The organism is Kitasatospora sp. NPDC001119 (assembly GCF_053598475.1).
The window spans coordinates 1-56,668 of the sequence record NZ_JBSFKI010000001.1 but is presented as its reverse complement, the minus strand read 5'-3'; the positions used below and the strand labels follow the sequence as shown (position 1 = coordinate 56,668).

Sequence of the window (56,668 nt, the reverse complement as noted above, 5' to 3'; positions counted from 1 at the left end):
GAAGGCCGCCCAGACGGCGAACCCCGCCGTGGCCAGCGCGAACAACGGGGTGAAGGTGAGCGAGAGCAGGTAGCGGAGCTTGAGGTCGCTGCGGGCGGTGGCCGGCTCGGTGCCGCTGCGCCACCGGCGCGGGGTGGTGGTGCGCATGCCGTTCACCTCCGGACCGCGTGGGTCGGGCTACGATTCCAGCGTACGTCCGAGGAGGCGAGCCGGGGGAGGCGCGATGTCGGGTTCGGACGCGGTGGGGGCGGAGTCCGGTGCGGCGGGTTCGGGTTCGGGTTCGGGCTCCGGTTCGGGGGCGGCGGGCCAGGACGGCGAGGGGTACGCGGGGCTGCGGGTCGAGCGGGCCCGGGAGTTGGCCCGGCGGCACGGCTGGGCGTCGGTCCGGGTGCTGGAGCCGGGGGACCTGATGACCATGGAGTACCGGCAGGGGCGGCTCAACCTCGCGGTGCGCAACGGTGTGGTCGAGCGCAGTTGGGAGGGGTAGGACCGCGGTGACCCGTCGGCTCTGGTTCGGGCGGGCCCGGGTTCAGCAGAGCAGGTGCCGGCGGCCGAAGCGCCGGTGGAGCCGCTGTTCGGCGGCGGCGACCAGGGGTTCCAGCAGCGGCAGCGAGAGCAGGACGAGCAGTCCGGCGGCCCAGCCGGCCAGGACGTCGGTGACCCAGTGGGTGCCCAGGTAGACCGTGGTCAGACCGATCGAGCAGGCGGTGGCGGCGGCGATCACCGCGCCGGTCCGCCGCCAGCGGACGGCGAGGTAGGCGAGCACGCCCCAGGTGACCACCGCGTTGGCGGTGTGGCCGGAGGGGAAGATGGTGCCGCCGGAGAAGAGCTCGGGCGAGCCGACGTACTGGGCGTAGTGCGGGCCGAGCCGGCCGGTGACGATCTTGACCGCGCCGACGGTGACGTTGAGCAACAACAGCGCGATGCCCATGACCAGCAGCGGGCGCAGTCGGCCGAGGCGGTGGGCCCGCCAGCCGAGCCAGACGAAGGCGGCGATCGCCGACGGCCCGCGCTGCCCGGCGACCACCCAGGTGTCGAGCAGCGGCTCCAGCCGGGGCCACCGCTCGTAGGGGCGCAGCAGCCGGACCGACCAGTCGAGGTCGACCAGCGCGGTGTTGAGCAGGACACCGGCCAGCACCAGCAGGTAGCCGGCCAGGGTGACGGCGAGGAGGGCGGCCTGCCGTCGGCTCATCGGCGGCCAGCCGGGCTCGCCGGGGTCGGGGCCGAGCGGGGCGAGGTGGCGCGCGGGGGCGGTGGGACGGTCCAGGCGGCCGGTCTCGGCGGTGCGGCGCTCCGGTCCCTGGCGCGGAAGGGGAACGGGGGTACTTCTGGATTGCACGGGGTGACCTTACCCATCCGGACAGGGCTATTCCGGTGGTAATTGTCATTTTCCCGGGAAATCGACAATTGGGCCGACCAGGGGTGGTCCGAGGGGTGATTTCCGCTATTTCAGGATCGAAAGCCAGTGTGGTCGTCGAATGGTTCTGCAAAAGCCCCGGTAAAGCAAACGGAGTGGGAGGCCGGTGCGCCCGGCTTCCCACTCCGTGGTAACCCTGTGTAGGTTCCGTGCTCAGTCGAGGGGGCCGCCCGCGACGTAGATCACCTGGCCGGAGACGAAGCCGGCGCCCTCGCTCGCGAGGAACGCGATGGTGTGGGCGACGTCCTCGGGCTGACCGACCCGCTGGACCGGGATCTGAGAGGCTGCGGCCCGCTTGAAGTCTTCGAAGTCCATGCCGACCCGGGCCGCGGTGGCTGCTGTCATGTCCGTGGCGATGAAGCCCGGGGCGACCGCGTTGGCCGTGATGCCGAACTTGCCCAGCTCGATGGCCAAAGTCTTGGTGAAGCCCTGGAGACCGGCCTTGGCGGCCGAGTAGTTGGCCTGGCCGCGGTTGCCCTGGGCCGAGGACGAGGACAGGTTGACGATGCGGCCGAAACCGGCGTCGACCATGTGCTTCTGCACCGCGCGGGTCATCAGGAAGGCGCCGCGGAGGTGAACGTTGATGACCGTGTCCCAGTCGGACTCGGACATCTTGAAGAGCAGGTTGTCGCGGAGCACACCCGCGTTGTTCACCAGGACGACGGGGGCGCCGAGCTCGGCGGCCACCCGGTCGACGGCGGCCTGGACCTGCTCGGCGTCCGAGACGTCGGCGCCGACGGCGAGCGCCCTGCCGCCGGCGGCGGTGATCCGGTCGACGGTCTCCTTGCCGGCCGCTTCGTCCAGGTCCAGGACGGCGACCGCGTAGCCGTCGGCGGCCAGTCGGACGGCGGTGGCGGCGCCCAGGCCGCGGGCGGCGCCGGTCACGACGGCGACCCGGGGGGCGGTGCTCTGCTCGGTCATGCTCGCTCTCGTCTCTCTCGGGAGTGCCTCCCGGGGAGAGCCCCCGGAGAGGGTGGCCACACCCTACCGGCGGGTAGGGGGAGCGGCCAGGGTGGAGAGACGCAGGTGACGGTGGGTAAGGACCGACCGGTCGGCTTTCTGCTGAGAACGGGTTACTGCAAGCTGTTCGCAGCGAGTAAATATGCCAATGTTGCCGAACCTGCGTCTACTATCCGCCCCTGCCTGCCAGCAAGGGCCCGCCGTTTGTATAGTGTCCGCCAGCAGCCACCGGCTGCACGGCTGGAGCGCCCTCCCTCATAGCTGGACGCCCACTCGCCGTTACTGCCCCACCCGGGTGTCCCACACACACCGGGTGTGACATCGGGACGGATACATGGTGCTGGGGGAGATCCCGACAACCCGCGTGTCTACGCGACTGCAGCAGTCGCCAGGACACCTGATTCGCGTGGCACAGCAGGTCCACACCCGCTTGTGGTCCGAACACGTCGGAGCCGATCTCACGGCTCCGCAGTTCGCCGTGCTGCTGGTCCTGGCCCTGGAACCGGGTGCGGACCAGCGGACGGTCGGCGAGCGGGCCTCGCTCGACAAGGCCACGATGGCCGAGATGGTCGCGCGGCTGGTCCGTCGTGGCCTGGTGCTGCGCAGGCGCGACCCGGCCGACGGCCGGCGCAAGCTGCTGGCCCTCTCGCAGGGCGGCGCCCAGGCGGTGCGCGAGGCCACCGGTGGTGTGGTCCGCGTTCAGCGCGTCCTGTTCGAACCGCTCACGGCGGAGGAACAGGTCGAGATCGTCCGGGTGATGGCCAAGATAGCCAGGCTGGAGCCCGCGGCGGTCGCCGTCATCACCGACGCGCGGCCGATACTGGACGCCCAGCGGGCGATCGGCTACCTGATCAGGGTGAGCCAGCAGGTGCACACCAAGCTCTGGTCGGAGCACGTGGGCGCCGAGCTGACGGCTCCGCAGTACGCGGTGCTGGACGCGTTGGAGCTGGAACCGGGCGCCGACCAGCGCACGGTCGGCGAGCTGGCCTCGCTGGACAAGGCCACGATGGCCGAGATGGTCAGCCGGCTGGTGCGCCGCGGTCTGGTGCAGCGTCGGCGCGACCCCTCGGACGGACGGCGCAACCTGCTCTCGCTCTCACCGGCGGGACAGGACCTGCTGCACCGCTCGGCCGCTGGGGTGGCCGAGGTCCAGCGGCTGCTGCTGGCACCGCTGGAGGAGGGTGAGCACGAGGCCGCGCTCGCGCTCATCGCCAAGGCGGGCAGGCTGTAGGTCAAAAGTTCGCCACCGTAGCCAAAACGATTCGCCAAAACGCTGAGGGTCCATGGCGATGGGCTTTGGCGCATCGGGGCACACCGAAGGCCGCCCGCTCCTGTAGAGGTGCGGGCGGTCTTCGTGCGACCGGTGGTCAGCCGGTCGGGTGCTCAGACGGTTCGGGGGCCCGGAGGCCGGGACCCCGGGCGCGTCAGTTCCAGTCGAACTCCTGCGGGTCCGGGCCGATCCGCTTGCCGGTGGCCACGGCGGCGATCGCCGCGAGGTCCTCGGCGTCCAGCTCGAAGCCGGCGACGTCCAGGTTCTCCCGGATCCGGGACGGGGTGACCGACTTCGGGATGGCGATCACACCGCTCTGGAGGTGCCAGCGCAGCACCACCTGGGCGACCGTGCGGCCGTGCTTCTCGGCGATCTTCACCAGTGCGGGCTCGGCGAGCAGCTCCTTGCCCTGGCCCAGCGGGCTCCACGCCTCGGTGGCGATGCCGTGCTCGGCGTGGAACGCGCGCAGCTCCGTCTGCGGGAAGTACGGGTGCAGCTCGACCTGGTTCAGAGCCGGGGCGACGGAGGCCTCGTCCAGCAGGCGGGTCAGCTGCTCGGTGCCGAAGTTGGAGACGCCGATCGACTTGACCTTGCCGTCCGCCTTCAGCTGCTCGAAGGCCTTCCAGATGTTCAGGTAGCTGTCGCCGTGCATCGGGCGCGGCCAGTGGATCAGGTACAGGTCGAGCTGGTCGAGGCCGAGCTTGGCCAGCGAGGCGTCGAACTCGCGCAGCACCGCGTCGCGGCCCTGCTCGCCGGACCAGTCGCGGGTGCCCGAGTTCCACAGCTTGGTGGTGACGTAGAGGTCCTCGCGGGCCACGCCGCCCGCCAGCGCCTCGGTGATCGCCGCGCCGGTGCCGGCCTCGTTCTCGTAGATGGCCGCGGTGTCGATGGAGCGGTAGCCCGCCTCGATCGCGGCGCGGACGGCGGGGGTGGCCTCGGCGTCCGGGACCTGCCACACGCCGAAGCCGAGCTGCGGGATCTGCGCGCCGTCGTTGAGGGTGACGGTGGGGATGCTGCTCACGGGAAGAGGTGCCCTCCTGATTGTCCTGCTGTTCCAGTGGGGGCAACTGGTGTCCCGGTGTGATTGTTCCCGCCGAACGGGCGAATCTTGGGTGAAGCTTTGCGGGGGTTTGGCCTGGGCGGCGGCCGGCCGGTGACGGGGCGGAACCGCCCTGGTGGGGGACGTGCGGGGGGCTCGCGGGAAGCCTGCCGGGAACCCGCGGGGGCGCACAGGGGGAGTGCGGGCCCGGCGCGTGGCGGGCGGGGCGTGGCGCGCGCGGTCGGCGGAGGAAAAACCTGTTGCGCGGATCACATCGAGGTTGGCAGGCTCGCGGCCATGACCTCCTGACTTCCGGGCCCTTCGTGCCCATTCCATGTCCGTCCGGTGTCCGCTCCGGACGCAGCGTCGATGTCGCGCCGGGCGCCGTGCCGCAGCGCCGCGCATCCTCCGCCCGCCGGCCCGGGCCGCCTGCCGTTCGGCCGCCGTGCGCACGGTGCTGAGGCGTTCCGTGCGCCCTGGTCCCCCTGCTTCCCGGCCCCTTGCTTCCTGGCTCCCCCGCACCCCTGTGCGCCCGTGCCCCGCACCCGCGCACCGCTCGTATCGGAGTGTCATGCTGCTCACCCCCCTGCCGTTGGCCGATCCCGGCCGTCCCGACCTCTCCTCACCCCTGGCCTTCCTGCGCTGGCTGCAGCGCAGCCAGCGGCGCGGGCAGCTGCTCGCCACCCTCTGGGCGCTGATCGAGATGGGGGGCCAGGCCGCCCTGCCGATACCGCTCGGGCTCGGCGTGCAGGCCGCCGTGGACGGCGACGCCGGCGGGATCTGGCGGGCCGCCGGGCTCCTGCTGCTGCTGGGCGCGGGCGCTTCGGTCGGCACCGTGCTGTTGCACCGCCAGGCGGTCTGGAACTGGATCCACGCGGCCACCCACGTACGGCAGTTGGTGGCCCGGCAGGCCTCGCACCTCGGGGCCGGGCTGTCCCGCCGGATCGCCACCGGCGAGGTCGTCGCGGTCGGCAGCGGGGACGTCGAGCGGATCGGCTGGTACGTCGAGCTGGTCGCCCGGGTCCGGTCCGCGGTGATCGTCTGGCTGGCCGTCAGCGTGGTGGTCCTGACGGTCGATCCGGTGCTCGGGGCCGGGGTGCTGCTCGGCGTCCCGGTGCTGGCGGCCTCCGTCTGGCCGCTGATCGGGCCGTTCGAGCGGCGCTACGAGCAGCAGCGCGCCCTCGGCGGCAAGGCCACCGAGCTGGCGGCCGACACCGTCGCGGGGCTGCGGGTGCTGCGCGGCATCGGCGGCGAGGAGCTGTTCCTGGAGCGGTACCGGGCCGCGTCCCAGAAGGTCCGGGCGGCGGCCGTCCGGTCGTCCCGGATCTGGTCGCTGATGCAGGCCCAACAGGTGCTGCTGCCCGGCCTGTTCGTGGTCGGCGTCACCTGGTACGGCGCCCGGCTGGTGGCCTCCGGCGAGCTCGCCGTCGGCACCCTGATCGCGGTGTACGGCGCGACGGCCTTCCTGGCCGCTCCGCTGCGCATCCTCGGTGAGGCGGCGCACGCCTGGAGCGTGGCCCGGGTCTCCGCCGGCAGGGCCGTCCGGGTGCTCTCGCTGGACCGGACCACCGGTACGGCCGAGGCCGCGCTGGCCAGGCCGGACAAGGCCGACCTGCACGACCCGGCGAGCGGGCTGACGGCGCGGGCCGGCGAGCTGACCGCGGTGGTCTGCGGGGACCCGGACTACGCCGGGGCGCTGGCCGAGCGGCTCGGCGGCCACGTCCCGTTGGCCGAGGGCGAACGGGCACAGGCCTCGGCGCGGCTCGGCGGCACGGAGCTGGACGCGGTGCCGTTGGCCGAGGCCAGGGCGGCGGTGCTGGTCCACGACAAGGAGCCGGTGCTGCTCTCCGGCACGCTGGCCGAGCTGTTCGACATCCCGTCCTCGGGGCGGGTCCCGGCGGCCGAGGCCCTCGCGGCGGCCCGGTCCGACGACGTGCTGGAGGCCCTGGTGGAGGGCTCGCCGGAGTGCGGGGGAGACCCGATGCGCGCCCGGATCACCGAGCGCGGACGCTCGCTCTCCGGCGGGCAGCGCCAGCGGCTCGCGCTGGCCCGCGCCCTGCTGGCGGACCCTCCGGTGCTGGTGCTGGACGAGCCCACCAGCGCGGTGGACGCGCACACCGAGTCGCGGATCGCCTCCGGGCTGCGGGACACCCGAGCCGGCCGCACCACCGTGGTGTTCGCGACCAGCCCGCTGCTGCTCGACCAGGCGGACCGGGTGGTGCTGCTGCAGGAGGGCCGGGTCGTCGCGGCCGGGCGGCACCGTGAGCTGATGCGGACCGAGCCGGCCTACCGGGCCGTGGTCACCCGCGACGAGGAAGCGGCCCGCCCGGTGGGTGGGGCCGTATGAGGACCATCGTCAACTTCCCTGCCACGCACGCGAGGAGTACGTCATGAAGCCCCCCGTCCAGGAGGAGCAGGGGCCGGCCACCACCCTGCCGGTCGGCTCCCCGGCCGCTGTGCGCGGGTACCTGCTGCTGCTCGCGCGGCGGCACCGCCGCGGGTTCTCCGCGGTGGTGACACTGCACTCGACGGCCACGCTGGCCGGGCTGGTCGGGCCCTGGGTGCTCGGCCGCCTGGTCGAGTCGCTGGCCACCGGGACGGCCGGGTCCACCATCACGGTGGCGGTCGCCTGGTACCTGCTGGCCCTGGTGGCGCAGGCGGCGTTCACCGGCTGGTCGCGGATGCGCGGCGCGGTGCTCGGCGAGAAGGTGCTGGCCGACCTGCGCGAGGACTTCCTGGTCCGCTCGGTGGCCCTGCCGACCGGGGTGCTGGAGCGGGCCGGCACCGGGGACCTGGTCTCCCGGGGCACCACCGACATCGACCGGCTGGACAAGTCGGTGCGCGAGGCGGTGCCCGAACTCGCCGTCGCCGTGGTGTCGTTGCTCCTGGTGCTCGGTGCGCTGCTGGTCACCTCGCCGCTGCTCGCACTGACCTCGCTGGTCGGCCTGCCGCTGCTGCTGGTCAGCTCCCGCTGGTACTTCCGGCGCGCGCCGCAGTCCTACCGCAGCGAGTCGGCCGGGTACGCGGCGGTGAGCAACGTGCTGGCCGAGACGGTCGACGCCGGGCGGACGGTCGAGGCCCTGCGGCTGGGCGACCAAAGGGTCCGGCTGACCGACCGCAAGCTGCGCGAGTGGCTGGCCTGGGAGCGGTACACCCTGTGGCTGCGCTCGGTCTGGTTCCCGACCATCGACGCGGTCTACACCTCGGCGGTGCTCGCCACCCTGGTGCTCGGCGGGCTGTTCACCCTCCGGGGCTGGATCACCGTGGGCCAGTTGACCACCGGCGTGCTCTACGCGCAGATGCTGACCGGCCCGGTGGACCTGATCCTGCGCTGGTACGACGAGCTCCAGATCGGCCAGGCCTCGCTGGCCCGGCTGGTCGGCGTGCGCGAGGTGCCGGAGCACGAGGGGGACGAGTCCGCCCGGCCGGACGGCCGTCGGGTCGAGGCGAAGGACGTCCGGTTCGGCTACCGGGAGGGCGCCGACGTCCTGCACGGCATCAGCCTGGACGTCGCCCCGGGCAGCCGGGTCGCGCTGGTCGGGCCGTCGGGCGCGGGCAAGTCCACGCTCGGCCGGCTGCTGGCGGGGATCTACGCCCCCGGCCGCGGCAGCGTGACCCTCGGCGGTGCGGCGCTGGCGCGGATGCCGGCCGAGCGGGTGCGCGCGCAGGTCGCCCTGGTGAACCAGGAGCACCACGTCTTCGTCGGCACCCTGCGGGACAACCTGCGGCTGGCCGCGCCCGACGCGGACGACACCGAGCTGCGGGCCGCGCTGGACGCGGTGGAGGCCGGGGCCTGGGTGGACGCCCTGTCGGAGGGCCTGGACACCGAGGTCGGCTCCGGCGGCACCTCGCTGACCCCGCCGCAGGCCCAGCAGCTGGCGCTGGCCCGGCTGGTGCTGGCCGATCCGCACACCCTGGTGCTGGACGAGGCCACCTCCCTGCTGGACCCGCGGGCCGCCCGGCACCTGGAGCGCTCGCTCTCCAGGGTGCTGGAGGGCCGGACGGTCATCGCCATCGCCCACCGGCTGCATACCGCGCACGACGCGGACGTGATCGCGGTGGTCGAGGGCGGGCGGATCAGCGAGTACGGCAGCCACCCGGACCTGGTCGCGGCGGGCGGTCCGTACGCGGCGCTCTGGCGCTCCTGGCGGGACGAGCGGTAGCGCGACGGCCCGGGGCGGGACGAGCGGGGAACGGGCCGTCCCGCCAGGAGGGGGCTTCAAACCCGTACGGGGCCGGATTGCCCCGTACGGGTTACTCCCTGGCCCGGAGGGGCGCGTAACCGGGCAAATCGGCCGCCCGGCCCGCAGACTGCTCCGGTGACCAAGATTTCAGACGGCTCGTCCCGCTCCCCGCGCGGTGAGATCGGCGGGATTCCCACGCGCTACATCGGGATCGGCGCCATCGTCGTCCTCGCCGTGTGGTTCCTGTTCGCCAACCTCGACAAGGTCAAGATCCAGTTCTGGGTCTTCACCGTCACCGCGCCGCTCTGGATCGCGCTGCTGGCCACGCTGATCGCGGGCGTCGCGCTGGGCTGGCTGCTGAAGGGACGGCGCAGCAGGTGACCACAGCCCCCGGGCCGGCCCCGGCCGGCGCATCGGCCTTCACCCCGCTGATCGAGATGCGCGGGGTCAACAAGCACTTCGGGGACCTGCACGTGCTGCAGGACATCGAGCTGACGGTGGGACGCGGCGAGGTCGTCGTCGTCATCGGCCCGTCCGGCTCCGGCAAGTCCACCCTCTGCCGGGCCATCAACCGGCTGGAGCCGATCGAGAACGGCACCATCCTGATCGACGGCCAGCCGCTGCCCGAGGAGGGCAAGGGGCTGGCCAGGCTGCGCGCCGAGGTCGGCATGGTGTTCCAGTCCTTCAACCTGTTCGCGCACAAGACCGTGCTGCAGAACGTCTCGCTCGCGCAGATCAAGGTCCGCGGCCGACCCAGGGCGGAGGCGGACGACAAGTCCCGCGCGCTGCTGGAGCGGGTGGGCCTCGCCGATCAGGCGGCCAAGTACCCGGCGCAGCTCTCCGGCGGGCAGCAGCAGCGGGTCGCGATCGCCCGCGCGTTGGCGATGGACCCCAAGGCGCTGCTGTTCGACGAGCCCACCTCGGCGCTCGACCCCGAGATGATCAACGAGGTGCTGGACGTCATGCGCCAGCTCGCGAGCGAGGGCATGACGATGATCGTGGTCACCCACGAGATGGGCTTCGCCCGGGCCTCCGCGAACCGGGTGGTGTTCATGGCCGACGGCCGGATCGTCGAGGACCGCGCCCCGGAGGACTTCTTCAGCGCTCCTGAGAGCGATCGTGCCCGGGACTTCCTGTCCAAGATCCTGAAGCACTGAGGCGGCGCCGTGAACCGTGAGACGACGCCGGCGGCGAGGCCCGCGGGAAGATCTGTGGGAAGGCCCGTGGCGCGGGCGGGGCGGCGCGTGCTCGCCGCCGCCCTGCTGTTCACCGCGCTGGTGGCGGGCTGCGGCAAGCCCGGCACCCCGCCGCCCAAGGGCCCGCAGCCCAGCGCCCTGCCCAGCTACCAGGTGCAGGACGCCTCCGCGATCACCGGCTCGCCGACCCTGGACGCCGCCCGCGGCCGGGGCCACCTGGTGGTCGGCGCCAAGGAGGACCAGCCGTACCTGGGCCAGAAGAACCCGGCCACCGGCGTGTACTCCGGCTTCGACATCGAGATCGCCAAGATGGTCGGCGCCTCGTTGGGCTTCCCGCCGGACCGGATCCAGTTCAAGACGATCGCCTCGGCCAACCGCGAGACCGCCCTGCAGAACGGCCAGGTGGACTACTACGTCGGCACCTACACCATCAACGACAACCGGAAGAAGCTGGTCGGCTTCGCCGGCCCGTACTTCATCGCCGGGCAGTCGCTGCTGGTGCGCAAGAACAACACCACCATCCACGGCCCGCAGGACCTGGACGGCAAGAAGGTCTGCTCGGCGGCCGGCTCGACGCCGTACCAGCGCATCCAGTCGCAGTACCCGAAGGCCAAGCTGATCGGCTACGACACCTACTCGGCCTGCGTGGACAACCTGATCACCAACCAGGTCGACGCGGTGACCACGGACAACGCGATCCTGCTCGGCTACGCGGCCAAGGTGCCGGACGAGCTCAAGGTGGTCGGCCCGCTGTTCTCGACCGAGCCGTACGGCATCGGGGTGCCGAAGAACGACACCGTGCTGCGCGGCGCGATCAACGACGCTCTGGAGCACCACATGCAGAACGGCGACTGGAGGAGGGCGTTCGAGGCGACCCTCGGCCTCTCCGGGGAGCCGGCGCCGAACCCGCCGCAGATCGACCGGTACTGAGAGGGCCGCGCCGTGAAAACGCTGACCGACAACTGGTCGACCTACTGGGACGGGTTCCTCGGCACGCTCTCGCTGTTCGCGGTGAGCGCCGTGCTGTCGCTGGTGCTGGGCGTGCTGATCGCGGGCTTCCGGGTCTCGCCGGTGAAACCGCTGCGGGTGTTCGGGACGCTGTGGGTGACGGTGCTGCGCAACACGCCGCTGACCCTGCTGTTCTTCATCGTGGTGCTGGGCCTGCCCCGGTTCGACATCACCCTGCCCTTCTACACCTTCGCGGTGCTCGCGCTGGGCTGCTACACCTCGGCCTTCGTCTGCGAGTCGATGCGGTCGGGCATCAACACGGTGCCGACCGGGCAGGGCGAGGCGGCCCGTAGCCTCGGCATGAACTTCGGGCAGACGATGAGCCTGGTGGTGCTGCCGCAGGCGTACCGCTCGGTGGTGGCGCCGCTCGGCAGTGTGATGATCGCGCTGGCGAAGAACACGGCGATCGCCGGCTCGTTCAGCGTCACCGAGCTGCTGGGCACCTACCGGACCATCAACGAGCTGGGCTACAGCATCATCTGGACCTTCGTCTGGATCGCCGTCGGCTACCTGATCATCACCCTGGCCATCAGCGCCGTCTTCAACCTGCTGGAACGACGAGTGGCGGTGTCCCGATGACGGTCGAATCCTCGGCGCTGTACGACATCCCCGGCCCGAAGGCGCTCTCCCGGCACCGGCTGTACGGCGGGATCGCGCTGCTGCTGATCGCGGCGCTGATCGGCTGGGTGGTCTACATGCTCTTCCACACCCACCAGTTCACGTACGCCAAGTGGCAGCCCTTCGAGTACCGGGGCGTGCAGGAGCTGCTGCTGCGCGGGCTCGGCAACACCTTGCAGGCCTTCGGCTGGACGGTGCTGTTCGCGCTGCCGTTCGGCGCGCTGTTCGCGGCCGGGCGGCTCTCCGACCACCGGGTGGTGCGCTGGCTCGCCACGCTGGTGGTGGAGTTCTTCCGGGCCATGCCGGTGCTGGTGATGATCTTCTTCGTCTTCGTCGCGCTCAAGGTACAGCCGCTCTGGGCGCTGGTGGCCGGGCTGGTGCTCTACAACGGCTCGGTGCTGGCCGAGGTGTTCCGGGCCGGCGTGCTCGCGGTGCCCAAGGGGCAGCGGGAGGCGGCGTTCGCGCTGGGGATGCGCAAGACCCAGGTGATGACGTACGTCCTGGTGCCGCAGGCCAACCGGGCGATGCTGCCGGCCATCATCAGTCAGCTGGTGGTCGCGCTCAAGGACACCTCGCTGGGCTTCCTGATCACCTTCGAGGAGTTCCTGCACGCGGGCAAGCTGATCGCCACCAACCTGGACTACGACCTGCCGTTCATCCCGGTGGTGATGGTGATCGCGCCGATCTACATCGGCATGTGTCTGCTGCTCTCCTGGCTCGCCCGCTTCGTGGAGCGGCGCAGCCGGCGCAGTCCGAGCGCGCGGGGCGGGGCACCGGTGGCCAAGGCCGGGGTGCCGGTGGGGCTGCCTCCGTCGGCGCAGTTGTGAGGTCGGCGCGGTGGTGAGGTCGGTGCAGCTGTGAGAAGGCCGGTTCGGGGCTGAACCATAGGTACGGGTGGGGTTGGGGTCGGTACCTCCAAATTCCTCTTATGATTCTCGGGCGCCCGGGCGCGGCCCGTGGACGACCGGAGCGCGGCCGGAACGGGGCTGCCGACGGTGGACGAGAGGGCGGGAGGGACCATGGAGCCGGTGTTCGATTCGCGGCACATCAGGACGTTCCACGAGGTCGTCCGGGCCGGCTCCTACTCGGCCGCCGCCCGCGAACTGGGCTACACCCAGCCCGCCATCACCCAGCAGATGAAGGCGCTCGAACGCACCGTCGGCGTCCCGCTCTTCACCCGGGCCGGGCGCGGACTGCGGCTCACCGAGGCCGGCGAGGCGCTCTCCCGGCACGCCGAGCTGATCCTCGGCAGCATGTCCGCCGCCCAGCAGCAGCTCGCCGCGCTGGCCCGGCTGCGCGCCGGTCGGGTGCGGGTCTGCGCCTTCCCCAGCGCCAACGCCACCCTGATACCCCAGGCGATGGCCCGGCTGCTGGCCGAGCACCCCGGTGTGCGGGTCGAGCTGCTGGAGGCCGAGCCGCCGGACTCCGTCCAGCGGCTGCTGCGCGGGGAGTGCGACATCGCGCTGGCGTTCCGGTACCCCGGCGCGGCCGCCGAGGTGCCGGAGGGCGTGGACGAGATCCCGCTGATGGAGGACCTGCTCACGGTGCTGCTGCCGGTCGGGCACCCGCTCGGCCGCCGGCACGCCGTACGGCTGGCCGACCTCGGCGGCGAACGCTGGATCGCCGGCTGTCCGCGCTGCCGGGCCAACCTGCTGCACGTCTGTGCGGAGGAGGGCTTCGCGCCGGACATCGTCTTCTCCACCGACGACAACCTCGCGGTGCAGTCGCTCGTCGCCGCCGGGGTCGGGATCGCGCTGATGCCGGCGCTGGTGCTCTCCTTCATGTGCCACCGCAAGGTCACCGGACGGGCCGTCGAGCCGCACCTGCGGCGGCAGGTGAGCGCGTACGTGCTGCGCGAGCACCGGCGGATCCCGGCCACCGGGCTGGTGCTGGACCACCTGCGGCAGGCGGCGGCGAGTCGGGTCGGGTGCTGACCCGTCGGCGGGCCACATGACCGACGAGCAAGGACTACCACCCGCGACCTATAAGCGTTGATGGGGAGATTGCTTACAAACCCTCCTTGGACGTGATGGGTCCATAGGTTCGAACCTGCTGGGATGACACCCTCAGCCACGGTCGGCAGCGACCGGCTCACCGAGCGGATGACCGCGCTGATCAGTGAGATCCGCGCCGTCGTGGACCGCGGGCTCCCGCCGGAGCTCACCGCCTACCTGGTCGGCGAGCGCCTCGCCCCGCACCTGCACGCCGACCCGGACGGGCCCGACGCGCTGCTCACCCCCGCCCAGCGCGAGGGCGACCCGCAGCGCTACCGCCAGCACGTCCTGCACGCCGAGGGGGACGGCAGCTTCTCCGTCGTCGCCCTGGTCTGGCTGCCCGGGCAGCAGACCCCGATCCACGACCACGTCTCCTGGTGCGTGGCCGGCGTCCACCAGGGCCAGGAGAGCGAGACCCGCTACCGGCTGGTCTCCGACGGCCCCACCTCCCGGCTGGTCGAGACCGAGCACGTGGCCGGCCCGGCCGGCACCGTGGCCGCCTTCGCCCCGCCCGGCGACATCCACCTGGTGCGCAACTCCTGTAGCAGCACGGCGATCTCCATCCACGTCTACGGCGCGGACGTCTCGCGGCTCGGCACCAGCATCCGGCGGGTCTACCGGCTGCCCGCCGACCGGCAGCAGTGAGGGCGGCGTGGCACTGACCCTCAGGCACCGCACCGCCGGCACCCGCTCGCTGCCCCCGATGCGCGGGGACGCCCCCGGGCTGCTGCTCGCGGCCCTCGGAGTGGCCGCCGCGCTGGGCATCCACGCGCTGGTGCCGGCCGTGCCCGAACTCACCGCCGCCGTCCTGCTCGGCATGCTGGTGGCCCACCTGCCCGGGCTGCGCCCGGTGGTCCGCGGGATCGCCCGGCCGGGGCTGTCCACGGCCGGGAAGCGGCTGATGCGGCTCGGGATCGTCCTGCTCGGGCTCAAGCTCAGCCTGGACGACGTGCTCGGCCTCGGCTGGGCCACCGTCGCCATGGTGCTCGCGGTGGTCGCGGCCACCTTCGCGGGCACGCTCTGGCTGGGCCGGCGGCTCGGCCTGCCCGGGGACCAGCCGCTGCTGGTCGCCACCGGGTACTCGATCTGCGGGGCCTCGGCGATCGGCGCGGTCAGCCAGGCGGCGGGCAGCGAGGAGGAGGACGTCGCGGCCTCGGTGGCGCTGGTGACCCTCTGCGGGACGCTGGCGATCGCCGTGCTGCCGCTGCTCCAGCACCCGCTCGGGCTCGGCGAGCTGGAGTTCGGGCGCTGGGTCGGGGCGAGCGTGCACGACGTCGGGCAGGTGGTCGCCACCGCGCAGACCGGCGGGGCCGGGGCGCTGCGGGAGGCGGTGCTGGTCAAGCTGATGCGTGTGGTGCTGCTGGCGCCGCTGGTCGCGGGGGTGGCCGTGGCGGTGCGGCGGAACCTGCGGGCGGCGCGGGTGGCGGCCTTGGCGGAGGTTCCGGTCGGGGCGCCGGTGGGCGCTCCGGTGGGGGCCTCAGCGGCGGGCGGGGCGGGTGAGGAGGGCGCGGCGGGCGCGGCGGGCGCAGTGTCGGGCGATAAGTCGAGCGCGAAGCCGGCTGAGAAGTCGGTGAAGACCGGCAGCCGTCCGCCGATCGTGCCGCTGTTCGTGGCCGGGTTCCTCGCGATGATCGTCCTGCGGACCACCGGGGTGCTGCCCGAGCGGGCGCTCGACCTGGCCGCGGACGCCCAGGGGCTGCTGCTGGCCGCCGCGCTGTTCGGCCTGGGCAGTGCGGTGCACCTGCCGACCATGGCCCGCACCGGCGGGCGGATCGCCCTGCTCGGACTCGGGTCCTGGGTGGTCGTCGCGGGCGTCTCCTACGTGGGGGTGCTGGTCACGACCTGACGGACCCGGGTGCGGACTCGGCTATTGTCGGGCAGGTGCCCGCCCCGTCCGTACGGGGGCGGCACCGCAGCCGAGTTCGCCCGAGTCCACCAAGGGGGACGGATGACCACCGCACTGCCCGAACGCGACGGCCACGAGGCCGTCGTCACCCTCGACCGGCGGGAGGGCCCGTACGGCGAGGTGGTGCTCCGGCAACGCGGTCGGGACTTCGAGATCATCGCCAACGGCTGCTTCCTGATGGACACCGCCGACGGGCGTTCGGAGCGGCTGCTGATCCAGGCGGCGCTGGACGAGCTGGACCGCACGGGCGGCCCGGTCGAGCGGCCGTCGGTGCTGATCGGGGGCCTCGGGGTCGGCTTCTCGCTGGCGTACGCGGCGGCCGAGCCGCGCTGGGGGCGGATCGCCATCGTCGAGCGGGAGACCGCGATCATCGACTGGCACCGGACCGGCCCGCTCGGCGCCTTCTCCGACGGTGCGCTGGAGGACGCGCGGGTCGAGGTGCTCCACACCGACCTGCTGGAGTACCTCGCGGCGGCGGACGGCGAGCGCTACGACGCGCTGTGCCTGGACATCGACAACGGGCCGGACTGGACCGTCACCGAGTCCAACGACGGGCTGTACGGCGCGGACGGGCTCGCGGTGCTGTGGCACCGGCTGCGGACGGGCGGGGTGCTGGCGGTGTGGAGCGCGCAGCCTTCGCCGGCCTTCGAGGAGGCGCTGCGGGCGGTGGGGTTCTCGGACGTGGTGACGCACGAGATCCCGGTCGCCAGGGGGGTGCCGGACGTGGTGCACCTGGCCCGGCGGGCGGGCTGAGGGCGCGCCGAGGGCCGGCTGAGGGCGGACGCGGATCGGGCCGGGTGCGGCCGGATCTCGGGTGAACCCGGCTGTGGCGGCCGGTGGTTGGCGCTTGGTGCGTCAACTGCTGTCGGCGCCACGGCTGTTGAACGGCAGGTTGATGGTGGGATCGGGTGGCTGAGAGCGGGAGTCCCTCGGAGCGGATCGCGGCCGAGCTCCGACGTCGCATCGCGGCAGGGGAGTTGGCGCCGGGGGCGCGGGTGCCGTCGACCCGGCGGATCACCCAGGAGTGGGGCGTCGCGATGGCCACGGCGACCAAGGTGCTGAACCGCCTCCGGGAGGAAGGGCTCGTACGGGCCGTTCCCGGGGTGGGCACGGTGGTGGCCGGGAAGGCGGCTCCGGAGGAGGTCCGGGCCCGGGAGCCGCGGCGGGAACCGGCGCGGGAAGCGCGGCCGGTGGCGGAGCCGACCGCGGAGCCGACCGCGGAGCTGACCGCGGCGCCGGCCGCGGCGCGGCGGGTGAGAGCGGGCGGCGAGGGCGAGCTCACCCGGGAGCGGATCGTCGCGACGGCCGTCCGGGTGGCCGACGAGGAGGGGCTGGCGGCGCTGTCGATGCGCCGGGTCGCGACCGATCTGGGCGTCGCGACGATGTCGCTCTACCGTCATGTGCCCGGCAAGGACGAGCTGTTGCGGCTCATGACGGACGTGGCGTTCGGGGAACAGCCGCTGCCCGAGCCGCCGGCGGAGGACTGGCGGGAGGGGCTGGAGACGGTCGCCCGGCTGCAGTGGCGGATCTACCGGCGGCACCCGTGGCTGGCCTCCACGATGTCCTTCACCCGGCCCGTGCTGGCGCCGGACGCCGCAGTGCACACCGAGCGGTCGATGGCCGCCCTGGCGGGGCGGGGTCTGAGCGGCGAGGAGATGGCCCAGGCGGCCGTCGCCCTGGCGGCGTTCGTGTGCGGGCTGGCCGTCCACTTCGAGCGGGAGGCGCAGGCCGAGCAGGACAGCGGGCTGTCCGCGGAGGAGTGGATGGACCGGGTGGAGGGTGAGGAGCACGCCCGGCTGATGGCGGATCCGGAGCGGTTCCCGATGTTCGACGCGATGAACCGGGGGCCGGAGATCGACCTGGGCCTGGAGGCGCTGTTCGAGTTCGGGATGGCGCGGATGCTGGACGGGGTCGGTCTGATGATCGAGCGGCGGGGGCAGGGGGCGGCGAACAGCTGACAGATGACAGGTAACAGATTTCAGATTTCGTTCGCTGAAATCTGTCAGCTGTTATCTGTCGGTTGTTACCTGTCAGCCGTCAGCTGTCCGTTGACGGCCGTCACCTGTTCGCGGTGACGGCGCGCAGCGGCTTCCCCCGCCTCCGGCTCAGCCGAACGGGCGGTTCTGCGGCTCGGCGTCTGCCTCCTCCGCCGGCTCCGGTTCGGGAGCCGACAGGTCCGGGAGGCCCCCGATGGCGAAGGGGTTGAAGTCCGGCGGCGGGACCATCACCGGCGTGCCCTTGCCCGGAGCCGGCTCCTCCGCGTCCCCGCCCTGCCCCGAACCCCGCTCCGCCGCCGCCGCCGCGGCGGCCGGTGCCTGGGCCGGGATGACGGGCGGGGTCGAAGGCGGCGGCGGGACGGCCGGGCCCTGGGAGGGGAGAGTCGTGCCGAACGGGTCGGCCTTCTGCTCGGCCGCGACCGTGGTGCCGAACGGATCGGCGACCGGAGCCGCCCCGGCGGGCCGGGTGGCGGGCGCGTCGCTCGATACGTCCGGGATGCCCCCCATGGCGAAGGGGTTGAAGTCCGGCGGCGGGACCATCACCGGGGTGCCCTTCGGTCCGCCCTCGGCGTCCGGTGCCGCCTGGTCCCCACCGGCGGCGGGGACCTCCGGGGTCTCCGCGACCGGCGCGAAGGGGTTGAAGTCCGCGGGAGGCACCCGCACCGGTGTGCCGCGCAGGTGCACCGGCCTCTCCTCCGGCGCCTCCGCCGGGGCCTCCTCGACGGCGGCAGCAAGCGACGGGGTCGGGGCGGGAGCGGGCGCCGGGGTCGGAACACTGCTCACCGCGGCGGCCGGGACGGCGGCCGCGGCGCCGGGGACCGGTACGCCGTCCCAGCCGAACTGGATGCTCTTCAGCAGCTCCGCGAACGCCTCCGTGTACAGCTCCCAGTCCTCCGGCCGTGCCGTGGACAGCTGGGCGCACAGCACCGTCCCGCCGTCCGGCAGCGGCACGAAGGCCTGGACGGCCGAGGTGACCACCCAGCGCCGCTGTCCGTCGGCGGCCAGCGGTCCGGGTACCGGGACGGTCCGGCCCTCGACCAGGACGGCGGCCGGTCCGGCCGGCAGCAGCACGGTCCACACCTCGGCGTGCCGCCGGACGGTGGCCAGCTCGGTGGCGAGCGCGGTGATCGGCAGCGGGTGCCGGGCGAGCGAGACGACCAGGGCGGCGTCCGAGGCGCGGTCGTCCAGCTCCAGGGCGCAGACGCCGGCGTACACGACGCCCGCGTCGCGGATCAGGTCGGCCAGGGTGGCGGAGATCACCGCGAAGTCGCGCCGCGGCTCCGGACCGGTGGCGCTGAACAGCTCCTCGGCGACCTCGGCCAGGTGCCGGGCCAGCTCATCGGCGGCCGCCACGGTGGCCGGGGCGCTCCCACCGCTCGCGCTCCCACCGCTCGCGCTCCCACCGCTCGCGCTCCCACCGCTCGCGCTCCCACCGCTCGCGCTCCCACCGCTCGCGCTCCCACCGCTCGCGCTCCCACCGCTCGCACTGCCACCGCTCGCGCTGCCGCCGGTCCGGTCCGCGCCGTCGGGCAGCGGGGGCACCGTACGGGCGGAGACGCCGGGCGGGCCGCCCGGGGAGGTCAGCGAGTGGAAGCCGGGCGGTACGACCAGCCGGACCTCGGCGCCCGCGCCGGTGGGCAGTTCGACCGGCTGGCGGGTCTGCTGCCCGGCCGCCAGCGCGGCCAGCGCGGGGGCGAACGGCGGACGCAGCTTGGCGTCGGCGAACTCGCCGGTGACCGGGAGCTGGAACAGCGCGGCCGAGGTGGTGCCCCGGTCGGCGATGGCACCGCGCACCGCGCCGCCGCCGTACCGGGCCTGGAGCGCGGTGACCACCCGGTCGGTGAGCCGCGCGCCGGTGCCCGGCCGTCCGGTGCCCGCGGTGGTCACCGTGCCGAGCCGGTCGAGGGCGGTGTGCACCGGGCCGTTGGGGGCCAGCGGCAGGGCGAACAGCGCCTCGGCGGCGGGGTGTTCGGCCGTCCGCAGGGCGCTCAGCGAGGCCGCGGGGTGGCGCGAGGTGTGTTGGTCGAAGAGGGCGTCGGTGAGGGTGCCGAGGGTCGCGCAGACCTGCTCCGCTGCCGCGAAGGGATTGGCCTCCACGCTGAACTGGACGTCCTGGGTCACCTGGTGAGCCCCCCGCTCTGCTCCGTCTGCTGTCGGTGGTTCGGGTGGGACCGGCCCCGGCGCGGCGGCGCGCCGTCAGATCCCTGCTCATTCCTATCAGAGCCCACTGTCCTGACCGAACCGCAGGATCACCCGATGATCACTTGGACGGTCGGCGCGCGGTGACGAGTCCGGCGCCGACCCCGGCTACCGCTCCGCCGGGCACGGTTACCGCTCCGCCGACCGCGCGGGTCACTCGGCGGCGGCCCCGGTGGCCTGCGCGGACCCGTCGTCGGGGGTGCCGGCCGCGAGCGCGGTGACCGCTTCGACGATCCCCGGCACGGCGAACAGCCCCGCGAGGTCCCGCACCAGGCGCCCGGTCGGGCCGTCGGGGCGCTCGTCGGCGAAGAAGGAGGCCAGTTCGGCGGCGAGGGCCGGCTCGCGGGCGGCGGTGAGGGTGAGCGCCGCGACGAACTCCTGCACCAGGTGCAGCTGGAGCTCCGCCAGCGGCACCGAGCGCTCGGACAGCCACTCCAGCGAGGTGATCTCGGCGTTGGCGATCCAGGCCCGGACGGTCAGCCGCAGCCCGACGCTCGGCGCGGGGATCGCCAGGTGGGCCAGGATCTGCTCCTGCGCCGCCCGGCGCACGTCGTCGATCACCGCCGAGGTGCCCGCGCTGGCCGCCACCGAGCCGCCGCGCAGCAGGGCGGCGAAGCCCGGCCCGTGGCTCTGCACGAAGTCCAGGTAGCGGCCCATCACCCGGTGCAGCCGCTCCGACAGCGGCCCCTCCATGGGCTCCTCGAACCGCGCCGACAGCTCCTGCCCGGCCCGCCGCAGCGACTCCTCGTACAGCGCCTGCTTGCCGGGGAAGTAGTGGTAGACCAGCGGCCGGGAGGCGCCCGCGGCGGCGGCGATGTCGTCGATCGACACCTCTTCCGGTGGCCGGCGGCTGAACAGCTCCAGCGCCACGGCGATCAGCTGCTCCCGCCGCTCGTCCACGCTCAGCCGCCGACGCGGCCGCCCGCCCGCCGCCCCGGCGGATGCGGAGGTCCGTGCTGCGTGGTCGGCCGTCGGAGACGGCGTACGGGAGGCCATGCGCGCCACCCTAGTTCGTCGCGGGCCCTCCGGTGGAGCCTGGGGCGCGCCGCCCGTCGGCCCGCACGCCGTCTCCGAAGCCCGCACGCCGCCCCGCACCGCGGACCCTCAGCCCCGAGGCCTCGGCGGCGCTAGGCGGACCGGAGCTCCAGGTAGCGGCGGTAGGCCTCCAGGCCGTCGGGGACGAAGGTGTCGCGGGTGAGGCGGTCGGCGAGTTCGGCGGGGGTGAGCCAGGCGTGCCAGGCGACCTCGGACTCCTGGGGGGAGACCGGGCCGTCCCACTCCGCCTCGTACATGTCGCACCACCAGGAGAGCCGGTCCTGTTCGAAGAGGAACTTGAACAGGGGCCGCGGGGTGACGCCGTGGACGCCGAGTTCCTCCTCGGCCTCGCGGACGGCGGCCTCGGCGTAGGTCTCGCCGGAGCCGACCACGCCGCCGACGAACATGTCGTACGCGCCGGGGGCGAACAGCTTGGTGTCGGTGCGGCGGTGGACGAAGATCCGTCCGGCCGGGTCGCGGACCAGGATGAAGACGCAGCGGTGGGTGAGCCCGCGCCGGTACACCTCGCCGCGCAGGGCGGTCCCGATCACGCGGTCGTGCTCGTCGACGATGTCCAGCAGTTCTTCGGCAGGGTTGGTCATGGGGGACAGGTTAGGGTTTCTGGGCTCGGTTCGAACGAATTCGATCGAAGAAGGATCGAAGGAGATCGAAAGCGAGCGCACATGGCATGAGAAGCAGCGGAACTGGTCGAGGACGGCACGCGGTGGTGGAGATCTGGGGCGAGACGGCCGAGGGGTTCGAGCCCGTACGGGAGGCCTTCACACGGAACTTCGCCGACTACGGCGAGCTCGGCGCGGCCTTCGCGCTGTACGTGCGCGGCCGCAAGGTGGTCGACCTGTGGGGCGGCGACGCCCGGCCGGAGGTCGGCGGCCGGCCGGCGCCCGCGGTGCCGTGGACGGCGGACACCGCCCAGGTGCTGCGCTCGGTCACCAAGGGCCTCACCGCGACCGCCGCGCTGCTGCTGGTCGAGCGCGGCCTGCTCGACCTGGACGCCCCGGCGGCCTCGTACTGGCCGGAGTTCGCGGCGGCCGGCAAGGGCCGCGTCCCGGTGCGCCAGCTGCTCTCGCACCAGGCCGGGGTGCCCGCGCTGGACGTGCCGCTGCGGCTGGAGGACGTGCTCACCTGGGAGCGCGCGGCCGCCGCCGTCGCCGCGCAGGAGCCCGCCTGGGAACCCGGCACCGCGCACGGCTACCACCCGTACACCTTCGGCTGGCTGGTCGGCGAGGTGGTGCGCCGGGTGAGCGGCCGGACCATAGGCCAGTACTTCGCCGAGGAGGTCGCCCGGCCGCTCGGGCTGGACCTGTGGATCGGACTGCCGGCCGGCGCCGCGCCCCGGGTCGGCAAGCTGGTCGACCTGCCGGCCCCGGAGGCGGCGCGGACCGGTCCGAGCGGGCTGCGGCTGCGGCCCAAGCAGTCCGTCCGGGACGCCTACCAGGACCCGGCCTCGCTGACCGCCCGCTCCTTCGCCTCGGTGCGCCCCGGCGTGGACCTCAACGACCCGGCGGTGCAGGCCGCCGAGATCCCCGGGGCCGGCGGCATCGGCACCGCCCGGTCGCTGGCCCGGTTCTACGCGGCGCTGATCGGCACGGCCGACCGTGCGGACGGCTCCGGCGCGCTGCTGCCGCCGCTGCTCGGCCCCGAGGTGCTGGCACGCGCGGTCGGGCCGGCGGTGAGCGGGCCGGACCGGGTGCTGATCGTCAACTCCACCTTCGGCCTGGGCTTCTGGCGGCACGGTCCGACCGCGCCGATGGCCTCCCCGGCGAGCTTCGGCCACCCGGGCCGGGGCGGCTCGCTCGGCTTCGCCGACCCCGACCTGGGGCTGGGCTTCGGCTACGTCACCAACGGCATGCAGCCGGGTGTCACCGGGGACGTCCGCTCGCGGAACCTGATCCGCGCGGTGCGGGGGTGCCTGGGGCTGGACCGGTAGCCCCGGGGTCAGCCTGTAGCCCCGGGCCCGGCCGGTAGTCCCAGGCCTGGCTGGTGGCCCCGGGCCAGGCCGGTCGCTTCAGGCCTGGCCGGTCTCGAAGCGGCGGATCTTCCCGCCGTCGACGGTGAAGCGCCACGCGGTGCGCATCGTGCCCCAGGTCTCGTTGGTGAACTCGGCGACCAGCGCGTGGCCGCCGTGCGATTCGGTCTGGACGGCCATCCGGCCGTTCGGGCCGAAGATCTCCCGGTCGACCCAGTCCGCCAGGTCGCGCTCGGACCCGTCGTCGGACATGGTCGCGTCCGCGGCGAGCAGCGCGAAGAAGGCCTCGCGGTCGCCCGCGTTGACCGCGGTGACGAAGGCGCGGACGGCGGGGTCGCTGAGTTTCGTGGGGGCGATGGTCACGCGGGACTCCCGGATCGGGGGTTGGGGTACGGGGAGTCCTGTCTACGGCTTTCGCGCGGGCCGTCCGGGCATGTCGGCGGCGCGTCGGTGAATTGGGCGCATTCATGTGCTTTGATCCCCGGAACAGGCGAATCGCCCCGGAGCCCGCCACGGGGAGTGGCGAGGAGCGGGAGGCCCCGGTGGGCCTCCCGCTCCGCTTTGCCGCTCCGCTTCCTGGAGGAAGCCGACTTCCTAGAAGAAGCCGACCGCGTCGGGGGAGTAGCTGACCAGCAGGTTCTTGGTCTGCTGGTAGTGCTCCAGCAGCGCCTTGTGGTTCTCCCGCCCGATGCCGGAGTTCTTGTAGCCGCCGAAGGCCGCATGGGCCGGGTAGGCGTGGTAGCAGTTCGTCCAGACCCGGCCCGCCTGGATGGCGCGGCCGGCCCGGTGGGCGGTGTTGAGGCTGCGGGTCCAGACGCCCGCGCCGAGCCCGTACTGGGTGTCGTTGGCGAGGGCGACGGCGTGGTCGAAGCCGTCGAAGCGGGTGACCGAGACGACCGGTCCGAAGATCTCCTCCTGGAAGACCCGCATCGAGTTGTCGCCCTCGAAGACCGTCGGCGTGACGTAGTACCCGCCGGCCAGCGCGCCGCCGAGGTCGGCCCGCTCGCCGCCCGCCAGGAGCTTGGCGCCCTCCTCCTGGCCGATCTCGAAGTAGGAGAGGATCTTCTTCAGCTGTTCGACACTGGCCTGGGCGCCGACCTGGGTCTCGGTGTCCAGCGGGTCGCCCTGGCGCATCGCCCGGACCCGCTCCAGGCCGTCGGCGAGCAGCCGCTCGTAGATCGCGGAGTCGATCAGCCCGCGGCTGGGGCAGGTGCAGACCTCGCCCTGGTTGAGGGCGAACATCGCGAAGCCCTCGACGGCCTTGTCGTAGAAGGCGTCCGAGGCGGCGGCGACGTCCGCGAAGAACACGTTCGGGCTCTTGCCGCCGAGCTCCAGCGTGACCGGGATCAGGTTGTCGGCCGCCGAGCGGGCGATCAGCCGGCCGGTGGTGGTCTCGCCGGTGAAGGCGACCTTGCGGACCCGGGGACTGGCGGCGAGCGGGGCGCCGGCCTCCTCGCCGAAGCCGGTGACGATGTTGAGCACGCCGGGCGGCAGCAGGTCGGCGGTCAGTTCGGCGAGCAGCAGCACCGAGGCCGGGGTCTGCTCGGCGGGCTTGAGCACCACCGCGTTGCCGGCCGCGAGCGCCGGGGCGAGCTTCCAGATCGCCATCAGGATCGGGAAGTTCCACGGGATGATCTGGCCGACCACGCCCAGCGGCTCGTGGAAGTGGTACGCCACGGTGTCCTCGTCCAGCTGGGAGAGGCTGCCCTCCTGGGCCCGCAGCGCACCGGCGAAGTAGCGCAGGTGGTCGACGGCGAGCGGGAGGTCGGCGGCCAGCGTCTCGCGCACCGGCTTGCCGTTCTCCCAGCTCTCCGCGACGGCCAGCCGCTCCAGGTTGGCCTCCATCCGGTCGGCGACCCGCAGCAGCACCTGCGCGCGCTCGGCGGCCGAGGTGCGGCCCCAGGCCGGGGCGGCGGCGTGGGCCGCGTCCAGGGCGGCCTCGATGTCCTCGGCGGTGCCCCGGGCGACCTCGGTGAACACCTCGCCGGTGACCGGGGTCGGGTTGCCGAAGTACTCGCCGCGCACCGGGGGCGTCCAGTCGCCGCCGATCCAGTGCTCGTACCGGGAGCGGTAGGCGACGATGCTGCCGGGGGTGCCGGGGGGCTGGTAGACCGTCATGCTCGGTGTCTCCTCGCTGCGTCGGGTGCCGTCGGCGCGGCTCGGGCCGCGGGCGGCACGCCGGACCGCCCGGTCAGGGGGCGGTCCGGCGGGAGGGGTGGGACACGCCATCGGACCGGCGCCCCGCCGGGCGCCCGCCGTCGAGCACGATAACCGCCCGGCGCCCGGCGCGGCTACGGTCCGTACGCCGGGCTCGTACGGAGGGTGTGTCCGCCGGCCGCTCCCGGGGGCGTGCCGACGGGTGCCCGGAACCGATCACCGCGGGTGCCTCGGGCCGGATCTGCCAGAGGTGCCCGGAACCGGATCGCTGCGGGGCGCGCGTTCCGGCCGCGTTCCCGCGGCGTGCCGCCGCACGCCGCCGCGTGGCCCGGACGGCGCTCCCGGGGCGGGCCGCCGTACGCCCGTCGGGCGGTTCGGGGCGGGCGCCCGGTCAGACCGCGTGGTACCGCCCGGTGCGGGCCTCCCAGCTGAGGTAGCCGGCCAGCCAGGTCAGCAGTCCGTCCGCGTACCGCTCGGCGATCACGCGTTCGATCCGGGAGAGGCCCAACTCGCGGTGGACGTCCGGCAGTCGGTCGCGCAGCTCGGCGCAGCGGTCGACCATCAGCTGGGCCTCGGCGATGACCGCCGCGCAGGCCTCCTCGGCCGAGCAGCACCGTTCCCGCTGGACGATCATGACCAGGTTGTTCACGTCCCCGCGCGGCGCCTCCAGCGGGTAGGAGCGCACGTCGTTGCTGAGGGACGGTATGTCGGCGGCCAGCTGGCGGAGTTGGCGCAGCACCGGGTGGTGCAGGACGGCGGCCGGGACCTCGAACTGGCCCAGGCGTTCGACCATGTCGAAGATGGTCTCCATGGCCGCGGTGCCCCGTCGGAGCTCCAGGTAGCCGTCGCGGTCCGGCGGCCGGGTGGAGATCCGGCCGGCCGCCTCGGCCGGGTGACTGGCCAGGTAGTACTCCCAGTTGTAGGCGGCGCGGGCCTGCCAGCGGGCCGGCATGCCCTGGACGCTGCGGTCCCACAGGTCGGCGAACGCGGTCTCGACCGGGGAGTCCTGGTCGGGGCGGGCACCGTGCAGGACGGCGATCAGCCGTTCGCAGATCGGGGCGACTTCGGCGGGGCGGCGGCCGAGCGGGCCGTCGAACTGGTCGTCGAAGAGGAAGTAGAAGCCCATCAGGTCGGCGGCCAGGGCGAGTTCGTCCGGACCGGCGTCCGGGTAGCCGAGCGCGGCGAGGTCCACCACTTCCCAGTGGGCGTAGCCGGGGTGGTCGGCGTCGGGTAGCAGGGGGTGGCGGATGAGCCAGTCCCGGTGCAGTGCGGTGGCGCGCGGGCCGTGCGGACTGCGGCGGTGCGGGAACGGAATCTGAAGTGAGGTGTCGTCAGACATCGGACTCCCGGTGCAGCGGAGGTTGGGGGCGCTTTTTGTTCGAGCGCTGATGGTGGGGGGAGTTGACGCGGCGAGGCGCGGGCGGTGGGGGTGGGTTCCGCAAGATCATCCGAACCTCGAAGGCCGTAGGGTATCTGATGCAATGATCGGACGTTAGGGATATAGGGCAGTTGCCCTTGACAAGCCGCCCGAACCCTCACCGTCCGCCCCAGCCTGCACGAATGCCCCACGGGAACGGCCGCGCGGCGCTAACCTCGGCTGCACGCAGTGATGGAGCTGTGACGCGAGCGGGCGAGGCGGAGGCACGACGGTGACCGAGCAGGAGAACGCAATTCGGGCGGGTGCTGGTTCCGCCCACGAGGGCGACGGCACCGCGCCCCGGGTCCGGCTGCACGACCGCGACTCCGAACTGCGCTCGGTGGAGGCCGCCGTGGACCAGCTCTGCCGCGGCTTCGCCGCAGGTGGCACCGAGATCGGTGACCTGCTCACCTTCTCCGGCCGCCCCGGCATCGGAAAGACCAGTCTGCTGCACGAGGTCCGGCGGCTCGCCAAGCTCCGCGACGGCGCCACCGTGCTCTTCGCCCGAGGCGGAGAACGGCAGTTCAAGGATCCGTACCACGTGCTGCGGCAGCTGCTCCAGCCCGTGCTCAGCGACCTGCCGCCAGACGTGTTCGCCCAGGTCATGGGCACCTGGGAGGAGGTCGTCGGACCGGCCATGGGCCTCAAGCAGCCCAAGGCCGGCGCCCGCCGCCTCGACCCGCAGGGCGTGCGCGACGGCCTCGACTACGTCCTCACCCAGCTCGCGCCGCGCCGGGCGCCGATGGTGATGATCGTCGACGACCTGCACTGGGCGGACGGGGAGTCACTCTCCTGGCTGACCAAGTTCGCCATCCGATCGAGTGAACTTCCCGTCCTGCTCGTCTTCGCCTTCCGGGAGGACGAGAGCGACTGGCCCACCGAGACCCAGGAATTCCGCCGGGCCGTCCTCGGACTCAAGGCGCGCAGGCACGAGCTCAACCGCCTCAACCTCAGCTCGGTCACCGACATGATCCGTGCCGAACTCGGCGACAAGGCCGAGGAGGCCTTCTGCTACGAGTTCTGGAACGTCGTCAACGGCAACCCGTTCGAGGTCATCGCCCTGCTCGACCAGGTCCGCGACCAGGAGCTCGAACCGGTCGAGGAGAACTCCCGACAGCTGCGCGAACTCGCCGTCGACGCCACCGGGATGACCCTCAAGAGCTGGCTGGACCGGCTCGGCGCCAGCACCCTGCGGTACGCCTGGGCCTGCGCGATGCTGGGCACCGACATCCGGGTCGACCTCGCCACCCGGATCTCCACCCAGAGCACCGAGGGCGCCCGCGAGTCCATCAAGCAGCTGCGCAAGCAGCGCGTGCTGACCCAGACCCCCAACGGGAACCTGGAGTTCGTCCACCCGCTGATCGCCAGCTCCATCTACAACACCATGCCGGACGCCACCCGCCTCGGCATGCACGGCATCGCCGCCGCCGAGATCGAGAACGCCGGACTCGGCCTGCTCGCCGCCTCCCGCCACCTGGTCGAGACCCACTCCGGCGAGGGCGACGACCGGATCGTCAAGAAGCTGCGTCGCGCCGCCATCGAACACCAGCTGATCGGAGCCCCCGAGGCCGCCCAGCGCTGTCTGCACCGCGCACTCAACGAGCCGCCCGCCGACGAGATCAAGGCCGAGGTGATGTACGAACTCGGCTGCTCCGCACTGCTCACCGACCCCGTCGCCACCGTCAACCAGCTCAAGCTGGCCCTCGACCCCGACGAGCTGCCGCTGCGGCCCGAACTGCGCGTGGACGCCACCTTCCGGCTCTCCGAGGTGCTCGCCCACGCCGGTGAGCTGGGCGAGGCCGCCCTGGTCTGCCAGCGCGAGGCCGAGCAGACCGTCGACCCGGCCGGCCGTCAGCGGCTCCAGGCCGCCTCGTTCATGTGGCACGCCTTCCGCAAGTCCGAGGAGGACGGCCCGGGCCGCTCCGCCCGGCTCGGCGAGATGTGCCGGAGCCTGAACGGCAAGGAGGCCTCCGCCCGGGCCGTACTCGCCATGCGCGCCTGGGACCTCACCCTGCGCGGCGCCCCGTCCGCGGAGGCGCTCGCGCTCGCCGACGAGGTCCTCGACGGCGGGCGGCTGCCCAAGGGCCTCGGGTGGACCGACACCACCTGGGGCTTCGAACTGCCCTCGATGCTCTGCCTCACGTACATCTACAACGACCGCATCGCCCAGGCCGAACGGCTGGCCGCGGACGCCATCATCCAGTTCGAGGTGGCCGGTTGGAGCGGCGCCCACCGGGGCTTCGCCTACTTCCTGATGGGCCTGGCCCGGTTCCGCCGCGGCCTGCTCGCCGAGGCCGAGGACTTCCTGCGCCGGGCGCACCGCATCTCCGAGCGGATCGGGGACATGCTGCCGCTGGCCTGGGACGCGGTCGGCGTGCTGGTCGACACCCTGCTCGCCCGCGGCCGGATCGACGAGGCCTGGCAGCTGGCCAACGACTCCGGCTTCCACCCGCCGTACCACGCGACCGCCATGGTGCTGCCGGACGCCGCCTCGTTGTACGGCAAGCTGCTGGTCGCCAAGACCCGCAACGCGGGCGCGGCCGCCGCGCTCACCGAGGCCGGCTCCCAGCTGGAGATCCGCGGCTGGCGCAACACCGTCTGGGCGCCCTGGGCCGGCCACCTCGCCATCGCGATCGCGGGCGACGAGCCCGAGCGTGCCCGGGAGTACGCCCAGAAGGCGGTCCATGACGCGCGGGCCTTCGGCACCGCCTCGGCGATCGGCAGCGCGCTGCGGCTGTACGCGCGGATCGAGCACGGCCGACAGGCGGTCGAGCTGCTGGAGGAGGCCGTGGCGTACCTCGGGCAGTCCCCGGCCGGATACGAGCACGCCGTCGCGCTGGTCGACCTCGGGGCCGCGCTGCGCCGGGTCGGCCGGCTGGACGACGCCCAGGAGTGCCTGTACCAGGGCATCGAGCTGGCCCAGCACTGCTCGGCGGAGGGGCTGGTCGACCGGGCGCGGCAGGAGCTCGCCAACTACGGCCTGCGGCCCAACCGGGTGGGGCTGCGCGACTTCCGGGACACCCTGGAGACGCTCAGCAGCTCGGAGTGGGAGGTCGCCAAGCGGGCCGTGCAGGGCGTGCCGCCGCAGCGGATCGCCGACGAGCTCGGGGTGCCGATCGGAATCGTCAACCGGCGGCTGGCGGCGGTCTACCGCAAGGCGGGCAGCGGGCCGGACGGCCTGGCCTCGGCGCTCGGGCTGCCGCCGCAGCAGCGGGACCTGGGGCGGCTGGGGGACCTGAACGACTAGGCGGGCGAGGGGCGGGTGCCGGGCGCGGCGGTCAGCGCCCGGCGTGCGGGTCCGGCGCCCGGCGTGTGGGTGGCGCCCGGTGGTGGACGGCGGCGCGCGGGGCGGCGCGTGGGCTGGTGGAAGCGCCCCCGCTGCCGCCGCCGTCGCTAGGCTGACGGACACGGGGCTGCCGCGGCGCCCCCTCGACGGACCCGGAACCGGGCGGACGCGGTGCAACGCCCGCCGCCAGTGAGGAGCAGGCCAATGGCGAGCGAGGCCACCAGCGTGCGGCAGGAACCCCTGGACCCCTCGGGCGCGGGTGCCGCGATCGAGCGCTGGACGCTCACGGCCGGCCCGTACGAGGCGAGCGTGCTCACCCTCGGGGCGACCCTGCACACCCTGAGCGCACCGGACCGCTCCGGCCGCTCCGCCCAACTGCTGCTGGCCACCGACCGGTTGTCCGAGATCCTCGGCCCGGCCCGGCACTACGGCACGGTGGTGGGCCGGTACGCCAACCGGATCGACCGTTCGTCGGTCACCATCGACGGCGAGGAGCACCAGCTCGCTCCGACCGGCGGCGGCATGACCATCCACGGCGGTCCGGACGGCTTCGCGCACCGGATGTGGGCGGCCGAACCGGTCGAGGGCGGGGTGCGGCTGGCGCTGCACAGCCCGGACGGGGACCAGGGCTTCCCCGGCGCGTTGGACGTCACCGTCACGTACACCCTGGACGCCTCCGGTGAGCTGGTGATCGCCTACCGTGCCGTCACCAGCAAGCCGACCGTCGTCAACCTGACCAACCACGCGTACTTCAACCTCGCGGGTGAAGGCAGCGGCGACGTCCTGGGCCACCTGCTCACCCTGGACGCCGACGCGTACACCCCGGCCGACGAGCGGCAGATCCCGTACGGTCGGACCGAGCCGGTGGCCGGCACGCCGTTCGACTTCACGGCGGCCACGCCGATCGGCAAGTCGGTGCACGACGAGCACCCCCAGCTGGCCGGGCCCGGCGGCTACGACCACAACTGGGTGCTGCGCGCCCGTCCGGCGGACGGGGCCCCGGCGCGGGCCGCGCTGCTGGAGGACCCGGTCAGCGGCCGCACCCTGGAGGTGCTGACCACCGAGCCGGGCATCCAGGTCTACACGGCGAACAAGTTCCAGGGCGCGGTCACCGGCGCGAGCGGCGTCCCGTACGGGCCGTTCGCCGGGATCGCCCTGGAGACCCAGCACTTCCCGGACTCCCCGCACCACCCGGCGTTCCCCAGCACGGAGCTGCGGCCGGGGGAGGAGTTCCGCTCGACCACCGTGCTCCGGCTGGGGACCCATCAGTAGGACCGGTGGGAAGGGCCGACGGGTCGTACCAAACCGACGGCTGGGACCGACCGGCAGGGCTGATCAGGAGGACCGGCCGGCCGGGGCCGGCGCTACGGCCGCAGGTCCCGGCGCATGCAGAGCCGGGGCCAGCGGTCCAGGCCGTGCTCGGCCTCCTTGCGGCGGATCTCGCGCAGGCCCGGCGTGAGTTCCTCCTCGGCCAGCGGCCGGAAGCCGCAGCGGGCGTAGTAGGGGGCGTTCCAGGGGACCTCGGTGAAGGTGGTGAGGGTGAGCGCCGGGGCGTCGGCGGTTTCGGCGAGGTGCTCGATCAGCGCCCGGCCGATGCCGCGGCGGGCGTGGTCGGGGTGCACGGAGACCTGTTCGATGTGGAGGGCGCCGTCCACCGGCTCGGCCAGCAGGTAGGCGGCGACGGTTCCGTCGGGGGCCTCGGCGAGCAGGGCGACGCCCCGCTCCAGGTAGTGCGCCAGCTCCTCGGGTGCGGGGGGTTCGTCCTCGGCGATCTCCGGCATGCCGATCGCGGCGAAGGGTGCGCCGGCGGCCCGCTCCAGCTCGGCGAGCAGCGGAAGTTCGTCCCTGGTGACGGCTCTGATTCGCATGCGTCCAGTCTGCTGCAGAGCGTTTCCGGCCACGCACGGTGGTTCCGTCGGCCAGCCCACGGAGGGGTGAATCGGGCGAAACGGGGCAATCGGTGCCGCCGTCAACTACCGAGTGGCTACGTCCAGGACACGCGGGCGTAACGATCGCGGTTTCTTGCAGAAACTTGCTGCAAGGACTTTCCGTCCCTCTTGCGCCGCTGTTAACTTCCTTCCCGAGCCCGACGGCAGCAACGGTGCGGTCGGCACGAGGCAGCCATTATGCGCCTGTCTCGGAACATCTCGGGCACCCCCACCCTCCCTAGGAGTTCTCATGCGGCGTGGCATCGCGGCCTCTGCCCTCGTTGTGGCCCTCGCGGTCTCGATGGCTGCCTGTGGCAGCAGCGGCTCCAGCTCCGACGGCAAGGCCGACGGGCCGGTCACCCTCACGTACTGGGACACGTCGAACGCCACCAACGAGGCGCCGAACTACCAGGAGCTCGTCAAGAAGTTCGAGGCTGCGAACCCGACCGTCAAGGTCGACTTCGTCAACGTGCCGTTCGACCAGGCGCAGAACAAGCTGCAGACCGCCATGGGGGCCAAGGGTGCTCCGGACGTGTTCCGCTCCGAGGTCGGCTGGACCGCCGCCTTCGCCAAGGCCGGCTTCCTGGAGCCGCTGGACGGCACCCCGGCCGCCGCCGACACCTCCGCCTTCCAGCCGAGCCTGATCCAGCAGGCCAAGTACGAGGGCAAGCTGTACGGCGTTCCGCTGGTGACCGACACGCTCGGCCTGCTCTACAACAAGGAGCTGTTCACCAAGGCCGGCATCACCGAGGCGCCGAAGACCTGGGACGAGCTGAAGACCGACGCCGCCGCCGTCAAGGAGAAGGCCGGCGTGGACGGCTTCTGGCTGAAGGCCGCGGACGGCTACTACGCGATGCCGTTCCTGTACGGCGAGGGCACCGACACCGTCGACGCCGCCGGCAAGAAGATCAGCGTCGCCTCGCCGGAGGCCGTCAAGGCCGTCGAGACCTACAAGACGATGTTCACCTCGCCCGGCACCGTCAAGGCCGACGTCACCACCGACGCCTACGCCCACATGATGGACGCCTTCAACAGCGGCAAGGTCGCGGCGATCGTCCAGGGCCCCTGGGAGATCACCAACATCTACAAGGGCTCGGCCTTCGCCGACAAGAACAACCTCGGCATCGCCGCCGTCCCGGCCGGCTCCAGCGGCAAGGCCGCCGCTCCCACCGGTGGTCACAACATCGCCGTGTACGCGGGTGCCGACAAGGCCCACAAGGCCGCCGCGGAGAAGTTCGCCGCCTTCATGACCTCGGCCGAGAGCCAGGCGTTCATCGCGCAGAAGAACTCCACCCTGCCGACCCGCTCCGACGCCTTCACCGCCGACGTCAAGGCCGACCCGGGCATCGCCGGCTTCCAGGCCGTGCTGAGCAGCGCCAAGCCGCGCCCCGAACTGCCCGAGTACAGCTCGCTGTTCGCCTCGCTGAGCACCAACCTGGGCAAGGCCGTCCAGGGTACGAGCACCCAGGACGCGCTGAACACCGTCTCCACCGACTACGCCAAGCTCCTGCCGGGCTTCGCCAAGTAGTCCCTGTGCCCGGCCCGCCGGTCGACGGGTGACAGCGGACGAGGAGCGGCCGAACGCGTGACGGCGAACGAATAACAGAGAACAGATTTCATCATCTGTCAGTTGTTCGCCGTCCGCCGTTCGGCGCCGCCCTCACCTGTCGCCCCCCGGAGGGCCGGGCCGTCGGCTCCCCCCGAGAATCCCCCCGAGAAGGTGCAAACGATGTCAGTCGCCGTGCAGGGCGCCACCGGCAAGGGCAGCCGGGAGCGCGAGCAGCGTCCGGGCCTGCTGGAACGCGTCAAGCGCTCCTACGCCAAGCACTGGTACGCCTACGCGATGATCGCCCCGGTCGTGCTGGTGCTCGGCGTGCTGGTGCTCTACCCGCTCGCCGAGGGCATCTGGCTCACCCTCACCGACGCCAACAGCCTCAACATGGCGCGCAAGATCGGCGTCAACGAGATCCCGGCGACCTACCAGTTCGTCGGCTTCCACAACTACGCCGACATCCTGTGGGGCCCGGGCTCGTACGACCGCTTCTGGTCGCACTTCGTCTGGACCATCGCCTGGACGGCCGTCTGCGTCTTCCTGCACTACACCCTCGGGCTCGGCCTCGCGCTGCTGCTCAACCAGAAGCTGCGCGGCCGCGCCGCCTACCGGATGCTGCTCATCCTGCCGTGGGCCGTACCGACCTTCGTCACCGTCTTCTCCTGGCGCCTGATGCTCGCCGACGGCGGCGTCGTCAACAGCATCCTCTCCTTCCTGCACCTGCCCGAGCCGGGCTGGCTCACCGAGCCGTGGGCGCAGAAGGCGGCCGCGATCATGGTGAACACCTGGGCCGGCGTGCCGTTCATGATGATCTCGCTGCTCGGCGGCCTCCAGTCGATCCCGGCCGAGCTGTACGAGGCCGCCGAGATGGACGGCGCCACCGCCTGGCAGCGCTTCCGGTACGTCACCCTGCCCGGCCTGCGCTCCGTCTCCTCCACGGTCGTGCTGCTCGGCGTGATCTGGACGTTCAACCAGTTCAACGTGATCTTCCTGCTGTTCGGCACCGGCGCCCCCGACGCCCAGCTGCTGGTCACCTGGGCGTACCGCCTCGGCTTCGGCCAGATCCCGCGGGACTACGCGCAGTCCGCCGCCTACGGCGTGATCCTGCTGTCCATCCTGATCGTCTTCACCGCCTTCTACCGGCGCTGGCTCGCCCGCAACGAGCAGGCCAACGGCTGAGGCCCCGGACCCAGTTGACCCACGAAGGCAGGTACCCCCGATGAGCACCACCACCGAACTCCCGGCCCGTGCGGCGGCCCCGGCCCCGGCGGCCCGGCCCGCCAAGGTCCGCCGCCGCGGCGAGCGCAGCCCGCTGGCCCGGGCGCTGTCCCACGGCACCCTGATCCTGGCCGGCCTGATCGCGCTGTTCCCGGTCGCGTGGATCCTGTTCGTCTCGCTCGGCCCGGACAAGACCGACTACCTCCACCCCGGCCAGATCCTCGACAAGCTGACGCTGTCGAACTACCAGCACGTGCTGTCCGACACCGACTTCTTCACCTGGTTCGGCAACGCCCTGCTGGTCTCCGGGGTCACCACCGTGTTCGGCGTGATGCTCGCCGCCACCACCGGCTACGCCGTCTCCCGGATGAAGTTCCCCGGGCACAAGCCGCTGATGTGGTCGCTGCTGGTCACCCAGATGTTCCCGATCGCGGTGCTGATCGTGCCGATGTACACGATGCTCTCCGAACTCGGCCTGCTGGACAGCTACACCGGCCTGATCCTGGTCTACTCGACCACCACCGTGCCGTACTGCGCCTGGCTGCTGAAGGGCTACTTCGACACCATCCCGGTGGAGATCGACGAGGCCGGCCGGGTCGACGGGCTCAGCCCGTTCGGCACCTTCTGGCGGCTGGTGCTGCCGCTCGCCCGCCCGGGCCTGGCGGTGGCGGCCTTCTACTCGTTCCTCACCTACTGGGCCGAGGTGCCGTTCGCCTCCACGTTCATGCTCAGCTCCGACAAGTACACGCTGGCCGTGGGCCTGCAGACCTTCGTCAGCGAGCACGACGCCCAGTGGAACCTGATGGCCGCGACCGCCGTGCTGATCGCGATCCCGTCCGCGGCCTTCTTCTACCTGGTGCAGCGCCACCTGGTCACCGGTCTGACCGCCGGCGCCTCCAAGTCGTAGCGCGCCACCGCGTCGTCACGCACCACCCGCAACGCCGCCGCTCCCGACCACGTCGTCACGCGCCTCCACGTCCCGGCGCCTTCCGCTCCTCTAGTCCCCAAGGGATACCGTCCATGACCCAGAACCTGGCCGACACCTCCCGGCCTGCCGCCGACACCGCTCACGAGGCGAACGTCAGCGCGTCCAGAGGCTGGTGGCGGGACGCGGTCATCTACCAGGTGTACCCGCGCAGCTTCGCCGACTCCAACGGCGACGGCATGGGCGACCTGCCCGGCGTCCGCAGCCGCCTGCCCTACCTGCGCGACCTCGGGGTGGACGCGGTCTGGCTCTCGCCGTTCTACGCCTCGCCGCAGGCGGACGCCGGCTACGACGTCGCCGACTACCGCGCCGTGGACCCGATGTTCGGCACCCTGCTGGACGCCGACGCCCTCATCCGGGACGCCCACGACCTGGGCCTGCGGATCATCGTCGACCTCGTCCCCAACCACTCCTCGGACCAGCACGAGTGGTTCCAGCGCGCCCTGCGGGAGGGCCCCGGCTCCCCGCTGCGCGACCGCTACCACTTCCGCCCCGGCAAGGGCGAGCAGGGCGAACTCCCGCCCAACGACTGGGAGTCCATCTTCGGCGGCCCGGCCTGGACCCGCAGCGAGAACCCGGACGGCACCCCCGGCGACTGGTACCTGCACCTGTTCGCCCCGGAGCAGCCCGACTTCAACTGGGAGAACCAGGCCGTCGCCGACGAGTTCCGCTCGATCCTGCGGTTCTGGCTCGACATGGGCGTGGACGGCTTCCGCATCGACGTCGCCCACGGCCTGGTCAAGGCCCCCGGCCTGCCCGACCTCGGCGGCGCCGACCAGCTGAAGCTGCTCGGCAACGACGTCATGCCGTTCTTCGACCAGGACGGCGTGCACGAGATCTACCGCAGCTGGCGCACGATCCTCGACGAGTACCCGGGGCAGCGGATCGGCGTCGCCGAGGCCTGGACCCCGACCGTCCAGCGCACCGCCAACTACGTCCGCCCCGACGAGCTGCACCAGGCCTTCAACTTCCAGTACCTGGGCACCGGTTGGGAGGCCGCCGCGCTGCGCGAGGTGATCGACCTCTCGCTCGACTCGATGCGTCCGGTCGACGCCCCCACCACCTGGGTGCTGTCCAACCACGACGTCACCCGGCACGCCACCCGGTTCGCCAACGAGCCCGGCCTCGGCACCCAGATCCGCACCCCCGGCGACCGGGCGCTCGGCCTGCGCCGCGCCCGCGCCGCCACCCTGCTGATGCTCGCGCTGCCCGGCTCGGCGTACGTCTACCAGGGCGAGGAGCTCGGCCTGCCGGACGTCACCGACCTGCCCGACGAGGTCCGCCAGGACCCGTCCTTCTTCCGCCAGGCCGGCCAGGACGGCTACCGCGACGGCTGCCGCGTCCCGATCCCGTGGTCCGGCACCGAGGCCCCGTACGGCTTCGGCCCGGTGGCCGGCGGGCCGTCCTGGCTGCCGCAGCCGGCCGAGTGGGCCGAGCTGAGCGTCGAGGCGCAGACCGGCGACCCGAACTCCACCCTGGAGCTCTACCGCAGCGCGCTGGCCGTCCGCCGGGCCCAGCCCGACCTCGGCGCCGGCACCGGGGTCGAGTGGCTGGAGAGCCCCGAGGGCACCCTGGCGTTCCGCCGCGGCGCCTTCGTCTGCACCGTGAACACCACCGGCGAGCCGGTGCGGATCGCGGCCCCGGGCACGCTGCTGCTCGCCTCGACCGACCTCGTGGTGGACGGCGGCGAGACGGTGCTCGCTCCGGACAGCACCGGCTGGTGGGCGGTCTGACGTGGTTGGAATAGGCTCTGGGACCGTGACTACGGCGCGACTCTCAGACATCGCGGCGCAGGCGGGGGTCAGCGAAGCCACCGTCTCCCGCGTGCTCAACGGCAAGGCGAACGTTTCCGCCGCCACCCGGCAGACCGTGCTGGCGGCACTCGACGTGCTCGGGTACGAGCGGCCGACCCGCCTTCGCCAGCGCAGCGCCGGGCTGATCGGCCTGATCACGCCGGAGCTCAGCAACCCGATCTTCCCGGCGCTGGCCCAGGTGATCGAGCAGGTGCTCAGCCGGCACGGCTACACCCCGGTGCTGTGCACCCAGACGCCGGGCGGGTCCACCGAGGACGAACTGGTGGACATGCTGGTGGACCGGGGCGTGGCGGGCATCGTCTTCGTCTCCGGCCTGCACGCCGACACCACCGCCGACCACGACCGCTACGCCCGGCTGGCCGGGCGCGGGGTGCCGTTCGTGCTGATCAACGGCTACAGCGAGAAGATCGACGCGCCGTTCATCTCGCCGGACGACCGCGCCGCGATGTGGATGGCCGTCCAGCACCTGGCCGAACTCGGGCACGAGCGGATCGGACTGGCCGTCGGTCAGCGCCGGTACGTACCGGTGCTGCGCAAGATCGAGGGCTTCACGGCGGCGATGCGCGAGGTGCTCGGGCTCGGCCGGGAGGAGGCCGAGAACCTCGTCCACCACACGCTGTTCAGCGTGGAGGGCGGGCACGCGGCGGCCGGCGCGCTGCTCGACAAGGGCTGCACGGCGATCGTCTGCGGGAGCGACATGATGGCGCTCGGGGCGATCCGGGCGGTGCGGCAGCGCGGGCTGTCGGTGCCGCAGGACGTGTCGGTGGTCGGCTTCGACGACTCTCCGCTGATCGCCTTCACCGAGCCGCCGTTGACCACGATCCGCCAGCCGGTCGAGGCGATGGCCACGGCGGCGGTGGACGCGCTGCTGGAGGAGGTCGGCGGGAACGCCGCCCAGCGCGGCGAGTTCATGTTCCAGCCGGAGCTGGTGATGCGCGGGTCCACCGGGGCCTGCGCGCGCTGAACCCCGGCCGCCACGGCCGTCGGACGGGCCCCGGAGGGCGATCGCTCTCCGGGGCCCGTCGGCGTGCGCGCGGTCGGCCGTCGCGGGCCGTGGCGGGCCGTGCCGGACCGTGGCGGGCCGTGGGGTGGGTCAGCCCTCCTGGGCGGTAGGGCGGTCGGCGGTCAGGCGGTGCCCATCGGCGGCCTCGCCGGTACGGGTCTCGGTGCGGCGGCCGCGGGCCAGGTAGTCGCGCAGAACCAGTTCGACGGCGTCCTGGGGGCTCTTGGTGCCGGAGAGCATCATCGCGTCGATCGCGAGGTTCGCGTCGAGGGTGACGGTGACCTGGGCCATGTGACTCCTCCTCGGGTGCAGAGCAGCAGCATGCCCGCTGGGGCGGCGATCCACCACGGAACGGGGCGGAACCGCGGTCGGGAACGGTCGGGCACGCCGGGGCCCCGGGAACGCCGGAACCCCCGGGGAGGAGCGACCAGACTCTCCCCGGGGGTGGTGGGCGGTCAGCGTTCGGACGACGGCCGACAGCTGACGGATAACAGCTGACAGATGTTGAAAGCTGTCAGCTGTTATCTGTTACCCGTCAGCTGTTACCGGCCGTCCGTCGGCCGTGCGCCGTGGACCGTGCGCCGTCCTCAGACCCGGCCGGCGAAGTCCGGGGCCCAGTTGGCGATGCTCTGCTCGCGGACGCCCGAGCTCGGGTTGGCGGCCTCGACGTACTTGCCGTTGCCGATGTAGATCGCGACGTGGTAGACGCCGGAGTCCTTGCCGTTGTTGGACCAGAACAGCAGGTCGCCCGCCTGGAGGCTGTCCAGCGAGACGTGGGTGCTGGCGGCGGCCTGGTCGGCGGCGACGCGCGGGACGGAGACGCCCGCGGCGCGCAGCGCGGCCTGGGTCAGGCCGGAGCAGTCCCAGCCGCCGTTGCCGGTGCCGCCGTAGACGTACGCCTGACCGACCTTCGACTGGGCGAAGGAGACCGCGGCGGCCATGCTGCCGGTCGCGGCCGGCGCCTGGGTCTGGGTCTGGGTCTGCGTCTGGGGAGCGGGCTTGGTGGCGGGCTTCGCGGCCGGCTTGGTGGACGGCTTGGCGGCCGGGGCCTCGGGCTGCGCGGTCGGCTGGGCGTTCACGGCACCGCCGTTCGCGGACTGGCCGGACTTCTGCGAGCGGTCGAACCAGGTGAAGTCCGAGCCGGACGTGCCGGCGGAGGACTGGCCGGCCCGGGCCTGGCCGTTGCCGCCGAAGGACAGCTGCTGGCCCGGGTAGATGGTGTCCGGACCCTCGGTCAGGGTGCCGCGGTTGAGGTCGTACAGCCGCTGCCAGCCGCCCTGCACCTTGTGCTGGTCGGCGATCGCGGACAGCCAGTCGCCCTCGACGACGGTGTAGTCGCCGCCCTGGGCCTGCTGCTGGCGCTTCTGCACCCAGTCGCTCCGGTTGCCGGAGGCGGCGGAGTCGGTGGAGGCCTGCGCGTCGCCCTGGGCGGGCGCGGCGGGCTTCGCGGCGGGGGTCTGGGGCTGCGCGGGCTCGGCGCTGGGCTTCGCGGCCGGAGCGGCCGGCTTGGCGCTCTGGGCGGGCGCGGCGGGCTTGGCGGCGGTCGAACCCGCCGAGGTGTCAACGGCGGCCGCGGCGCCGCCCTTGGTGAGCCCGGCCTGGACCGAGCAGACCGGCCAGGCGCCGGGGCCCTGCGAGGCGAGGACCTTCTCGGCGACGGCGATCTGCTGGTCCTTGGTGGCCAGGTCGGCGCGGGCCGCGTAGGCCGTGCCGCCGAAGGCGGACCAGGTGCTGGAGGTGAACTGGAGGCCGCCGTAGAAGCCGTTGCCGGTGTTGATGCTCCAGTTGCCGCCGCTCTCGCACTGGGCGACCTTGTCCCAGGTGGCGACGGAGGCGGCCGAGGCGGTGCCGGTGGTGAGGCAGGGGACGGTGAGGCCGACGCCCGCGACGCCGAGGGCGGCGATCACGCGACGGGTACGGCCGGACAGACGGGTGCCGTTGGTGGGCAGCATGAAGACGTGGTCCTCTCCCACGCCTGCGAGGTGAGCTGTCGGATTCGGGCTGGAGTTGCCCGGCCGTGCGGTGAGCACGGCTTCACCCCTAGCCCTGGACCGTTCCGGAGAGCGGTCCGGGGCGACTTACCTGTGGGTCCCCCGCTCCTGCCGTGGTGCGTTTTCGCGCTTCCAGGACATCCGACGGCAGGACTCGGCGTTGCGGATGACCGGGTTCGTGTGGTCACGAACGGGGAGCACGTTAATCAGACTTAAGTTCAAACTGCAAACCACTGTGATGTGCATCACGGTTTAGTGGAAACTGCCAAAATTGCCACTCACCATGATCGTAAATGATCGTTTTCAGGCAATGCTGTTGTGGAAGCCGACAACTGGCTCCGCCTCAGGAGTGGCGTGACGGTGCGTCGAATCGCGGAGTGGCGCACTCCGGCGGGTGGGGGAGCGGTCGCGATCGGCGCATGTGAATCCACGCTCCCTATTTCCTTTCAAATAGCGCCAGAACGGACATTCCCCTTCATTGCCGGGTGACTCCCGTACGGGACGGACGGGGTGGGGGAAGTACACGGAAGGGCCCGGAACGCGATGCGTTCCGGGCCCTTCCGTGCGCGCGAACCCGCGCGCGGTGTCCTTATCGTCCGCCAGGCCCCTCGGCGGCCGCGTGGGCGCCACGGGAGCCCTCCACGACCCCCTCGGCCTCGGCGGCGGCCGCCGCCTCCGCCTCGGCCCGTGCCAGGTCCTCCGGGGACGGCGTGGGCAGCGCGGCCAGGTAGGTGGAGGCGATCAGCTGGCCGACCGACGGGTAGGCGCCCAGCGGCGCGGCCGACGGGCAGCCGGTCTCCTCGGCGGCGGTGGCGAGCAGCTCGGAGTCCGCCTCCGGGCCGATCACCAGCGGGGCCAGCGCCGGGCGCTGCGAGCCGGTGTCCTTGAGGTGGTTGACGGCCGCGGCCACCGAGCCGGGCACGTCGAGCGCGGCGGCGACGACCGGCACGGCCAGCCGGGCGGCCAGCAGCACGCCGGTGATGCCGGCCGCGGCGGCCGCGTCCTCGCCGCCGACGGTGGTCAGCACCACGCCGTCCGCGGCGGTCGCGATGGCGAACAGTCGGGCGCGGTCGGCCCGGGCCAGCCCGGCCTCGGAGAGCCGGACGTGCACGGCCTCGGCCAGCAGCGGGTGCGGGCCCAGCGGGTCGGTGACGGGCGCGCCGTACTCGGCGGCGAGCGCGTGAAGCCCGGTCAGGAAGGTGTGCGGGCCGGGCACCAGCGGCACCAGGACGGGCATCGGCCGCCCGGCCTCGGCGGCCAGGGCCAGCAGCTCGGCCACGGTGCGGTCCTCGCCGCTCGCGCCCGCCGCACCGTCACCGGGGAGGTAGCCGACGGCCGTCTGGACGCCGTTCTGCTCGGTGCGGACGATCGAGAGCAGCTCCTCGACGACCGAGCGGGACTCGGGCCCGGCGGTCGCGGGCACGGCGAGCACCAGGGCCGGGGCGCCGGCCGGGATCTCGGGGCGCTCGGGACGACGGTGGCGCCCCCGCGCACGGGAGCCTGGAGTACGGACGGGCAGTGGCGCGCCCGGAATGGCTGCGGTGCTCATGCCGGAGATCGTAGGACATCGGCCCGTCCGGCTTGCAGTCGGCTGCCGTACGGGTTTCGCGTGCTCGCGGTACGGACCCGGTGCGTCTCCGGCGCCGGTCCGGGCGCTTTGCCTACAATCCGGACATTCTTCGCCCAACCCCCGCATGGTGGCCGGTGCTTGTCCCGACGCGATCCGAGGGGGCGGGCGTTGCACCCGGGGCGCGTGAGATGTCTCACAGCATGAGCCCGGATTGACGGAGGGTCACGGGCGGGCGACTCCCGGCATTCGAAGATCAACATTCAGCGGGGAGGTGCTCACGGCCGGTTATCGCGGGCTCGACGATTCATCGGCTATGTCCGTTTACGTACCGTCAGGGGAAGGGCCCGTGAAGAGTTCGCGGCTGCGGGTAAAAGGCCTCGTGCACCTGCAATGTCCCGTGCTGATGCACGTGCACTGCGGCTATCATCACGTCAAGTGAGGCGTTGTGCCGGACCGGTACGGGGCCGGTCCGTTCGTTTCGGCGGTGCCGGGGGCGCCGCGCTGGACGACAACTCCGGAGCTCTTCGGGAGATTTCTATGCACGACTCGCAGGACACGCACGGCTCGTACGACACCTACAACGGGATGGCCGCCGCCGATCTCCAGGGGGTGGTCTGGCAGAAGAGCCGGCACAGCAACTCCCAGGGCAACTGCGTCGAGTTCGCGGCCCTGCCGGGCGGCGATGTGGCGATGCGCAACTCGCGGTTCCCGGACGGCCCCGCCCTCATCTACACCCGGGCCGAGATCTCCGCCCTGCTGCTGGGGGCGAAGGACGGGGAGTTCGACCACCTGGCGGTCTGACCGGCCGCCGTGCTCCATCATCGGGGGGCCGTCGTGGGTGCCGACACCACGACGGCCTTTGTCTTTGTCTCCTCCGGATGTCTTCGCTCCGGAGGTCTCTCCCGCATCCGTCCGGCCGCCCGGCCCGCCCGGCCGCGCTGAGCCGCTCGCGGTTCCGTGGTGCCGGAGGCTCTCGACGGGGCCTGCTGGAAGCGCCCGGGGTGCGGTCCTCCCGGGGTGTCCGTCGACCGGCCGCGCGCCGTCCGGCGCGGGGTCCGTCCCGAAGGCAGGGCTCCTCCGGAGCGCAGGGCCTGTCCCGGGGTCAGGGCTCGTCCGGAACGCCGGGCCCGCTCGGAGCACGGGGCCCGCTGGGAGTACAGGACCCGCTCGGAGCGCGGGGCCCGTCCTAGGCCGAGCGCCGATGCCGTCCGCCGACGTCGACGGGACCGTCGAGCGGTGAGCGGCCGCCGAGCCCGGGGTGTCCGTCCAGCGGGGAACCGCCGACCGACTCGGCCTCGAACATCGCCCAGACCACCTTGCCGCTGCCCAGCGGGTGCCAGCCCCAGGAGCGGCTGAACGACTCCACCAGGTGCAGCCCGCGGCCCGATTCGGCGACGAAGTCGGCCTCCCGGGCGACCGGGCCGGTGCTGCTCGGATCGCTCACCGCGCAGACCACCTGGGGTGCGCGGTGCACCAGGCTTATTCGGATCGGCAGCCGGCCGTCCGCGGTCGGCTTCATGGGAAAGTCGTACTCGCCCAGGGCGCCGCCCGACGGGTCGGGCCGTGCGCCGATCGCATGCCGGAGCGCGTTGGTCACGAGTTCCGAGGCCACCAGCGCGACGTCGTCGAACAGTTCCGTCAGGCCCCAGAGCTGGAGCGTGCTCCGAGCGAAGTCCCGCGCGGTTCTGACGGCTTCGAAGCGAGGAGCGAGCGTACAGGTGACCACATGGGGGTCAACCGCCAAAGCCGTACCGGTGCTCATGAAGAGCTCCTCCCATAAGGGGGCGGACACGGCTGGACCCGCCGGGGTCATGCCGGTCACCTCCGACTCGCTCGGCCGCTCGGCCGCCCCCTCGACCAGGCGCGCGCGCACTCGAACGCCCGATGACGCGGGGGACGCCGTCGGGTCGGTGCACGGAGTCGCGCGTGGGGTCGACGCGGAGCCCGCGGGATTGCCAGGGATGTGCAGGTGCACGTGCACCATGGTGGTGTGCGCTCACTGCAGATGCAAGAGTCGATTCACGTGCAGTCGCACTATTGGCATATGCAAGCGCCGAATGCACGTGCATCCTGGTGCGTGGAGTGCAGAACTGATAGGAACATCCGTCAGTATCGGCACCGTGAGCGCTCAACTGATGGCAGACTGTGCGCTGTTTGCCCTAGGTGGAGGTTTCGACCGCATGACCACAGTTCAGCCGGGCGGCGGCTCGATGGTCCGCCGGATCCTCCTCGGCTCGCAGCTGCGCCGCCTGCGTGAGGCGCGCGGCATCACCCGCGAGGACGCGGGCTACGCGATCCGGGCCTCCGAGTCCAAGATCAGCCGCATGGAACTCGGCCGCGTCAGCTTCAAGGAGCGCGACGTCGCCGACCTGCTCAGCCTGTACGGCGTGGACGACGGCATCGAGCGGGAAGCCCTGCTCGGCCTCGTCCGCGAGGCCAACAAGTCCGGCTGGTGGCACAGCTTCAACGACGTGCTGCCGGGCTGGTTCCAGACCTACGTCGGCCTGGAGGAGGCCGCCCAGCTCATCCGCACCTACGAGGTGCAGTTCATCCCCGGACTGCTGCAGTCCGAGGAGTACGCACGGGCGGTTTTCGGCCAGAGTCGGCCGGTCATCAGCGAGGAGGAGGTCGAACGGCGGGTCAGCCTCCGGCTGCGCCGTCAGAAACTGCTGACCGAGGGGGCCAGCCCGCGCCTGTGGGCGGTCATCGACGAGGCCGCGCTGCGCCGGCCGGTCGGCGGGCCCCAGGTGATGCGCGGTCAGGTGCAGTACCTGATCGACGTCGCCGAGCAGGCCAACGTGGTGATCCAGGTCATGCCGTTCCGGTTCGGCGCGCACGCGGGCGAGTCCGGGGCGTTCACGATCCTGCGCTTCCCGGAGCAGGACCTCGCGGACGTGGTCTACCTGGAGCAGCTCACCAGCGCGCTCTACCTGGACAAGCGCGACGACGTCGACGCCTACATCCAGGTCATGGAGCGGCTCTGCGTGGACAGTCTCACGCCGGAGCGCACGATAGACCTGCTCGCCTCGATCCTGAAGGAACGCTGAGCCGCTGCCGTCCGGGGCCTGTGAGATCCCTCCCTCGCGAGGCCCCCGGCAGTCGGTCCGCCAGGCCGCCCACCCGCCGTCAGTCGCGGGCCGGCGGCCTCTCGCGTTCCGGCGGGGACGGTTGCGGCGGGCGGCCCAGCTCCCAGGCCAGGTCGTAGCGGCGGAAGAGGTCGGCCCGGATCGGCGCCAGCGGGATCTCGGCGCCCGGCAGCAGCACCCCGATGCAGCCGCCCATCAGCGCACTGCGCAGGACGGCGTGCTCGGCGACCGGGTCGGGCGCGCCCCAGTCGAGCAGCAGCCCCTGGAGCAGGGCCCCGAGCTGCTGCTGCTCCGGGTCCTGGACGAAGGCGCCGGTGTCCGGGTCGAGGATCAGTGCCAGGTGCGAGCGCATCACCCGGGGGTGGTCCAGCGCCAGCCCCAGCACGGTGTCGATCGCCCGGGCCAGCCGGGCGTTCGGCGAGGAACCGGGTGCCAGTTCGGCCAAGGCGCAGGCCAGCGACTGGTGCATCATCCGGTGCGTCGCGGACTGCATCAGCAGCCGTTTGCCGTCGAAGTAGTACGAGAGCAGCCCGCGGGCGAGCCCGGCCCGCTCGGCGATGTCCGTCAGCGTGGTGCCCGCGTATCCGCGCTGGTCAACCAGCTCGACGGTGGCCCGCATGATGCGTCGGCGGGAGCGTTGCCGCATCTCCTCATTGACCGAATCCCCGCGAGGTGCCATCGTGTCTGCTCCGAACGTTCGTTGGCTGCCAGCCAATATACTTGCGGAGCCGACAGCCGCACCGAGGAACCGTGCCCCGAGGGGCGCTGCCCGGGCGGCCGCCACGAAGACGGCCGGCTCCACCAACACGGGGGTTTGGTGGAGCCGGCGCCACGGCCCGACGGCCCGGAGATCGGCCGCGGGCGGGGCCCGGGGTCAGCGCTCGGTCAGGACTTCGGCGCGGGCCGCGGTCGACCCGGCTGATGAGTAATCATAATCCGGCACCGGCGCGGGAGTTGAGGCGCGGCGCCGGTCCACCAGGGCGCCGGCCGCCGCGACCACCAGGCCGACCAGGGCGACCATCGTGACGAACAGCAGCGCCGGCCGGTAGCCGTCCAGCTGGGCCTGCGGGCTGTCGCCGCCCGCGCTGCCGGCCGTGATCATCGCGGTCGCTCCGGCCAGGACCACCGCGGTGCCGACCTGGATCGCGGTGTTCACCAGGCCCGAGGCCAGGCCCTGCTCCTCGTCGCCCACGCCGTCGGTGGCGGCGATGTTCACCGAGGGGAAGGCGAAGGCGAAGCCCACGCCGAGCAGCAGCATCGAGGGCAGCACCAGGCCGGGGTACGAGCTGTGCTCGTCCAGCCGCAGGAACAGCGCGAAGGCGGCGACCAGCGAGAGCAGGCCGATCGGCAGCAGCCGCCCGGTGCCGAAGCGGTCCACGATCGGGCCCATGAAGGGCGCCGAGAGCGCGATGAGGGCCGCGGCGGGGAGCAGGCCGAGGGCCATCTCCAGGGCCGACCAGCCGAGCAGGTGCTGGAGGTAGAGGGTGACCACGAACTGGAAGCCGCCGTAGGCGCCGGTCATCGCGAAGGCGACCACGTTGGCCCGGGCGACCGAACCGTTGCGGAAGATGCCGAGCCGGACCAGCGGGTGCGCGGCGCGGCTCTCCACCCGCAGGAAGGCGGCGGCCAGCAGGGCGACGACGAGCATCGAGCCGAGCGTGCGCGCGCTCAGCCAGCCGGCGCCCTGGGCCTCGGTGACGGTGAAGACCAGCAGCAGAACGGTCGCGGTGCCGGTGATCGCGCCCAGCGCGTCGTAGCCGCCCTTGGCGCGCTCCTCGACCGGGCGGGGGAGCAGCCGGACGGCGAAGACCAGCGCGAGCAGCGCGACCGGGACGGGCATCAGGAAGGTCCAGCGCCAGCCGACCGAGGTGAGCAGGCCGCTGAGCACCAGGCCGAGCGAGAAGCCGCTGGCACCGCAGGTGGTGTAGATCGACAGGGCGCGGTTGCGGGCCGGGCCCGCCGCGAAGGTCGTGGTGATGATCGACAGGCCGGCCGGGGCGGTGAAGGCGGCGCTGACGCCCTTGAGGAAGCGGGCCGCGATCAGCAGGCCGCCGTCGTCGACCAGGCCACCGACCAGTGAGGCGGCGGCGAAGACGCCCAGGGCGACCAGGAACACCCGGCGGCGGCCGAGCAGGTCGGCGGCGCGTCCGCCGAGCAGCAGCAGACCGCCGTAACCGAGCACGTAGCCGGAGACCACCCACTGCAGGGTGGAGGTGGACAGGTGCAGGTCGGAGCCGATGGACGGGAGGGCGACGCCCACCATGGAGACGTCCAGGGCGTCCAGGAACATGGCGGCGCAGAGCACGATCAGGGTGCCCCAGAGGCGGGGAGTCCAGTGCGGCCCGCTGGTTGACGGGGCATCGGGTGATGGGACGGTCGCGGTGGTCATGGGGAGGACAGTACATGCACATGCATTCAATGCAAGTGAATTAGATGTGAACGCAATAATTGTCGATGCACGTGCTAGGGTGGCGGCGTGGCTGAACTCGACTCCCCGGCGGAGACCGGTCTCGTCGCGCAGTGGCGCGAGCTGCTGGCCCGGCACGCTGCCGCTGCCTGCATGCTCGACCGCGAGCTGGGCGACCGGTACGGGCTGGGCATGAGCGAGTTCGAGGTGCTGGAGCGCCTCGTCGAGGAGTGCGGGGGCGGCGGCGGGCCCGCGGTGCGGGTGAGCGAACTGGCCCACACCGTCCACCTGAGCCAGAGCGCGCTCTCCCGGCTGATCGCCCGCCTGGAGAAGGCCGGACTGGTCACCCGGGCGATGTGCGAGAGCGACCGGCGGGGCGTCGTGCTCACCCTCACCGAGGCCGGGCGGGAACGGTACGAGCAGGCCAGGCCGCTCCACCGCCAGGTGCTGGAGCTGACCCTCGGCGGCGGACTCGGGCCGGCCTGCGGATCGTCCACCGACTGACGGATCGATTTTCCGGCTGACGGAACGTCAAGAACCCCTGGCTGAAGCCGGGTTGGCCTCAGAGCAGCGAGTGCAGCCCCGGCGCGGCGGCCAGCAGGACGACCACGGCGGGCGCGGCGAGCGCCCCGACGGTGAGCCGCAGCCGGTGCGGGGCGGAGAGCCGCGGACGGCCCGCGAGCAGCCGGTCGACCCGCTTCGGGGACTGCGCCAGGCCGGGCGGACAGGAGCCGAACACCCCGCGGTCCAGGTTGAGTTCGGCCAGCGCCAGGGCGGTGGTGTGCCGGCCGTGCCGACGGGCGGCCCGGTCGTCGGCGGCCAGCTCGACCAGCTCCGCCACCTGGTCCCGGAAGGCGCTGAACACGCCGACCCCGGGGAAGCCGGAGGCGAGCGCCTGGGCGAACTGCTGGAGCCAGTGGTGCCGGGCCCGGACGTGGCCGCGCTCATGGCTCAGCACGGCCGCCAGCTCCCGGTCGGTCAGCTGCCGGAGGGCGCCGGTGGTGACCACCAGCCGGGAGTCCGGTCCGGGCAGCGACCATGCCTCCGGGCGGACGTTCTCCAGGACCACCAGCCGCTCCCGGCGGCTCCGGTCGCTCTCGATGCTGTCCGGCAACTCGGGTGCGCGGGTGGCCAGTTGGGCGTGCCGGCGGCTGCGCAGCGCCTTGGCCGTGCGGACCTCGCGGGTGAGCGCCAACACCGTCTGCACCCCGCCCGCGGCCAGTGCCGCGGCGCACAGCCGGCCCCAGCCCTCGGCCTCCTGGAGGCCGTACGCCGCCTCCACGCCGTGCGGCGCGCCGCGGAACAGCAGCGCGCGCAGCTCCGGCAGGGCGGCGGAGGCCGCCAGGAGGAGGCCCAGCGCACAGCAGAGCAGGACGGCCACCACCAGGCACTGCCACACCAGCAGTGCCAGCACCGGTTCGCGCTCCGCCCAGCGGGCCCGGGCCAGCAGCCGGGGCGCGACGGTCGAGAGCAGCAGGCCGAGCAGCAGCAGGCCGATCAGGGCAGGCATCGATGGGCTCCCCGAGTACGCACGGAACGCGACAACGCGCTCCCCGCCAACCTATGCGCTGGCGACGTCCGGTGGAACGGCTTTCGTCCGGCCAGTGACCAACGCCACGCCCGGACGGGGGCCTTGGGGCGCCGGAGGTCGTGGCGTGCGGCCGTCACATGGTCAGGAGCATGGCGAACATGCCGATCCCCATGGTGAGTCGGCAGGCCTGTGGCAGACCGGTGGTGCCGACCGCGAGGGCGCCCGCCGGGGTGCGCAGCAGCCGGCTGCCGGTCCAGAGGGTGTACCCGCCGAAGTAGAGGAGGAGCACCCCGGTCAGCACCGGAAGGCCCAGGGCGGCGGCTTGGTGGTGCCCGTGGCCGGAGGCGCCGGCCATCGCGAGGGCCATGTACGTCATGGCGAGCGCGCCGACCGCGTGGTGCAGGCGGTGCGCCCGCCCGGCCGGGGCGTGGACGGCGGCGAGCAGGAAGGCGGCGGCGGGGAGGCCGAAGAGCCCGGCCCAGACGGCGGCCGGGACGGTGGCGCCGGTGACGGCCATCGCGGCCATGCCGAGCCCCATCAGGGCCTCGGCGGCGTCGGACTCGCGGGCGAGCGGCCGGTGTGCGCCGCCCGGGGCGCAGGGGGAGTGGCGCAGCCGGGTCAGGCAGGAGGTGCCCGCGCCGGCGGCGAGGAGGGCGAGGAGCCAGTTGACCAGGGCGGGTCCGTGCAACGGAGGCCTCCCGGGGCGGTGGGCGACGGGGCGGCGGGCGGCGAACAGATGACAACGGACAGCGGTCAGCGAACAGATGATGAAATCTGTCGGCTGTCAGTTGTCACCCGTCGGCTGTCGCCCGTGCGCCGCCCCCGTGCGCGGCGACGGACGTCCGGTCCACGATCACCGCACCCGGCCGGGCGTGGCCAGGGCGCGTACGGGGGCGCACAGTGGTGCCCGTCCTCGCGAAAGCCCTGGCCGCACGCCTGCCGCACGCCCACCGCACGCCTCGTGGCAAACCCCGGCCGCATAGCGCGGTGCCCGCCGGACGGGCGTGCCCGCTCAGCCCTGGAGCCGCCCCGAGGCGACCACCCGGCTGAGGAACTGCCGGGTGCGCTCCTCCCGCGGGTCGCCGAACACCTGCTCCGGCGGCCCCTGTTCGAGCACCACCCCGCCGTCCAGGAAGCAGACCCGGTCGGCGACCTCGCGGGCGAAGCCCATCTCGTGGGTGGAGAGGACCATCGTCATCCCCTGCTCCTTGAGGTCCCGCACCACCGACAGCACCTCGCCGACCAGCACCGGGTCGAGCGCCGCGGTGATCTCGTCCAGGAGCAGCAGCCGCGGCCCGGTGGCCAGCGCGCGCACGATGGCGACCCGCTGCTGCTGCCCGCCGGACAGCCGGTCCGGGTACTCCTTCGCCTTGGCCGCCAGCCCGAGCCGGTCGAGCAGTTCCAGCGCCCGCGCCTCCGCCTCGGCCCGGGCGACCCGGTGCACCCGGCGCGGCGCGAGCGTGATGTTCTCCAGCACCGTCAGATGCGGGAACAGGTTGTACGACTGGAACACCACGCCGATCCGGCGCCGTACGGCGTCCTCGTCCGCGCGCGGATCGGTGATCTCCTCACCGTCCAGGAAGATCGCCCCGTCGTCGATCCCCTCCAGCAGGTTGACGCAGCGCATCAGCGTGGACTTGCCGGAGCCGGACGCTCCGATCAGCGCCGTCACCGAGTGCTCGGCCACGGCGAGGTCCACGTCGCGCAGCACCACCTGGTCGCCGAAGGTCTTGCGCACCGACTCCAGCCGGAGCACCTCGCTCGACGTCACACCGCACCTCCCTGCAGCTGGCGGCGGTTCATCCGGGTGGTCAGCCAGTCGGCGAACCGGGTCAACGGAATGGTCAGCACGATGAACACCAGCCCCGCCACCAGGTACGGCGTGAAGTTGAAGGACCGGGCCGCGATGATCTTCGCCGCGTACACCGCGTCGATCGCCCCGCCGATCGAGACCAGCCCGGTGTCCTTCTGGAGGCTCACCAGGTTGTTGAGCAGCGGCGGCACCACCCGGCGGACGGCCTGCGGCAGCACCACGTACCGCATCGCCTGCGCGTTGGTCAGCCCCAGCGACCGGGCCGCGGCGCGCTGGCTCGGGTGCACCGACTCGATGCCGGAGCGGAACACCTCGGAGACGTACGCGGAGTACGTCAGCACCAGCGCTGCCCCGCCCAGCAGCAGCGGATCGGTGGTCACCCCGGTAAGCCGCAGCGCCGGCACCCCGGTGATCATCACCAGCAGGCAGATGATCATCGGCAGCCCGAGGAAGAAGTCCACGTACGCGGTGGCCAGCAGCCGCACCGGCAGGAAGACCGGCCCGCGCAGCGTCCGCAGCACCGCGAGCAGCAGTCCGAACACCAGGATCAGCGCCCCGCAGCCGAGCATCAGCTCCAGGTTCAGCCGCAGCCCCTTCAGCACCTCGGGCAGTGCCTGGCGGGCGTAGTCGAGGTTGAAGAAGGTCCGCCGGGTCACCTCCCAGCCGGGGGAGTTGACGACCAGCAGGTAGAGCACGACGGCCGTCGCCAGGGTCGACGCGGTGGCGATCAGCGCCGAGCGGCGGGCCCGGGAGCGCCGGTAGGCCTCGTGCGCCAGCCGCCGCTCGGACGGGCGGTAGCCGTCCTCCGCGGCCGGCGTCCCGGTCCGCGCCGCCGGGGCCTTGGCGAGGTCCACCGAGCCCTCCCGGCCCGACGATTCCCCGCCCGACGACTCCCCGCTCGGCCGGGGGCCCAGGTCAGCACTCACTTCAGCACCGGTGCCGAGACGGCGTCGGAGAGCCACTGCTTCTCCAGCTTCGCCAGCGTGCCGTCGGCGCGCAGCGCGTCCACCGCCTGGGAGACGCAGCCGGTCAGCTTGGAGCCCTTGTCCAGCACCAGGCCGAACTGCTCGGCCCGCGAGGACACCTCGAACTGGCCGACCACCTGGGCCTCCGGCACCTCGGCGCCGGTGATGTAGAAGGCGGTCGGCAGGTCCACCACCAGCGCTTCGATCTGGCCGTTCTTCAGCGCCGCCTTGGCCAGGTCGTTGGAGTCGAAGACGGCCGGCTGGGTGCTCGGCTTGATGGTGTCGGTGATGGTGTCCAGGCTCGTGGTGCCGACCTGCGCGCCGAGCTTGGCGCCCTTGAGGTCGGCGATGCTCCTGGCCCCCGCCGCCTTGGAGTTCTTCAGCGCGATGACGGTCTGGCGCACGTCGTAGTAACCGGAGGAGAAGTCCACCGCCTGCTTGCGCTCGTCGCTGACGGACACCTGGTTGATGTCGAAGTCGAAGTCCTTGGCACCCGGCGAGGTCGCCTTGTTGAACGGCGCCACCACCCAGCTGACCTTCTCCTTCGGGTAGCCGAGCTTCTCGGCGACCGCGTAGGCCACGGCGGACTCGAAGCCCTTGCCGTTCTCCGGCTTGTCCTCGGTGAACCACGGGTCGTACGCGGGCTTGTCGGTGCCGACGGTCAGCGTCCCGGCGGTACGCGTGGCCAGCGCCCCCGGCGCGCAGCCCGCCGCCGTCCCGGCCGCGCCCGAGGCGCCCGGGGCGGCGTCGGACTTCGAGTCCTGCGGCGCGCAGGCGGTCAGCACGGCCGCGGCGGCGACCAGCGCGGCGATGGGCAGTACGGCGGACGGCTTGCGGAGGGTCATGACGGGGCTCCAGGGAAAGGACCGGCGGGACGGAAGGAAGGTGAGGGGCACGGGAGGGCGCGACGGGCGGCCCGCATCCCGGCGGGTCACTTCCCCCCGGTGGCGGCGCCGGAACACACGCGGCATGGTCGGCGTACGGGCCCGCGTCCGCGGCGCCCCCCGAGCCGGACCGGCGGCAGCCGGGTCGGCGGCAGGCCGGTCAACAACAGCGGCGACAGCGGCAGCAGAGGCCGCGCGCGCGACAGCGACGGCAGACGTGCCGACGGGAGGGCGCCCGGAACGGGCTGTCGTGGCGTACGGCCACCGTGATCACCGCCGGGAGCATGCGGGGAGGTTCGCATCAGAACGGCGCATCTGTCCAGAACATCCAGATCACTGTCCACATGCCGGACAACCCGCCTCTCGCCGAAGGTTTCCGCGCCGGAGCGGTGGTGCGCCGGAACTTTGCCCGTCCGGCCCCCCTTGAACGGGAGAACCTTTCGTACTTATGGTGTTCCCGTTGAAATAACTCCTGTCGAAGTGAGTCCACGATGCAGAATCTTTCGCCAAGGCTCGCTGTGGCGGCCGACGCCCCGGTCTCGACCCTCGCCGGCCACCCGGCCTGGCTGCGCCTGAAGGAGGCCGTCGAGACGCTGCGCCCGCTCCAGTCGAAGGACGGCTCGATCGACCTGGCCGCCGTCCAGCGGCACACGGTCGACCCGCTGGTCGCGACCGTCCGCGCCGCTGTCCAGGAGCTCGCTCCGAACTTCCCGCACGACGCCGCCTACCTGGCCGCCGTCGACGCGGACCTCGCCAAGTGGGCCGACACCGGCTACCGCGAGCCCGACTTCCTGGACTCGCTCCTCGCCTTCCAGCCCGCCGCCCAGCGCGAGGACGGGCTGGAGCACCTGGTCGTCTTCCCGATGTACACCCAGAACGGCAACCCGGACCGCAACCTGGAAGCCGTCCTGCTGAGCGTCGTGTGGCCCGACTGGCTGGCCGAGCTGGAGCGCACCCGCTTCGACAACCCGATGTTCGTGCCGATCACCTTCACGGACTTCACCGCCGGCTACGACACCAACTCCGCCGTGCTCTTCCCCGAGACGGTCTCCGTGCGCAAGGCGCCGGAACGATTCACCTGGGGCGGCATCTTCTGCGACCGCGAGGCCGCGCGCTTCCGCGCCGTCACCACCAGCGCCGTCCAGCAGCTCGGCCTGGAGATCCCGGCCGACGCCGAGGGCCTGCTCCAGGACCAGCAGCGCGCGCAGGAGACCTTCGTCCTGTGGGACCTGGTCCACGACCGCACCCACAGCCACGGCGACCTGCCGTTCGACCCCTTCATGATCAAGCAGCGCAGCCCGTTCTGGATGTACGGCCTGGAGGAGCTCCGCTGCGACCTCACCACCTTCAAGGAGGCGGTGCAGCTGGAGACCGAGGGCAACCCGCACGCCCGCGACGTCCAGTACGCGGTCCTCTTCGACCGCCTGTTCCGCTTCCCGGTCTCCGGCGACCGGGTGCGCAACTACGACGGCCTCGGCGGCCAGCTGCTCTTCGCCTACCTGCACAAGCACGACGCGCTGCGCTGGCGCGACAACCGCCTCAGCATCGACTGGGAGCGCGCCCAGCAGGTCACCAACGCGCTCTGCGCCGAGATCGAGACCCTCTACCGCGACGGCATCGACCGGCCGAAGCCGGCCCACTGGATCGCCGCGTACGAGCTGGTCTCCCGCTACCTCACCCCGCACCCGGCCTCCACCTGGGCGAAGGGCTCCGAGGCCCTGCCGCTCGACATCACCGACGGCAAGGCCCTCAACAAGGCCCTCTGCGACGCCGTGCTCCCGGACGAGTTCCCGCTGAGCATGTTCTACGAGGCCCTCAACAAGAAGCTGAGCGGCGTCATCGCCGCCACCGCCGGCATCACCGGCGCCGGGATCCAGGGAGCCGCCGCGTGACCACCTCCACCAACGCCCCGCTGGCCGGCAAGGTCATCGCCGTCGCCGGAGCCAGCGGCCCGGCCGGCCGCGCCGTGCTGCGCCGCCTCACCGCCGACGGCGCCACCGTGATCGGCGCCGACATCGACGCCCAGCGCCTGGAGTCCGCGCTGGACGCCACCCGGGTGGCCGTCCGCGGGGCCAAGGTCAGCGGCCAGGTGATCGACCTGCTCGACCCCCAGGAGGTCCACGACTGGGCCGACCACCTGGAGTCCGAGCACGGCCACGTCGACGGCCTGTTCCACCTGGTCGGCGGCTGGCGCGGCGGCAAGACCTTCTTCGACACCCGGCTGGACGACTGGGACTTCCTGCACGACACCGTCGTGCGCACCCTCCAGCACACCTCGCTGGCCTTCCAGCCCGCGCTGGTCCGCAGCACCGCCGGCCGCTACGCGATGATCTCCGCCGCGGCCGCGCACAAGCCCACCGCCGGCGGCGCCGCCTACGCGGCCGCCAAGGCCGCCACCGAGGCGTGGACCCTCGCCATGGCCGACTCCTTCAAGAAGGAGACCACCGCCCCCGACGGCGAGCCCACCGCGGCGGCTGCGATCCTGGTCATCAAGGCGCTGGTCAGTCCCGAAATGCGGGCCGAGAAGCCGGAGGCGAAGTTCGCCGGCTTCACCGACACCGCCGACCTCGCCGGACACCTGGCGGGCCTCTGGGACCGCCCCGCAGCAGAACTGAACGGACAGCACCTGTGGCTGACAGCCCGATGACCGACCTCACCCGTACGGACGCGGTACGGCGGCACGACCCCGCCGTCCGCGGCTTCGCCAGCGACAACTACGCCGGCGTGCACCCGGAGGTCCTCGCCGCGATAGCCCTCGCCAACGGCGGCCACCAGATCGCCTACGGCGAGGACGACTACACGGCCCACCTCCAGGACGTCTTCCGCCGCCACTTCGGCGACAAGGCCGAGGCCTACCCCGTCTTCAACGGCACTGGCGCCAACGTGGTCGCCCTCCAGGCCCTGCTCCCGCGCTGGGGCGCGGTGGTCTGCGCCGAGTCCGCCCACATCCACGTGGACGAGGGCGGCGCCCCGGAGAAGATGGGCGGCATCAAGCTGCTCACCGTCCCCACCCCGGACGGCAAGCTCACCCCCGAGCTGCTCGACCAGCAGGCCTGGGGCTTCGGCGACGAGCACCGCGCGCAGCCGCTCGCGGTCTCCATCACCCAGAGCACCGAGCTCGGCACCCTCTACACCGCCGACGAGATCCGCGCGATCACCGAGCACGCCCACCAGCTGGGCATGCTCGTCCACGTGGACGGCTCCCGCCTGGCCAACGCCGCCGCCTCGCTCGGCCAGCCGCTGCGCGCCTTCACCACCGACGTGGGCGTCGACGTGCTCTCCTTCGGCGGGACGAAGAACGGCCTGCTGTTCGGCGAGGTCGTGGTGGTGCTCAACCCGGAGCGGGTTCGCAACATCACGTACCTGCGCAAGACCTCGATGCAGCTCGCCTCGAAGATGCGCTTCGTCTCGGTCCAGTTCGAGGCCCTGCTCTCCGGCGACCTCTACCTGCGCAACGCCGGCCACGCCAACGCGATGGCCAGCCGCCTGGAGGCCGCGGTCCGGAAGATCGACGGCGTCGAGGTGGTCCGCCCGGCCCAGGCGAACGCGGTGTTCGCGATCCTCCCGCGCGAGGTGAGCGAGCGGCTCCAGAAGCGCTACCGCTTCTACTTCTGGAACGAGCACACCGGCGAGGTCCGCTGGATGTGCGCCTTCGACACCACGGAGGCCGACATCGACGCCTTCGCGGCGGCCATCGCCGAGGAGATGGGCCGCGCCTGACGGTGCTCGAACGACGGATCGTCCCGTCCCGCGACAGCGGGGCGGGACGATTTGCATGTGGCGGGCCGGTGCCCGTACAGTTCCGGAGTCGCCGCGGGAGACCGGGGCGGCAAAGCGGAAAGTGAATCCGATGAATGAAACTCCGGAAAACGGAGCGGAAAGCGTCTGATAAGCTGGAAACACGAAAGAACGAAGCCCGGAGGGTCCGCTGGAAGGCGGTCCGAAGGAAGCGTCCGTTCCTTGAGAACTCAACAGCGTGCCAAAAGTCAACGCCAGATATGTTGACATCCCCGGCCTCGGTCATTGCGACTGTGGTTGGAGATTCCTTTTGAAACAAACACTAGCGAGGACGCAGTGCGCGGGGCCGCCCTATTCCGGTGGTTGCCGTGCCGCTCAACGCGGGTGTGGACCGGCCCTGCTTGATTGTTGGGGCCGAGTAAACATTCACGGAGAGTTTGATCCTGGCTCAGGACGAACGCTGGCGGCGTGCTTAACACATGCAAGTCGAACGGTGAAGCCCTTCGGGGTGGA

At 72.6% G+C, this 56,668-nt stretch carries 50 protein-coding genes, 1 rRNA gene and 1 riboswitch (1 of these 52 cut by a window edge); of the genes, 29 read left to right on the top strand and 22 right to left on the bottom strand.

Translation table 11 applies throughout. The features are described 5' to 3' along the window. On the bottom strand, positions 1 to 147 hold the 5' portion of the coding sequence (locus ACWDD9_RS00255; RefSeq protein WP_416873001.1) for a DUF6343 family protein. The gene continues 126 nt to the left of window position 1, outside the view; 147 of the gene's 273 nt are visible here — the first part of the coding sequence; the start codon lies at positions 145 to 147; its stop codon lies off the left edge, out of view. Between the two features lie 76 nt (positions 148 to 223). Here ACWDD9_RS00255 and ACWDD9_RS00250 point away from each other — a divergent pair, with 76 nt between their 5' ends. Continuing rightward, positions 224 to 487: an I78 family peptidase inhibitor gene (locus ACWDD9_RS00250; RefSeq protein ID WP_449810375.1), complete on the top strand. Its 264-nt coding sequence runs from the start codon at positions 224 to 226 to the stop codon at positions 485 to 487. Between the two features lie 42 nt (positions 488 to 529). Here the strand turns inward: ACWDD9_RS00250 and ACWDD9_RS00245 are convergent, their stop codons facing one another. Together ACWDD9_RS00245 and fabG are read right to left on the bottom strand one after the other, a co-directional pair. Next, complete coding sequence (locus ACWDD9_RS00245; RefSeq protein WP_241853035.1) at positions 530 to 1,339, bottom strand: phosphatase PAP2 family protein; 810 nt, start codon at positions 1,337 to 1,339, stop codon at positions 530 to 532. Between the two features lie 231 nt (positions 1,340 to 1,570). Continuing rightward, positions 1,571 to 2,338, bottom strand: a complete 768-nt coding sequence (gene fabG / locus ACWDD9_RS00240) for a 3-oxoacyl-ACP reductase FabG (RefSeq protein ID WP_049649491.1) — start codon at positions 2,336 to 2,338, stop codon at positions 1,571 to 1,573. Positions 2,339 to 2,783: 445 nt separating this feature from the next. Between fabG and ACWDD9_RS00235 the strand changes: the two genes are divergently transcribed. Next, entirely contained in the window at positions 2,784 to 3,608 is an 825-nt protein-coding gene (locus ACWDD9_RS00235) for a MarR family winged helix-turn-helix transcriptional regulator (RefSeq protein ID WP_053111942.1), read from the top strand. A gap of 193 nt (positions 3,609 to 3,801) precedes the next feature. Here the strand turns inward: ACWDD9_RS00235 and ACWDD9_RS00230 are convergent, their stop codons facing one another. Further along, positions 3,802 to 4,668: an aldo/keto reductase gene (locus tag ACWDD9_RS00230; RefSeq protein WP_074004369.1), complete on the bottom strand. Its 867-nt coding sequence runs from the start codon at positions 4,666 to 4,668 to the stop codon at positions 3,802 to 3,804. A 589-nt stretch (positions 4,669 to 5,257) separates the two neighbouring features. Here ACWDD9_RS00230 and ACWDD9_RS00225 point away from each other — a divergent pair. The 12 genes from ACWDD9_RS00225 to ACWDD9_RS00170 all read left to right on the top strand — a co-directional run bounded on the left by ACWDD9_RS00225 (position 5,258) and on the right by ACWDD9_RS00170 (position 17,550). Then, positions 5,258 to 7,033: an ABC transporter transmembrane domain-containing protein gene (locus ACWDD9_RS00225; protein WP_380777723.1), complete on the top strand. Its 1,776-nt coding sequence runs from the start codon at positions 5,258 to 5,260 to the stop codon at positions 7,031 to 7,033. A 43-nt stretch (positions 7,034 to 7,076) separates the two neighbouring features. Next, the gene (locus tag ACWDD9_RS00220; protein WP_375876297.1) at positions 7,077 to 8,849 is read left to right on the top strand and encodes an ABC transporter ATP-binding protein; all 1,773 of its coding nucleotides are present in this window, start codon (positions 7,077 to 7,079) and stop codon (positions 8,847 to 8,849) included. A 156-nt stretch (positions 8,850 to 9,005) separates the two neighbouring features. Continuing rightward, complete coding sequence (locus ACWDD9_RS00215) at positions 9,006 to 9,251, top strand: lipopolysaccharide assembly protein LapA domain-containing protein (RefSeq protein ID WP_049649495.1); 246 nt, start codon at positions 9,006 to 9,008, stop codon at positions 9,249 to 9,251. Between the two features lie 47 nt (positions 9,252 to 9,298). Next, a complete protein-coding gene (locus tag ACWDD9_RS00210; protein ID WP_220450147.1) occupies positions 9,299 to 10,027 on the top strand; it encodes an amino acid ABC transporter ATP-binding protein in 729 nt (242 codons plus the stop codon). 66 nt (positions 10,028 to 10,093) lie between these two features. After that, the gene (locus ACWDD9_RS00205) at positions 10,094 to 10,996 is read left to right on the top strand and encodes a glutamate ABC transporter substrate-binding protein (RefSeq protein WP_117492530.1); all 903 of its coding nucleotides are present in this window, start codon (positions 10,094 to 10,096) and stop codon (positions 10,994 to 10,996) included. A 12-nt stretch (positions 10,997 to 11,008) separates the two neighbouring features. After that, positions 11,009 to 11,653, top strand: a complete 645-nt coding sequence (locus ACWDD9_RS00200; protein WP_074004373.1) for an amino acid ABC transporter permease — start codon at positions 11,009 to 11,011, stop codon at positions 11,651 to 11,653. Further along, on the top strand, positions 11,650 to 12,519 hold the full coding sequence (locus ACWDD9_RS00195) for an amino acid ABC transporter permease (RefSeq protein WP_074004374.1): 870 nt from the start codon (positions 11,650 to 11,652) through the stop codon (positions 12,517 to 12,519). Before ACWDD9_RS00200 ends, ACWDD9_RS00195 begins: the two co-directional genes overlap by 4 nt. Positions 12,520 to 12,720: 201 nt before the next feature. Further along, a complete protein-coding gene (locus ACWDD9_RS00190) occupies positions 12,721 to 13,626 on the top strand; it encodes a LysR family transcriptional regulator (RefSeq protein ID WP_049649505.1) in 906 nt (301 codons plus the stop codon). A 123-nt stretch (positions 13,627 to 13,749) separates the two neighbouring features. Then, a complete protein-coding gene (locus tag ACWDD9_RS00185; protein WP_074004375.1) occupies positions 13,750 to 14,331 on the top strand; it encodes a cysteine dioxygenase family protein in 582 nt (193 codons plus the stop codon). Between the two features lie 58 nt (positions 14,332 to 14,389). After that, the gene (locus ACWDD9_RS00180) at positions 14,390 to 15,532 is read left to right on the top strand and encodes a YeiH family protein (RefSeq protein ID WP_449810596.1); all 1,143 of its coding nucleotides are present in this window, start codon (positions 14,390 to 14,392) and stop codon (positions 15,530 to 15,532) included. 102 nt (positions 15,533 to 15,634) lie between these two features. After that, the gene (locus tag ACWDD9_RS00175) at positions 15,635 to 16,345 is read left to right on the top strand and encodes a spermidine synthase family protein (protein ID WP_117492522.1); all 711 of its coding nucleotides are present in this window, start codon (positions 15,635 to 15,637) and stop codon (positions 16,343 to 16,345) included. A gap of 155 nt (positions 16,346 to 16,500) precedes the next feature. Continuing rightward, entirely contained in the window at positions 16,501 to 17,550 is a 1,050-nt protein-coding gene (locus ACWDD9_RS00170) for a TetR/AcrR family transcriptional regulator C-terminal domain-containing protein (protein ID WP_449810374.1), read from the top strand. Positions 17,551 to 17,697: 147 nt separating this feature from the next. Here the strand turns inward: ACWDD9_RS00170 and ACWDD9_RS00165 are convergent, their stop codons facing one another. The 3 genes from ACWDD9_RS00165 to ACWDD9_RS00155 form a co-directional block, all read right to left on the bottom strand. Then, positions 17,698 to 19,710 (bottom strand): hypothetical protein, encoded by a 2,013-nt coding sequence (locus ACWDD9_RS00165; RefSeq protein WP_449810373.1) that lies wholly within the window; start codon positions 19,708 to 19,710, stop codon positions 17,698 to 17,700. Positions 19,711 to 19,941: 231 nt separating this feature from the next. Next, positions 19,942 to 20,784 (bottom strand): TetR/AcrR family transcriptional regulator, encoded by an 843-nt coding sequence (locus ACWDD9_RS00160; RefSeq protein ID WP_375876293.1) that lies wholly within the window; start codon positions 20,782 to 20,784, stop codon positions 19,942 to 19,944. Between the two features lie 131 nt (positions 20,785 to 20,915). Continuing rightward, a complete protein-coding gene (locus ACWDD9_RS00155; RefSeq protein WP_049649511.1) occupies positions 20,916 to 21,425 on the bottom strand; it encodes an NUDIX hydrolase in 510 nt (169 codons plus the stop codon). A gap of 122 nt (positions 21,426 to 21,547) precedes the next feature. Between ACWDD9_RS00155 and ACWDD9_RS00150 the strand changes: the two genes are divergently transcribed. Next, positions 21,548 to 22,771 carry a serine hydrolase domain-containing protein gene (locus tag ACWDD9_RS00150; protein ID WP_449810372.1) on the top strand — a complete coding sequence of 408 codons (1,224 nt, stop codon included), beginning with the start codon at positions 21,548 to 21,550 and terminating at the stop codon, positions 22,769 to 22,771. 78 nt (positions 22,772 to 22,849) lie between these two features. Here the strand turns inward: ACWDD9_RS00150 and ACWDD9_RS00145 are convergent, their stop codons facing one another. The 3 genes from ACWDD9_RS00145 to ACWDD9_RS00135 all read right to left on the bottom strand — a co-directional run bounded on the left by ACWDD9_RS00145 (position 22,850) and on the right by ACWDD9_RS00135 (position 26,306). Further along, complete coding sequence (locus tag ACWDD9_RS00145; protein ID WP_049649513.1) at positions 22,850 to 23,173, bottom strand: hypothetical protein; 324 nt, start codon at positions 23,171 to 23,173, stop codon at positions 22,850 to 22,852. 231 nt (positions 23,174 to 23,404) lie between these two features. Beyond that, positions 23,405 to 24,928 (bottom strand): acetaldehyde dehydrogenase ExaC, encoded by a 1,524-nt coding sequence (exaC, locus tag ACWDD9_RS00140; RefSeq protein WP_449810371.1) that lies wholly within the window; start codon positions 24,926 to 24,928, stop codon positions 23,405 to 23,407. Between the two features lie 430 nt (positions 24,929 to 25,358). Beyond that, positions 25,359 to 26,306, bottom strand: coding sequence for a terpene synthase family protein (locus tag ACWDD9_RS00135; protein WP_049649515.1), 948 nt, complete (start codon positions 26,304 to 26,306; stop codon positions 25,359 to 25,361). Between the two features lie 310 nt (positions 26,307 to 26,616). Between ACWDD9_RS00135 and ACWDD9_RS00130 the strand changes: the two genes are divergently transcribed. Together ACWDD9_RS00130 and ACWDD9_RS00125 are read left to right on the top strand one after the other, a co-directional pair. Next, complete coding sequence (locus tag ACWDD9_RS00130; RefSeq protein ID WP_079272478.1) at positions 26,617 to 29,631, top strand: ATP-binding protein; 3,015 nt, start codon at positions 26,617 to 26,619, stop codon at positions 29,629 to 29,631. A 243-nt stretch (positions 29,632 to 29,874) separates the two neighbouring features. Next, a complete protein-coding gene (locus ACWDD9_RS00125) occupies positions 29,875 to 30,942 on the top strand; it encodes an aldose epimerase family protein (RefSeq protein ID WP_082345467.1) in 1,068 nt (355 codons plus the stop codon). A gap of 92 nt (positions 30,943 to 31,034) precedes the next feature. Here ACWDD9_RS00125 and ACWDD9_RS00120 read toward each other — a convergent pair whose 3' ends face one another. Further along, positions 31,035 to 31,538, bottom strand: coding sequence for a GNAT family N-acetyltransferase (locus ACWDD9_RS00120; RefSeq protein ID WP_117492516.1), 504 nt, complete (start codon positions 31,536 to 31,538; stop codon positions 31,035 to 31,037). Between the two features lie 310 nt (positions 31,539 to 31,848). Here ACWDD9_RS00120 and ACWDD9_RS00115 point away from each other — a divergent pair, with 310 nt between their 5' ends. The 5 genes from ACWDD9_RS00115 to ACWDD9_RS00095 all read left to right on the top strand — a co-directional run bounded on the left by ACWDD9_RS00115 (position 31,849) and on the right by ACWDD9_RS00095 (position 38,131). Then, positions 31,849 to 33,126 (top strand): extracellular solute-binding protein, encoded by a 1,278-nt coding sequence (locus ACWDD9_RS00115; RefSeq protein WP_074004381.1) that lies wholly within the window; start codon positions 31,849 to 31,851, stop codon positions 33,124 to 33,126. 201 nt (positions 33,127 to 33,327) lie between these two features. Beyond that, positions 33,328 to 34,329 (top strand): carbohydrate ABC transporter permease, encoded by a 1,002-nt coding sequence (locus ACWDD9_RS00110; RefSeq protein ID WP_049650566.1) that lies wholly within the window; start codon positions 33,328 to 33,330, stop codon positions 34,327 to 34,329. A 40-nt stretch (positions 34,330 to 34,369) separates the two neighbouring features. Then, positions 34,370 to 35,275: a sugar ABC transporter permease gene (locus ACWDD9_RS00105; RefSeq protein ID WP_049650565.1), complete on the top strand. Its 906-nt coding sequence runs from the start codon at positions 34,370 to 34,372 to the stop codon at positions 35,273 to 35,275. A 113-nt stretch (positions 35,276 to 35,388) separates the two neighbouring features. Continuing rightward, entirely contained in the window at positions 35,389 to 37,086 is a 1,698-nt protein-coding gene (locus tag ACWDD9_RS00100) for a glycoside hydrolase family 13 protein (RefSeq protein WP_049650564.1), read from the top strand. A 25-nt stretch (positions 37,087 to 37,111) separates the two neighbouring features. Then, positions 37,112 to 38,131 (top strand): LacI family DNA-binding transcriptional regulator, encoded by a 1,020-nt coding sequence (locus ACWDD9_RS00095; RefSeq protein WP_181970866.1) that lies wholly within the window; start codon positions 37,112 to 37,114, stop codon positions 38,129 to 38,131. 129 nt (positions 38,132 to 38,260) lie between these two features. On the opposite strand, the gene ACWDD9_RS00090 is transcribed toward ACWDD9_RS00095, so the two are convergent. The 3 genes from ACWDD9_RS00090 to ACWDD9_RS00080 all read right to left on the bottom strand — a co-directional run bounded on the left by ACWDD9_RS00090 (position 38,261) and on the right by ACWDD9_RS00080 (position 41,710). Beyond that, positions 38,261 to 38,461 (bottom strand): hypothetical protein, encoded by a 201-nt coding sequence (locus ACWDD9_RS00090; protein WP_117492512.1) that lies wholly within the window; start codon positions 38,459 to 38,461, stop codon positions 38,261 to 38,263. Positions 38,462 to 38,757: 296 nt separating this feature from the next. Next, positions 38,758 to 40,143, bottom strand: a complete 1,386-nt coding sequence (locus ACWDD9_RS00085) for a transglycosylase family protein (protein WP_449810370.1) — start codon at positions 40,141 to 40,143, stop codon at positions 38,758 to 38,760. Beyond that, positions 40,130 to 40,300, bottom strand: a riboswitch (cyclic di-AMP (ydaO/yuaA leader). Its footprint overlaps the gene before it by 14 nt. A gap of 450 nt (positions 40,301 to 40,750) precedes the next feature. Next, a complete protein-coding gene (locus ACWDD9_RS00080) occupies positions 40,751 to 41,710 on the bottom strand; it encodes a hypothetical protein (RefSeq protein ID WP_234348297.1) in 960 nt (319 codons plus the stop codon). 558 nt (positions 41,711 to 42,268) lie between these two features. Here ACWDD9_RS00080 and ACWDD9_RS00075 point away from each other — a divergent pair. Further along, positions 42,269 to 42,532, top strand: coding sequence for a DUF397 domain-containing protein (locus ACWDD9_RS00075; RefSeq protein WP_074004386.1), 264 nt, complete (start codon positions 42,269 to 42,271; stop codon positions 42,530 to 42,532). A 385-nt stretch (positions 42,533 to 42,917) separates the two neighbouring features. Here ACWDD9_RS00075 and ACWDD9_RS00070 read toward each other — a convergent pair whose 3' ends face one another. Continuing rightward, entirely contained in the window at positions 42,918 to 43,493 is a 576-nt protein-coding gene (locus tag ACWDD9_RS00070; RefSeq protein ID WP_241853036.1) for an ATP-binding protein, read from the bottom strand. A gap of 418 nt (positions 43,494 to 43,911) precedes the next feature. Here ACWDD9_RS00070 and ACWDD9_RS00065 point away from each other — a divergent pair, with 418 nt between their 5' ends. Beyond that, on the top strand, positions 43,912 to 44,778 hold the full coding sequence (locus ACWDD9_RS00065) for a helix-turn-helix domain-containing protein (RefSeq protein WP_049650560.1): 867 nt from the start codon (positions 43,912 to 43,914) through the stop codon (positions 44,776 to 44,778). 79 nt (positions 44,779 to 44,857) lie between these two features. Here the strand turns inward: ACWDD9_RS00065 and ACWDD9_RS00060 are convergent, their stop codons facing one another. Continuing rightward, a complete protein-coding gene (locus tag ACWDD9_RS00060) occupies positions 44,858 to 45,463 on the bottom strand; it encodes a TetR/AcrR family transcriptional regulator (protein WP_049650559.1) in 606 nt (201 codons plus the stop codon). Between the two features lie 228 nt (positions 45,464 to 45,691). Beyond that, entirely contained in the window at positions 45,692 to 47,206 is a 1,515-nt protein-coding gene (locus ACWDD9_RS00055; RefSeq protein ID WP_449810369.1) for an MFS transporter, read from the bottom strand. Positions 47,207 to 47,293: 87 nt separating this feature from the next. On the opposite strand from ACWDD9_RS00055, the gene ACWDD9_RS00050 reads away from it, so the two are divergent. After that, positions 47,294 to 47,728 carry a MarR family winged helix-turn-helix transcriptional regulator gene (locus ACWDD9_RS00050; RefSeq protein ID WP_049650557.1) on the top strand — a complete coding sequence of 145 codons (435 nt, stop codon included), beginning with the start codon at positions 47,294 to 47,296 and terminating at the stop codon, positions 47,726 to 47,728. Between the two features lie 58 nt (positions 47,729 to 47,786). Here ACWDD9_RS00050 and ACWDD9_RS00045 read toward each other — a convergent pair whose 3' ends face one another. The 5 genes from ACWDD9_RS00045 to ACWDD9_RS00025 form a co-directional block, all read right to left on the bottom strand. Continuing rightward, on the bottom strand, positions 47,787 to 48,734 hold the full coding sequence (locus tag ACWDD9_RS00045; RefSeq protein WP_449810368.1) for a M56 family metallopeptidase: 948 nt from the start codon (positions 48,732 to 48,734) through the stop codon (positions 47,787 to 47,789). A gap of 154 nt (positions 48,735 to 48,888) precedes the next feature. Continuing rightward, positions 48,889 to 49,443 (bottom strand): DUF5134 domain-containing protein, encoded by a 555-nt coding sequence (locus ACWDD9_RS00040; protein ID WP_449810367.1) that lies wholly within the window; start codon positions 49,441 to 49,443, stop codon positions 48,889 to 48,891. Positions 49,444 to 49,767: 324 nt separating this feature from the next. Further along, complete coding sequence (locus ACWDD9_RS00035) at positions 49,768 to 50,526, bottom strand: amino acid ABC transporter ATP-binding protein (RefSeq protein WP_049650554.1); 759 nt, start codon at positions 50,524 to 50,526, stop codon at positions 49,768 to 49,770. After that, complete coding sequence (locus tag ACWDD9_RS00030) at positions 50,523 to 51,422, bottom strand: amino acid ABC transporter permease (RefSeq protein WP_117492502.1); 900 nt, start codon at positions 51,420 to 51,422, stop codon at positions 50,523 to 50,525. The genes ACWDD9_RS00035 and ACWDD9_RS00030 overlap by 4 nt, the downstream gene beginning before the upstream one ends. A gap of 68 nt (positions 51,423 to 51,490) precedes the next feature. Next, on the bottom strand, positions 51,491 to 52,378 hold the full coding sequence (locus ACWDD9_RS00025) for an ABC transporter substrate-binding protein (protein WP_449810366.1): 888 nt from the start codon (positions 52,376 to 52,378) through the stop codon (positions 51,491 to 51,493). A gap of 530 nt (positions 52,379 to 52,908) precedes the next feature. Here ACWDD9_RS00025 and ACWDD9_RS00020 point away from each other — a divergent pair. The 4 genes from ACWDD9_RS00020 to ACWDD9_RS00005 all read left to right on the top strand — a co-directional run. Further along, positions 52,909 to 54,309: a DUF6421 family protein gene (locus ACWDD9_RS00020; protein WP_049650551.1), complete on the top strand. Its 1,401-nt coding sequence runs from the start codon at positions 52,909 to 52,911 to the stop codon at positions 54,307 to 54,309. Beyond that, entirely contained in the window at positions 54,306 to 55,064 is a 759-nt protein-coding gene (locus ACWDD9_RS00015) for an SDR family NAD(P)-dependent oxidoreductase (RefSeq protein ID WP_079272480.1), read from the top strand. The genes ACWDD9_RS00020 and ACWDD9_RS00015 overlap by 4 nt, the downstream gene beginning before the upstream one ends. Continuing rightward, on the top strand, positions 55,061 to 56,137 hold the full coding sequence (locus ACWDD9_RS00010) for a threonine aldolase family protein (protein WP_049650550.1): 1,077 nt from the start codon (positions 55,061 to 55,063) through the stop codon (positions 56,135 to 56,137). Before ACWDD9_RS00015 ends, ACWDD9_RS00010 begins: the two co-directional genes overlap by 4 nt. A gap of 443 nt (positions 56,138 to 56,580) precedes the next feature. Then, positions 56,581 to 56,668 (top strand): 16S ribosomal RNA (locus tag ACWDD9_RS00005); the annotation flags it as partial.

Bases quoted from the DNA above. Each gene is read 5' to 3' on its own strand.
- ACWDD9_RS00055 (WP_449810369.1), bottom strand. From the start codon at position 47,206: ATGACCACCGCGACCGTCCCATCACCCGATGCCCCGTCAACCAGCGGG.
- ACWDD9_RS00065 (WP_049650560.1), top strand. From the start codon at position 43,912: ATGACCACAGTTCAGCCGGGCGGCGGCTCGATGGTCCGCCGGATCCTC.
- ACWDD9_RS00020 (WP_049650551.1), top strand. From the start codon at position 52,909: ATGCAGAATCTTTCGCCAAGGCTCGCTGTGGCGGCCGACGCCCCGGTC.
- ACWDD9_RS00045 (WP_449810368.1), bottom strand. From the start codon at position 48,734: ATGCCTGCCCTGATCGGCCTGCTGCTGCTCGGCCTGCTGCTCTCGACC.
- ACWDD9_RS00120 (WP_117492516.1), bottom strand. From the start codon at position 31,538: ATGCGAATCAGAGCCGTCACCAGGGACGAACTTCCGCTGCTCGCCGAG.
- ACWDD9_RS00070 (WP_241853036.1), bottom strand. From the start codon at position 43,493: ATGAGCACCGGTACGGCTTTGGCGGTTGACCCCCATGTGGTCACCTGT.
- ACWDD9_RS00135 (WP_049649515.1), bottom strand. From the start codon at position 26,306: ATGTCTGACGACACCTCACTTCAGATTCCGTTCCCGCACCGCCGCAGT.
- ACWDD9_RS00250 (WP_449810375.1), top strand. From the start codon at position 224: ATGTCGGGTTCGGACGCGGTGGGGGCGGAGTCCGGTGCGGCGGGTTCG.
- ACWDD9_RS00220 (WP_375876297.1), top strand. From the start codon at position 7,077: ATGAAGCCCCCCGTCCAGGAGGAGCAGGGGCCGGCCACCACCCTGCCG.
- ACWDD9_RS00115 (WP_074004381.1), top strand. From the start codon at position 31,849: ATGCGGCGTGGCATCGCGGCCTCTGCCCTCGTTGTGGCCCTCGCGGTC.
- ACWDD9_RS00060 (WP_049650559.1), bottom strand. From the start codon at position 45,463: ATGCGGCAACGCTCCCGCCGACGCATCATGCGGGCCACCGTCGAGCTG.
- ACWDD9_RS00075 (WP_074004386.1), top strand. From the start codon at position 42,269: ATGCACGACTCGCAGGACACGCACGGCTCGTACGACACCTACAACGGG.
- ACWDD9_RS00155 (WP_049649511.1), bottom strand. From the start codon at position 21,425: ATGACCAACCCTGCCGAAGAACTGCTGGACATCGTCGACGAGCACGAC.
- ACWDD9_RS00160 (WP_375876293.1), bottom strand. From the start codon at position 20,784: ATGGCCTCCCGTACGCCGTCTCCGACGGCCGACCACGCAGCACGGACC.
- ACWDD9_RS00185 (WP_074004375.1), top strand. From the start codon at position 13,750: ATGACACCCTCAGCCACGGTCGGCAGCGACCGGCTCACCGAGCGGATG.
- ACWDD9_RS00100 (WP_049650564.1), top strand. From the start codon at position 35,389: ATGACCCAGAACCTGGCCGACACCTCCCGGCCTGCCGCCGACACCGCT.
- ACWDD9_RS00225 (WP_380777723.1), top strand. From the start codon at position 5,258: ATGCTGCTCACCCCCCTGCCGTTGGCCGATCCCGGCCGTCCCGACCTC.
- ACWDD9_RS00080 (WP_234348297.1), bottom strand. From the start codon at position 41,710: ATGAGCACCGCAGCCATTCCGGGCGCGCCACTGCCCGTCCGTACTCCA.
- ACWDD9_RS00090 (WP_117492512.1), bottom strand. From the start codon at position 38,461: ATGGCCCAGGTCACCGTCACCCTCGACGCGAACCTCGCGATCGACGCG.
- ACWDD9_RS00180 (WP_449810596.1), top strand. From the start codon at position 14,390: ATGCGCGGGGACGCCCCCGGGCTGCTGCTCGCGGCCCTCGGAGTGGCC.
- ACWDD9_RS00110 (WP_049650566.1), top strand. From the start codon at position 33,328: ATGTCAGTCGCCGTGCAGGGCGCCACCGGCAAGGGCAGCCGGGAGCGC.
- ACWDD9_RS00025 (WP_449810366.1), bottom strand. From the start codon at position 52,378: ATGACCCTCCGCAAGCCGTCCGCCGTACTGCCCATCGCCGCGCTGGTC.
- ACWDD9_RS00195 (WP_074004374.1), top strand. From the start codon at position 11,650: ATGACGGTCGAATCCTCGGCGCTGTACGACATCCCCGGCCCGAAGGCG.
- ACWDD9_RS00105 (WP_049650565.1), top strand. From the start codon at position 34,370: ATGAGCACCACCACCGAACTCCCGGCCCGTGCGGCGGCCCCGGCCCCG.
- ACWDD9_RS00010 (WP_049650550.1), top strand. From the start codon at position 55,061: ATGACCGACCTCACCCGTACGGACGCGGTACGGCGGCACGACCCCGCC.
- fabG (WP_049649491.1), bottom strand. From the start codon at position 2,338: ATGACCGAGCAGAGCACCGCCCCCCGGGTCGCCGTCGTGACCGGCGCC.
- ACWDD9_RS00175 (WP_117492522.1), top strand. From the start codon at position 15,635: ATGACCACCGCACTGCCCGAACGCGACGGCCACGAGGCCGTCGTCACC.
- ACWDD9_RS00125 (WP_082345467.1), top strand. From the start codon at position 29,875: ATGGCGAGCGAGGCCACCAGCGTGCGGCAGGAACCCCTGGACCCCTCG.
- exaC (WP_449810371.1), bottom strand. From the start codon at position 24,928: ATGACGGTCTACCAGCCCCCCGGCACCCCCGGCAGCATCGTCGCCTAC.